Raw genomic sequence first — 57,671 nt, forward strand, 5'->3', positions numbered from 1 at the left:
ATACATAAAGGAAGGCCAGTCCGTAAAGGCAGGCGAGCTTCTCATCCAGATGGCAAAATAAGCAGATACAGATCAATAAAAAAACAGCGAGGCAAAACGCCTCGCTGTTTTTTTGTGCCGAACGTGCGGTTTTATTTGGGCTTTTCGTTATTCTTAGCATCCCGTGAAGCCTCATATTCTTTAAGCTTATCCGCCATAAGAATACCGTGCTCGTCTAAAAAGTACGAGATATCAAGAGGAGCTTCTTTTTTGGGGGGAGCTTCTTTTTCATCGCTCATATCAAAAGCCTCCTTACTTTTTCATTGCAAATTCTTTTATAATGCGTACCAGCTGTATTATAAGCGTGGGGCAGAAAGCGCACAGCACGATATACGCAAGGTCTATGGCGGGCAGCGGCACAACGTCGAACCACGGCTGAAGCGGCGGCGCGAGCAGCACGAGCGCAAGCAGTCCCAATCCTATAAGAAAAGCGAATATCGAAAACTTATTCGTCGTAAGCCCCAGCTTAACGATGGACTGACTTCCGCGGCAGTTGAAGCCGTGGAAAAGACGTCCGAGGCAGAGCGTTGAGAACGCCATGGTGCTTGCCGCAGCCGAGCTTATGCCTAGACCGATATAATACGATATCATCGTGAACACGCCGATAAGTATGCCCCAGGTTATCACGTCCCTGAAGAAATTTCCCGAAAGTATAGATTCGCTGCGCCCTCTGGGCTTATCCTTCAAAAGCCCCCTGTTCGCAGGCTCCATGCTCATTGCGATAGCGGGAAGGCTGTCGGTGAGCAGATTGATGAACAAAAGATGCACTGCGGTGAAAGGCATGGGCAGCGCCGCAATAACTGCGTATAAAACTGCAAGTATGCCCGACATATTGCCGGAAAGCAGAAACTTTATCGAGTTCTTGATGTTGCTGTAAATGCTTCTGCCGTTCATTACGGCTTTTATTATCGTTGCGAAATTGTCGTCGGTAAGTATCATCGAAGCCGCATCCTTTGATACCTCGGTACCGGTTATGCCCATCGCAATTCCTATATCGGCTTTTTTCAGTGCGGGAGCGTCGTTCACGCCGTCGCCCGTCATGGCGACGATCTGTCCGGCGCGCTGCCATAATTCGACGATGCGTATCTTGTTCTCCGGTGAAACGCGCGCATAAACGGATACGTTGGGCAGTATCTCCATAAGCTCGTCGTCGCTCAGTCTGTCTACCTCGACGCCGTTTAAGCTCAAATCGCCCTCCTCGAAAATTCCTATGCTTTTCGCTATGCTCGTAGCCGTTATTTTATGGTCTCCCGTTATCATTATCGGCTTTATACCTGCCATGCGGCAGTCAGCTACGGCTTGGCGCGATTCCTCGCGCGGCGGGTCTATCATTGCGATAAGACCGATAAATATAAGATCCTTTTCGTCGTCAACTGTAAGCGGGATATCGCGCGCCGCGCTCTTCATGGCGAAGGCGAGAACGCGAAGGCCGTTTGCCGATAGGCTGTTGTTTATCTTTCTTAGATCTATTATGTCGGCGTCGCTTACGGGCCGCACCATTCCGTCCGAGCCCATTATCCTGTTGATACGGCCAAATACCACATCGGGCGCGCCTTTTGTGAACATAGTATAGGTGCTGCCAATCATATGGGAAGTACTCATCAGCTTTCTGTCGGAGTCGAACGGTATTTCGTCCATGCGGTCGATTTTTTCACGCATCTGATACGCGTCGGGGCGCAGCTTTGCATAATAATCCAAAAGTGCGATCTCCGTGGGGTCGCCTATAGGCTTGCCTTCCGAGTAATACGAGTCGTTGCACAAGAGACTGCAAAGCAGCAAAAGCGCGTGCGTCTTATTTGAGTAATCCGTTTTTGATATTTCAAAGAGCTCGTCGCCCGCATATATGCGCTGCACGGTCATCTTGTTCTGCGTGAGCGTGCCGGTCTTGTCCGAACAGATTATAGAAACGCAGCCAAGTCCCTCAACAGCCTTGAGCTTCTTGATTATTGCGTTTTCGTTTGCCATTTTCTGAGTGCCGAGGGCAAGCGCGATGGTAACTATCGACGAAAGCGCTTCGGGTATTGCAGCCACAGCCAGCGCCACTGCGAACATGAGCGAATCGAGCACCGGCATTTGGCGCACCATGCCCAAAACGAATACTACGGCGCAGATGATCATTATTATTATCGAAAGCTTTTTCGAAAAGTCGTCGAGATTCTCCTGAAGAGGAGTGCGCTTTTCCTTCGTCTGATTGAGCAGATCGGCAATTTTGCCTATCTCGGTAGTCATGGCGGTGCCAGTTACAAGCACTTGGGCGCGCCCGTAAGTAACAAGCGAGCCGGAGTACACCATATTGATGCGGTCGCCGAGGGCAATATTATCGCCGTTTATCGTCAGGTCGCTTTTATCAACGCTTTGCGACTCGCCGGTAAGCGCGCTTTCCTGCACCTGAAGCGAAAAATTATCGATTATCCTGCCGTCTGCAACAACGAGGTCTCCGGCTTCAAGCATCAGGATATCGCCTATTACGACGTCTTCGGAAGGTATCTGAACGTTCTGGCCGTCGCGTATGACCTTTGCGGTAGGCGAGCTTAACGCACGAAGGCTGCTTAGCGACTGCTCCGCCTTAAAATGCTGCACTGTGCCCAAGATGGCATTTATGATAAGCACAACTATTATTACTATAGTGCTTTCGGAATTGCCCGTTATCATGGAGATCATGGCGGCTATGATAAGTATTATAACCAGAAGATCCTTAAACTGTTCAAAAAACACCTGAAGTCCGCTCTTTTGGCGCGCTTCGGACAACCTGTTCTTGCCGAACTGCTCTATTCTGCGTTTAGCCTCCTCGCTTGTCAGACCTTCTTTTTGCGAAGATACGGCGTCAAAAGATTCTTGTATGGTCCTTTTATAAAAATCCATATACAACCTCCTTAAACCCTTAAATCGGTCTTATAATCAAAAAGACTTTTATCGGAAAACTGTCCGATAAAAGTCTTGTCACTTTCAGTCAAAGAAAGCACGCAGTACCGGGTCAGGCTTTCCCGACCGAGATTGTCGGCCTGCGTTTACGACTACTCCCTTTTAATCTTTAAGTTATGCTAACACAATTTATCATTTATGTCAATCACAATTTCATTTAATTAACAATATTATATTACGGAACGATCCGAAAATACACGCGAGAGGATGATTTTTTTTGCAGGGAATTTTTTATCTCGGCGCCAACACCCCGGGAGGCTTCTTTTCATATTACGATGAGCTTGATCGCGCCGCGCCTGCGCGCAAGATCATAATAAAGGGAGGCCCCGGCACAGGGAAATCAAGCTTTATGAAAAAAGCGGTAAAGGCCGCGCAGAAAGAAGGCGGGAGCGTGGAACAGATCGTATGCTCATCTGATCCCGACTCGCTCGACGCAATAGTAATAGAAGAACGCGGAGTCGCTTTTGTTGACGGCACCGCGCCGCACACGGTCGATCCCGTATATCCGGGCGCGTATGACGAGATCATAAACTTAGGCGGATTTTGGAACAGACAAAAGCTTACGGCGGCGCGCAGTGAAATAGAAGCTTTAAGCGGACGTATAAGCAAATGCTTTAACAGCGCATATTGTTTTTTGGCGGCAGCCAAGGGCGCGCACGACGATATGGGGTCTCTTATCTCGGAAGAGGTGGACGTTTTGCGAATGGAGCGTACGGCGGCTCGTATCGCAAAGAAAGAATTTAAGAAAAAAGACGATCCCGCCTGCGGTGCGCAGTCGTCGCGTTTTATAAGCGGCATAACGCCGCTCGGAGTAAAGCATTATCTTAATGAAAACCTTAAAGCCTTCGAGAGGGTATACGCTGTTTTAGATACGTTCAAAACAGGAGGTCCATTCTTTTCGGCGCTGAGCCGTGCGGCCACGAAAGCGGGATATAACGTGATCAACTGCTATTGTCCGATGTCGCCCGCAGGTTTCCCGGAGCACGTTATCGTAGAGGAGCTGTCGCTCGCCTTCGTGAGCGTGAACTCTTTTCATGATTATTCGGGGGACGTTTTCAGACGCATAAACTTAGACAGATACGTATCCGAGGAGGCGCGCCGCAAGAATCGTCAGAAGATCAAATTCGACATGTCGCTTTATCGCGCTCTTACAGCGCGCGCAGTTGAATATGTAAAAGAAGCAAAGTCGCTGCACGATGAACTTGAAAAGATATATACGGGCGCAATGGATTTTAAAAAGATAAATGCGATGAGCACAAAAATCATAGCTGAGATAACTGTATAAATATACGGGATGTGCTTTTTACCGTTTATATACTGAATAATAAACAATACATGCGTAATTTGACCTGAGATATTGTGTATACTTGTCCGTTGACATAAATAAAACGCCTCCTTTATAATATTTTATTGTGTGGTAAAATAATCGGAAAGTATAGGAGGTATAATCATGGCATATGAAAATTTATTCAAGCCCATCCAGATAGGCAAACTTACTATCAAAAATCGTATCGTAATGACGGGTATGGCTACGGGATTTGCAAATTTTGACGGTTCGGTAACGCCTGACCTCGTTGAATACTTCAAGGCGCGCGCACGCGGCGGCACGGGTCTTATATATACGGAGTTCTGCCGCGTAGACAAAGACGCTCCCGGCGGTATGAACCAGCTCGGCGCGTACAATATCCAGCTTGCGGGAGGTCTTAGAAAGGTAGCGGAAGCCGTACATCGCTTTGATTCGAGAATATTCTTACAGCTTCACCATGGCGGCAGTATGGCAAAGTATGAGTTTACGGGTATGCAGCCTATAGCGCCGAGCCCCATTGCAATGCCCGGCAATCTGCCTCCGAGAGAGATGACGATAGCCGAGATAAAGGACGTTATCGCAAAATTCATAGAGGGCGCCAGAGTCGCTCAGTATGCGAACTTTGACGGCGTTGAGGTACACTGCGCGCACGGTTATCTTTTGAACCAGTTCGTAAGCCCCTATCTTAACAGAAGAACAGACGAATACGGCGGAAGCCTTGAGAACCGTTTAAGAATAGTTAAAGAGATAATGGCCGGCATAAGAAAGCTTGCAGGTCCGAACTTCCCCATCTCCGTAAGGATCTCTGCCGACGACCTTCTCGGAGACGAGGGCGGCATGAAGCTTTTCGAGGCTCAGGAGATGGCAAAGCTGCTTGAGAGCTATGGCGCCGACATCATAAGCGTATCGGCAGGCGGCGGCCTTGCACCGCAGGGCATCATCGCTCCCGCGCTTTACGACCAGGGCTGGCTCATTCCGCTTGCAGAGGGCATAAAGAAGGTAGTTAAGGTGCCCGTTATCGGCGTAAGCCTTATCCGCGACTTCGACTATGCAGACAGCCTTATTGCAGACGGCAAGTGCGATATGGTATCTATGGCTCGTCCGCATCTTGCAGACGCAAGCTTCGTAAATAAGTTAAAGGCAGGTCATCCCGAGCAGGTAAGACCCTGCATCGTATGCATGCACTGCGCTACGAGCGACGGACGCGGCAGACTTGAGTGCGCCGTAAATCCCACGATGGGCTATGAGACCGAGCTTAAAATGTTCAATAAGAACGGCGCGAGAAGAAAGATAGCCGTAGTAGGCGGCGGCAGCGCGGGCTGCGAGGCGGCAAGAGTGCTTGCTATACGCGGATTCGACGTTACGCTGTTCGAAAGAAGAAACAAGCTCGGCGGTCAGCTTAATATCGCAAAGCTTCCCCCGCACAAGTTCAGACTCGGCTGGCTCGTTAAGTATTACGAGAACAACCTTGAAAGATGGGGAGTAAAGGTAAGACTGAATACGGACGTTACCGTTGATATGCTGAAGGAATTCAGCCCTTATGCAGTAGTCCTCGCAACCGGCGGCACCGACTTTATCCCCTCGTTCGTGAAAATAAACGATTCCCTTTGCTGCACCGCAAACCAGATGCTTCTTGAGAAAGTAAAGCTTGAGAAGGGCCAGAAGGCGGTAGTTGTAGGAAGCGGCATGACGGGTATGGAAACGGCTCACTTCCTCTTGGAGCAGGGAGTTGACACCACCGTAGTAGATATGCTCCCCGAGATAGGAATGCAGAGCATCGGCCCGAACATCAGATACTTAAAGCAGTTCCTTGCAAAATACGACAATTACGACGCAGTTCCCGGCGTTAAGGTGCTCTCCGTTGACAACAACGTGATAACGCTTGAAAAGGTATCGACCGGCGAACGCTACACCATGCAGGCAGACTGCACCGTATTTGCATCCGGCGTTAAGTCCGTAAACGACCTTGCACAGGATGTAAAGGCAAACTTCGAGAATACGTATATCGTAGGCGACTCGAGTAAGATCGGTCAGATATCTAACGCAGTACGCGCAGGGTTTGCCGCTGCATGGCATATCGACGACGGCTGTGACGTTTTCGACGCATAAGCGGAAGACGAAAATATAATAAAAAAGCGAAACGAATAAAGGAGGCGCCCGGTAAGGAAGCGTCTCCTTTCTGCTTTAGTAAAAGCAGGATCATGACTGCACTGATAGAGAGGTAACAATAATTTCGCCAAATCGGAATTTGTCTTAGCATATCCTCAAAAATCCTTGAAATATAAGGGCCCATCGTTTGTTCTCAAAGCCTTCGGCCCTCCGTTTCCCTTGTTTCTGCCCTTAAGAGCAAAAACAAGGGAAACTTTTTACTTTCCGCCCACTACCTGATCCATCAGGCGGGCCGAGGAGCGTTTCGCTTCCCTCGTGGCGTGGGCGTAGATGTTCATCGTGGTACTGACGTCGGCGTGGCCAAGCAGTTCCTGGACATCCTTGGGGGCTGCGCCGTTGGAGAGCAGGTTACTCGTGAACGTGTGCCGAAGCTGATGGAAATGGAAGCCCTCAAGCCCCGGCACCTTTCTGGCCGCTGTGCGGCAGGCAAGACTGACCGTTCTGGGTGCCTCGTAACACCCATCAGACCGGAGGCAGACAAAGAAGATTTCCCTGTAGCCCTCCGGGGCTCCCTCGGACTGCGGGAGACTGTAAAGCTCGTAGTAGCTGCGGCCCTTTTCCTGAACCTGCTTGTAGTAGTTCAGACTGTAGAGTGGTCCGTACCTGAGCCGGCTTTTGTTCTGTTCCAGCTTGGCTGCTTTGAAGATCGCCGCCAGGGTGTCGCAGAAGTCAACCGTTCGGACCTTGCTCCGCTTGGTCGTCCCGATCTCCGTCTTGTGCCTCGTCCCGTTGTATCGCATACTGCGCCGCACCGTGATGGTCTGCTCCTTGAGGTCGATGTCCTGCCAGGTGAGGGCGCAGACTTCTCCGATACGGAGTCCCGTGAAGTAGGCGATCTGGATGGGCAGGAGCGCCGGATTGTCCTTCTTTTTCAGCCAGTCCGTCAACGATGTGTACTGTTCAAAGCTGATGGTGGGAACAGCGATACCGCCTTCGTCCCCATCTGTGAACAGCTCCTGCGTCTCCTGCTTCTTCCTGACCTTCACATACTGCATCGGGTTGAAGGTCAGCAGCCGCTTGGGGAACACCGCGAAGCGAAACGCTCCCTGCATGATTGCCGAATACGGACGAATGGAACCGCTTGCCAGAGGCTTGGCCTCTGAACCGTCCTCCTTCGTGCCGCCGAACGCCAGCCGGTCGAAGAAGCTCTGCAAATGCTCCGGGGTGACGCTCTTGAGCTTGCGGTCCGCAATGGGATACTGCTTGATCCGGCTGATAGTGCTCTGATACAGCATCACCGTACCGTTGCTCAGATTACCGGGCTTCAATTCTTCCTCCACCCACAAATCCAGCAGCTCGCCCACGGTGACATTTTCGGACCTGGCAACGAACTTCTTCGCCTCATAGTCCTCCATCGCCTTGCGAAGCAGGGCTTCGGTCTCGCTTTTGCTCTCCGTGCCCACATATTCCTTTTGAACCTGTTTCCCGCTCTCGTTTTCCACGTAGAAGCGGTAGTACCACTTGTTGCCTTTCTTTCTCACAGAACCTTTTGCCATAGATATTTGATTCTCCTTTCCGTATCCGTGGCAATCGGGCCTGTGACCTATGTTGTGCGTAACTGGATTATAGCACATCCGCCGTTCCATGGGAACGGCTTTTTTCATATCATTGTTCCACGGAATTATTTCGTTCAGTCAGCCTTTTTCTGGCTTCGGTTTTGATCTCGAAAAGGTCGCCCATGGACACCCTGGTGCGGCCCTCGTCGTAGAGATGCAGCAGCCCGTCCAGGAACCGCTTCATATCTTCAATGGGCGCTTCCATCTCCTTGACATATACCCGCTGGGTGATGTCCCCGATCTCGATGGCATAGCGTCGGATGGATTCTTTCAAGCCCTCATCCCCAGCGGCGTGTTCCACCTCCTCCATGGCCCTTGCGAAATGGCCGCAGAAGATGGCGTACAGGTCCACCAGGTTTCCGAGGAATGTAGTCAGCATTTGCTGGTGAGGTTCCCCCCTCACCGAGGCAATCATCTCCTCCAGACAGGCGACAATGTGCCCGTCGATGTCTTTCTTGCATTTGGTATAGGAATCGTATTCCTTCGTTTCGGACTGGCCGGTCAGCCACTCCGGTGTCGTTTCCAGAGCTTCGGACAGGGAAACGATCATGTACGTTTTCTTGGGGTCGATGCCGTTGGCCTCATACCGCTGGATGGTGGATTTGTTCACACCCAGCCGGTCCCCAAGCTGGCCCATGGAGAGCCGCAGCTCTGTTCGCCGCTCCCGGATACGATCTCCGACTTGTTTTGCGGTGAACTCATTCTTCGATTTCACGGTGCATCCCACCTTTCGCAACCTATACTAACACATCTCGTTGCGGTTTGCAATAGAAATTTTCAAATAACACCCTAAAATATTGAAATAGAGTTGCAAAAAGAATTGACATTTGATAGCAGAATAGGTATAATCGTAAGACCGACGTTGCAAAACGAGTTTATCAGAAGGGAGGTATAGACGATGAGCGTTGCAAAGATGGGCATGACGATAGAGGAAGCGGCCGAGGTCTCCGGCATTGGCCGGAACACCATGCGTCAGCTGGTGGAATGGGGCAAGCTCCCCGTGCTGAAGGTAGGGCGCAAGACCATCATCCGCACGGATACGCTGGAGCGGTTTATGGCGGTCAATCAAGGTCGTGACCTGAGACGGCAGAGCGAAGTTCGGAGGGTAGAATGAGCCGAAAGTCTGTCAACGGTTGATACAAGCTGAAAGAAAAAATGGCGCGGCAGCGCCACCTCAAAGGCCTCGCCGTTTGAGAGCGAAATACACCCCTCGCACAAAGCTGCGCTTCGTTCAAGGGGCATTTCGCTCCTGGGTCGGGCACTCCTCTGCCCCGGCATGGAGGGGCAGAGGAGCAACCGGAAACCGCACCCGCGCTTCCCGGTGCTGTCCCACCGCTGCGGCGGTGAGACAGCGGAACGGGGGACGGGGGACGAGGGCCAGGGACGGAGGTGAACACCATGGCGCGGCATTCCTTCATTAGTTGCTGTATTCATCCCTCTCCAGGGCAACGGGGATAGCGGCGCAGCCACGCAAGGGGCGGGAGCCCCTTGGAAGGAGCAGCGCGACGACGGGTGGAGGGACATTCGGATGTCACCGCCGCCGGCCTCGCAGATCGCACATACGGGGCAGCCGAAGCTGCCCCGTATGTGCGCCATTGTCATGGATTAGATTATAACACTTCGATAGAAAAGGTGCTCATCGGAAACGATTTCCTCCCGTTTCCCTATACCCCAACCGAAAGCATAGCTTGCAGAGACAAATGGCATCTTCAAAGGCAAGGAACGCAAGGCAAGTCAAGGGAAACACATCTGATATGCCGAGATCAAGACAAGACCACTGTCTCGGATGGACACTTAGGCGCAAAGGTGGTTTTGTCCACCCAGAAGATGTTGACGTAGTATGCGCCGTCCTTGACCACGGAAGAAGTATCCTTGGTGACGAAGACCGCGCCGAGGAACTGGCTGTCCCCGCTGTAGGAGGCCACGATAACGGGGCAGTCTTCCTTTACGGCGCCGGTGACTATGATGTCTCCAGTTGCTTTGTCAAAGAACCATTCCTTCTTGGTCACGGTGACATTGCAGGCAGCGGTCTTTTCGCCGTCCTTGGTTTTGACGGTGATGGTTGCAGTGCCGGCGGACACCGCCGTTACCTTGCCGGTGTTGTCTACCGTGGCGACAGAAGGCTTGCTGCTGGTCCAGGACACTGCGTCATTGGTGGCATCTGCAGGACTGACAATGGCTTTCAGTATCCCGCTGGTGCCGGTGACCAGGGACATTAAAGTCATGTCCAGCTTCACGCCGGTGACGGACACCGGCGTAGATGTGACCTTGACGGTGCAGACCGCAGTCTTTCCGCCGTCCATCGTCTTGACGGTGATGACAGCGGTGCCGGCAGAGACAGCCGTCACATTGCCGGTATTGTCCACCGTGGCCACAGCGGGCTTGCTGCTGGACCAGGTCACGCTCTTATTCGCCGCTCCGACGGGCGTTACGGTGGCTGTCAGGGTCTTGGTTCCTCCGATGGTCAGCCCCATCTCGGTTCGATTCAGGCTTACGCCGGTGACAGACACCGGGGCCTTCACCGTGACGGTGCAGGCGGCGGTCTTTCCGCCGTCCTTCGTCTTGACGGTGATGACAGCGGTGCCGGCGGACACCGCCGTTACCTTGCCGCTGCTGTTCACCGTAGCCACAGCGGGCTTGCTGCTGGACCAGGTCACGCTCTTATCCGCCGCTCCGGCGGGCGCTACGGTGGCCGTCAGGGTCTTGGTTCCTCCGATGGTCAGCCCCATCTCGGTTCGATCCAGGCTTACGCCGGTGACAGGCAAGTTCGGTTTCATGACCGTTACGGCACAGACCATCGTTTTTCCGCCGTCCACCGTCTGCCCGGAGATGGCGGCGGTTCCCTCGGACTTCCCGGTGACCACGCCGTAGGAATCCACCTTGGCGATCCCTTCGTTGGTGCTGGTCCAGATCACCAGCTTGTTCGTGGCGTTGGACGGCTTGAAGACCGGGGCCAGCTTTTTGCTTTCGCCGACGAAAAGGGACAGCGAGGGGTCGAGGCTCACGCCGGTGACGAAAACAGGTTTGATCACGGTGACCTTACAGGTATCCTTCTTTCCGCCGTCCGTGGAGGTGACGGTGATGTTGGCCGTCCCCTCTTTGATTGCATAAACCTCACCGGTGACTTCGGCAACGCCGGCCACAGCGGGATTGTCGCTCGTCCAGGTCACATACGGTTTCGTCGCGTTTTCCGGAAAAACCGTCGCCTTCAGCCATTCTTTGTTGAAAGGTGACTGACCGACCACCAGAGTCAGCTCTTTCATGTTCACCTTCACATCGGTAACGTGGATCTGGGGCTGAACAGTGACGGTGCAGGAGGCTGTCTTCCCGCCGTCCGCAGTTTTGACGGTGATCTTCGCGGTCCCCTCAGACACTGCCGTGACCTTCCCGATGCTGTTGACTGCAGCCACAGAGGGCTTGCTGCTGGACCAGGTCACGTTTTGGTTCGTCGCGCCTTTCGGCGTGAGCGAGGACGTCAGCGTTTCGCTGCCGCCGAGGGGGAGCGTGAGCGCGCTTTTATTCAGCGTTACGGCAGTGACAGGAACGGCTTTGACTACCTTGATCCTGCATTCGGCTTTCTTCCCTCCGTCAACGGACTTGACGGTGACGACAGCCTCTCCCGGGGACACGCCCGTGACCTTTCCGCTTGCGTTTACGCTCACAACGCCGGGAACGGAGCTCTGCCAGGAAACGCTTTTCGTCGTAGCGTTGGCGGGGGATACGGTAGCCGTCAGGAAGTCGTAGTTCCCCACGGGAAGCGTCAGCTCCGTCCTGTCCAGCTCCACCATGGCAACGGGAACCGGGGGAACGACGGTGACCTTGCAGGAGGCCGTCTTCCCGCCGTCGGCGGTCTTGACAGTGACGATGGCGGTCCCCTCAGACACTGCCGTGACCGTCCCGCCGCTGTCGACCGTGGCCACGGTCGGGGCGGAGCTCTTCCAGGTCACGGTTTTCAGGGTGGCATTTTCGGGAGAAACGGAGGCTGTCAGGGTCTCGCTGCTGCCCTCTGCCAGGGTCAGGGCGGATTTCTTCAGCGTCACCCCGCTGACGGGATGCATCCGGCTGATGGTCACCTTCGAGGCAACGCTCCCGCCGTATGAAATGATTTTTCCGTCGCTGACCTTGCCGTCCGCAGGGTCCGTGATCTGACAGCCGGTGAGCTCGATGCCGCCGCTGAATCCGTTGACAGCAGAATTGGATCCTCCGCAGGAGGCGTTGACGGAAGCGTTTTCCACGATCAGTTTGGAGGAAGACATTCCGCTGCCCTGAACGGCGCCCCAGTCGCCGCCTTCCAGGGTCAAATCCAGGTTTTTGATGGTGAGCACCGTGCCGGTGAAATCCAGGGCATTTGCGAAGGAGGGCCCCCGAAGCGTCAGGCTGCCGGGCCCGGTGATGGTGATATCTTTGGAAGAATAGATCGGGCGGGCCCAGCCGGACGCTCCGTTATCCAGGATCGCGTCCCCGGCAATGACGATCGTCAGACCGTCAATCGCATCCGTTCCATCATTCTGGATAATATAACCTGCGTAGGTACAGTCGCCCTTTACCGTCAGGGTCTTCTCTCCGTCAAAGGAGAACACTCCGTCTCCCAGAACGTCCTTCCGGTTGTCCTCCGTGACGGTGTTTCCCGCGATCTTCAGGCCGTAGGTCCTGACGGAATTGACCTCCACCTCCGGGGCGGCGGAGTCATCGGACTTGACGATGCTACCGCCGCTGACCTTTCCGCCCGACGGCATTTTGATCAGTGTGCTGTCAGAGGGATACAGGGTGATGCCCCCGGAGAAGCCTGCCACCGCCTTCCCGCCGCCCTTGGCAGAGAGATGCAGGTCTTCCAGCCATAGCTTCTCCCCGCCGTCGGAGCCGGCAACGGCGGTCCCCTTGGCCTCCACGGCCAGATCGGCGTCCCGGAGGTTCAGTGTCGCGCCGCCTGAGACCTTGATCCCGTCACCGCCTGTGGATTTGGCTGTCAGCTTGCCCTCGCCCCGGAACCGGGTGTTCTTCTCCAGCCGGAAGACTGTGCCGGAAGCGGAGAGGGTGACGTTCTCCGGGACGTCGACGATCAGGCCGTCGATCCCGCTGCGGATGAGGGCGCCGGACCAGTCCTGGGTATAGCTCTTCCGGATGGTCAGAGTCTTGGAATCGGGGGCATAGGAGAAGGCGCCGTCGCCCAGGATATCCTGCTGATTGGCGTTGTCTGCCTGCATCCCGTCGATCCAAAGGTCGTAGACCTTCAGGGTCGATTCATACTTCACCGTCAGGATGACCTTTTCACACTTATTGTTTATCACAGTGTTGCCGCCGTTGATCAAACCCTCGCCGAACAGATGAAGCCAAAGCTCATAGGTCCCGGGCTTGGCCGGACGTCCCTTGAGCAGGAGCGTATTGTGGCCGGGATCGCTCCCGGTTTCCCCCGGCGCGAGTTCCATGCCCTCCGGGACGGAACCCTTGACGATGAGAACGCTGTCGACCTGGTTCCATTTCGTGTTTTTTGACGGGTCCTCGGAGCTGTTGAACACCGCGGCGAGATCGATGTCATAGTCTGTATATGTTTCGGTTTCCGAATCATACTCTCCCAGGGTACTCAGATCCAACTCCCAGGGATCTGCCGCTGCGAAGATGTCATCCCATTCCCTGGTCTGGATCACCAGGTCCAGGGCTGCGTTGTTGTCCTGGCCGCAGACGGCGCCGCCAAGGATCTTTCCATCCTCCGGTATGACCAGGTCAGCTTTGAGCAATTCGATCCCCTTCATAAAGCCGCTGACAGCGGCGTTGGGCGTAACGGGCGGCGACGCGTTCTTCTGCCGGGGGATCTTCACGTTCGCGCCGTCGATCGTCAGGGAAGCATTGCTGCCCAGGCCCCGGATCCCGTATGTCAGGTCCCTGGTTTCCAGGGGGACATACTGCAGGGTGAGGGCACAGTTGTCAGCCAGGATGCCGGTCCCGCCGGCACCCTCGTTGACCAGGGTCAGAGCTCCGGATGTGTTGCCGGTTTTCTTGATGGTCGTGTCTCCGCTCAGCCGGAATAAACAGCTGTCGGGCTCGCTCCTTTTCAGGGTCAGCGTCGATGGTTTTTCTACATAGATGGTCAGGCCATCCAGGCCGCTCTCGATCATGGCAGCGGGACCGTCGTCATCCAGCGTACAGTCTCCTTCGATGACCAGGGTCTTGGCGTTGTACTGGTACCGAAATACCCCGTCATGCAACACGTCCATCCAGTTATCTTTGGTCACCTGGACACCCTTGATTTTCAGGTCATAGGTCTCCGGGGCGGCCAGCACATCGGCGGGCAGCAGCCCGGCCAGCAGGGCGGCGGCCATCAGCATGCCGAGAAAGCGTCGGATCATCTTCATATTCCGTCCCTTCTTTCTTTGAATGTGTGGTTGGTGTCCGCAGGGAGGGTCATCCCCCGGTCGTCAGGACCTTAGTCAGAGGCTTCCCGCTCTCTCTGTCCAGGGCGAACAGCCGGTATTCCTTCTGATCCTTCTTCACTGTGATGATTCCGGTCTTCAACCCGTCCTGCACCACATCCTCAACAGTGCAGCCCAGCATCCTGCCGTTTCCGTCGTACCAGGCGGCGATGAGGCGGGCAGGCTCCCCGCCGCCGGGCAGCCAGACCGAATAGGCCATGACCTCGCCGCTGACGGAGATCGCGCCTTCCCCAATCGGGACCGTCTCCGCCTGCACCGTTACGACGCAGTACGCCGTCTTGCCGCCGTCGGCGGACCTGACGGTGATCACGGCGCTCCCCGGGGCCACGCCCGTCACTTTCCCGCCGCTGCTGACGACCGCCACTGTGGGTTCGGAGCTCTCCCAGGTCACAGTTGTGTCCGACGCGTCAGACGGCTTCACCGTGGCCTTCAGCGTCCCGCTCTTCCCCGCGATCAAGGTCAGGGATGTTTTGTCCAGGGTCACGCCGGTGACCGGGACCGTCGGAGCCTTCACCGTGACGGTACACGCGGCGGTCTTCCCGCCGTCCTTGGTCGTGACGGTGATGACGGCGGTCCCCTCGGCCTTGGCGGTTACTTTCCCGCTGCTGCTGACGGCTGCCACGGCAGGCCTGGAGCTGCTCCAGCTCACGGTCTTGTCCGCGGCGTCAGACGGTTTCACCGTGGCCTTCAGCGTCCCGCTCTTTCCCGTGATCAAGGTCAGGGATGTCTTGTCCAGGGTCACGCCGGTGACATGGGTCACGGGGACGATGGTCACCTCCTCCGCGACGGTCCCGCCGGAGGTGACGACGGCCCCGTTCTTCACCTTGCCCCCCGCCGGCGCGGTGATCTCACAGCCGGTGAGGGTGATCCCATTGCCGAAGTCCAGGATCGCCCCGTCCGTTCCCCGGACCGTTACGGAAGCGTTCTCCACCATCAGAGTCTCGCCTTCGCCGCCCCAGAGCCCGTAGGGACCCTGGGCGCTCACATCCGCGTCCCGGATGGTCAGGATACTGCCGCCCCTCTGGGTGACGGCGGCGGCGCAGCCGGAGATCAGGGTCAGCTTCCCCGGTCCGGTGATGGTCAGGTTCGCCCCGGCGAAAATGGGGTCCGCTCCCTCTCCGGTCTCCAGAATGGCGTCCTTCTCCACGGAGAGGATCAGTCCGGGGATGTAGCTCTCGATGACGCCGTTCTCACTGCTGCAGTTCCCCTTCACCGTCAGGGTGCGGTTTCCGTCGAAGGAGAAGGTCCCGTCGTCCAGGATATCCGACATGTTCCGCTCCGTCACCTGGGTCCCGGCGAGATAGAGCTCCCAGGTCCGGAAGGACTTGATCGACACCTCCGCGGCCGGATCCCCCCCGGCGTCATAGACCTTGCCGTCCGTCTCGTTGAACGTTCCGCCCTCCGGCGTCTCCAGGATACACTGCTCCAGCTCCAGGCCACCGGGGACCCAGATGGCCGTCGTGGGACCGGAAACGGTGACGTTGGAGGCCCATACATCCAGCGTGCCTTTGGCCGTATCCGAGCCGCCGCTGATGCCCCGGCGATTGCCCCGGACGGTCAGGTCCATGTCGCAGACAAACAGTCGGCTGTCATTCTGCAGGTCGATCCCCTGGCTCAGCCACTTATTGTCTGAGATCACTGTCAGGGGGCCGCCGGTGAGCATGGTGTTCCCGCTCAGGGACAGACAGCTCATTTTGGTGGTCCGCAGGACAGTGTCCGGCGCGGCGCAGATCACCAGGCCGTCGATCCTGCTGTCGACAATGATATTTTTCGCGTCCTCATAGCTGCCGCTGATAGTCAGGGTATGGTCCCCGTCGAAGGAGAAGATCCCGTTCTTCAGCACATCGGTTCGGTTCCGGTCCGTCACCGGGACTCCGTCGATCATCAGCCCGTACTTCTTCTCATAGGCGGTGATCCGTGCGTCCTTCAGAAGCTCCCCGTCCTCGCTGACCAGACAGGCCCGGCTCCCGATGGTGCCTTTGTCTCCCCGTAAGGGAGATGTGACCATGCAGTTGGTCAGGCCGATGCTCCAGAAGCCGTCCATGGCACCCTCCCCGCTGCGGACAGACACATTAGCGCGGTCCGCCCGGGCGTGGACCGCTGCGTCTCCGATGCCGGTGACGCCCTTCTTCTTCGCCTGGATCATCAGGGTCGTATTATAGATCTCCAGCAGGGCTTTTTCACACACGATCCCGCTGTTTCCGCTGCTTTGCAGGTTCAGCTGTCCCGCGCCGGTCAGGGACAGGGAGCCCGTCGTCTCGATGCAGTTGTCCCAGCAGGACAGACTGCTGTCAGATTCCGTCCGGACAATCAGCCCTTCGATCCTATTCCGGATCAGGGGCTCGCCTCCGGTGTAATCGCAGTCGCCTTGGATGATCAGTGTGTTCACGCCGTCAAAGGAGAACACGCCGTTGCCCAGAATGTCTTCCCGGTTCAGGCTGGTGACCTGCGTGCCGGCGATATACAGGTCGTAACTGTCTTTGAGATGGAACGCGATCTCTTTTGCATACCGCGCGCTGTGGTCACTTTCCCACAACGCATTGGCTTCAACAATCGCGTCCGGGCTCAGCTTCAGTGTAAAATCTTCTTCGGTCAGCGAACTGCCGTCCTCCTGACGGAACAGCAAAGACCCGTCCGATTTCGTCATGACGCTTACATCCCAGGCGCCTTTCTTGTCCAGATTCAGGCGCGTGACGCCGCTGGCGTCGGTTTCCATTGTGATCTGTCCGGCGTTCGCCGCACACGCAAGACTGCGGGACAGCCAGGTATCCATATCCGTCCTGGGGATGCTGGTCCCGCCCAGGCTCAGGTCCATGGTATAGACGGGAAGTGAGGGAGCTTCGTTGAGGACCACAGCGGTCACCATATGTGTCACGGTTTTGCCGTTGAGGAGCGACACGCGAAAGACCGCAGGATACGTTCCCGCTGTCTGGGGAATACCGCTGTAGTTTGGGGCCTCGCTCATGCTGTATCCAAAGGACACGCCCGGCGGAAGCTCCCCGCTGATACATTCCATATTTCTGACCTGATCCGAGCCGTCGAAGTTCAGAAATGTCCGGTTCTCCTCGCCCACAAAAAGGGAGATGGTCTCCGAGGACACACCGTACTTCGCTGGAACGGTAACATTGACGGTGTGGTCGATCACCTTGCCGGAGGAAAGGACGATACGAAACGCAGCGGAGAATCTGCCCGTCTGCATCGGTGTGCCGCAGAACCGCGGCCTGCCGCCGTCGGAAAACATGGTCAATCCCGGCGGTATCGTTCCGTTGATCTGTTCCACCTGGAAAATCTCCCCGGAATGACCGTTAAAGAATGCAAGGGTCTGATCCTGGCCGGGCTGGGCCACGAGCTCCTCCTGGGACTGGGTGATCTCCTCCTCGGCGATCACGAAGCGGGCCCATCGGGTCTCTGTGGCCCCCGACGCCAGCGTCACATTGACCTTTGCCTCATAAAGACCCGTCTTGGTGGGTGTGCCGTAGAAGCCGGGCGCTTGCTCCACGCGTGATTGCCATTGAACCCTCTGGACATTGATCTCGATCCCCGGCGGGAGGGAACCCTCCAGCAGGGTGATCTCCCGGGCATCCGGGAAGAAGGAAGCAAAGACGCGGCCAACGGTGCCCCAGGCACGAAGGTCCCTGGAGGCTGCCTTGTCAAAGGGCACCTTCCAGGTACATTTGACATTCTGGATCTCATCCTTGTGCTCCAGGCCGGGATAGGGGTCCTGTTCGGAAACGAGGATGGGAAAAGCAGCCTTGTTTTCTCTGGCCTGTTCCGGGGTCGAGGCTCCGTTGCCCTGCCACGGATCCCAGTAAATCGCCCCCTTCTCTTTCAGCATAGCGGCAAGCGCTTCATTTGTTCTGAACCATTCCAGGACAAAATCGGCAATCTGCCGGTGCGCTTCGGAAACGGCCTCAGCTACTGTTTTACCCTGGAGAAGCCCTGAAATCAGAAAGCGTGTATACGTTATGTCGTAGGCGAAGGTGACAGACTGTGAGAATCCAAACACCGCCTTGACGCCGGCTTCCCGCAGCGGGGCTTCCATCCTCTCCGCAGCCATGCCAAGGCAGCTGTTCATTGAAAAGTAATCGGTAACCACCGGGCCGTTGAGGTGGTTGCGGATCGCCTGCCCGTCAACTGAACATATGCCGCTTCCGGATTTGGTGACGTGGTAGTCCTCATAGTCCTGGGAGGTGATTCCTTTGTCTGAAAGCAGAGTAACGGTCCCGTCACCTCCGTGCGTATGGATAAAGACCATCCGGCATGTGCTGAGAGCATTCGACAGTTCGTCGAGGGTAGCCTCTTTCCCGAGATAGCGTTTGCAGCTGCCTCCCATGGCATCAGCCAGCTGTACCCCAAGATAGTAGGTAGTCAGAAGGAAGTCACTGTCCTCTCCCCACCAGGGGATAAACACCGCAACGTCCTTGCTGCCGGTATCTCCGGACATGAGAACGGCCGTCTCTTCCCCTGACAGGTCCGCCGCCCGGTCCGCTTCCCGCTCCGCGGCGATACGGTCCGCTTCAGGCATGGGGACAGCGCTGTTGATCTGTGTCCGCAGCTCCGGGTCATACCCGCAGGCGGTGCCGTCGGTTGTCCGCCAGAGAAGGGTGCCCTCCCGATGGCAGACGGAATCCGGGACGGTGTCGTCCCGCGACAGGACCAGGGCTTCCACCTGAGGGATCAATTCCTCGTAGTCCGCCGCCGTAGGCCGGGCGGGGAGCCGGTCCCGTTCCAGAGCCTCGATGGCGGACCACACATCCCCGTTCTCTCTGCCCTCCGCAGCGCCCGCAGCCGGCAGGAGGCTCAGGCAGAACAGGAGGGACAGGAACAGACATAGAATTCGCTTCTTCATGGCAGATACCTCCTATCGAGATGGTCGGTTTCGGCTTTCGAAATAATCAAGATATACTTTTTCAATTTAATTGTAGCATAATGGTCTTGTTTTGTAAAGGGAAACGGAAATGAGGGAGTGTGTCAGATCAAACTGAAAAAATGGCCTGATTTTCAGTTTCATTCAGGAAACCAAGACAAGAAACGGGTCTCCTCAGCATGAGATCTTCAACCGCTTTGCTACGGCAAAACAGAACTCCCCCTGTGGCAGATCGTTTCCCACTGTCTGCCCCAGAGGGAGCTTATGATTGGTTTTTCATGTCGGGTTTTCTTCGATAAAAACAGCCCGGTACTCAGCCAGCTGCAACTCGGCTTCAGATATGATTATTTGCAGGCCGCTGGTCTCATCATAATAATGCTTTTGTTTTTATCGATAATATACTTGTCCGTTGAATAATCATCCAAAAGATGATATATTCGCACATAGGTCACAGGGTTTCGATTGCCACACGTTGTTATTTCATATTACCAGATTATCGTTCCCTTGTTTTTTCCCTTATCAGGTCGATCGGGCCAGGGTAACGACATGTGAAATCATGTAATGTCAAAGGGTGAACAAACTGCGATAAATCCCTTGTTTTCAAGGGCTTCGGAGGATTTCATTAACACGCTGTAACAGATGTTAATCAGCTAAGATTGAATTAATTTCAAATCGGGGTTTGTAGGTGAAAAGTTGAAGAAAAATAATGATGCAAGAGTGGGTTGCCTTTGTGCGATCGCCTGTGAAGTATTATTCGGATTTAGCTATCTGTTTACAAAGAATGCGACCGAGGAGGCAAGCGAACTTGCTCTGCTTGGATGGCGCTTCTTCATAGCCGCTATGGTGATGGGCATATGCGCGGCGATCGGTATCATAAAGATAAACTTAAAAAGGAAGTCTCTGCGTCCGCTGCTAATGGCGGCATTATTCAGCCCGGTCATCTATTTTATAGGCGAGACTTTTGGAATAAGCCATACAACTGCGTCGGAAAGCGGAGCGTTTCTGGCTTGCATTCCTGCAGCCTCGTTGATCGCCTCCTCTATGATACTTAAGAAAAACCGTCCAAAATACAGGTAACGGGAATACTCATAACGCTTGCAGGCGTTCTTATAACAGTCTTTGCTGTGGGTGTAAACACAAGTTTATCGATCGGCGGATACGCAGCGCTTCTGATAGCTGTTATGTCTTTCGCTCTTTACAGCGTGTTTGTTGCAAAGGCACAGAATTATACCGGGGAAGAGATCACATTTGTAATGCTTTTGTCCGGCGCCGCGGTTTTTATCATAATGGCATTTTTGCAAAGCGTTATGAACAATAGCGTTGCAGAGCTTGCTGCCCTGCCGTTTACAAACAAGAGCTTTTTGATAGCCTGTTTGTACCAAGGGATCGGCTGCTCGGTGCTTGCTTTCTTCCTGTACAATGTTGCGATCGCGAAGATCGGGGTCAACAGGACGTCGTCCTTTATCGGTATCGCCACGGTAGTTTCCGTTGTTGCCGGAGTGCTGATATTGAAGGAACCGTTCACACCGTTTCAGTGGATCGGAGTGGTATTGATCATTGCGGGCGTATATATAGCGAACAGCAAAATAAAGGAATAGAAAAGCAAATTACGGCCCAAAGAGGCCGCATCCGCCTTAGATTGACGAAGGGCGTATTTATCTAAAGCTTAAACGGGCGTCGGATCTTGAGAGAAAGATCCGACGCCCGATACATTGAGCGCCTCCGGGGCGTTTCTTTTTTAGTTATATGATAAGCCGGATATACGTTTCAAGCGCGTATAAAAGCGCATCCTCATTCAAATCGAATTTATCGGCGTGAAGCGGATGTACGAAGCCGCATTTCTCATCGCGCACGCCGCACAAAAACATGGCGGCAGGCAGCTTTTTTGTGAAAGCAAAGAAATCCTCAGATACGACGAGAGGCGGTACGCGCTCCACCTCGCCGGGAGCAAAGGCTTTCTCTATGCGTGAAACGCAGAGCTCATCGTTTTTTACGGCTCCGTAAAAATGATGTATATCTGTTTCAATATCCACACCAAAGGCGGCGGCAGTGCCTGCACAGATGCGCTTTACTTTTTCATATGCCGCCGCCGCAGCATCTTCTGTAAGCGAGCATCTTATGGCGCATTCAAGAACTGCCTCGTCCGCAACGACGTTACGTTTTGTTCCTGCTCTCATTGTGCCTATTGTAAGAGCAAGGGGACTGTGAGGATCGTTTTCGCGGGAAACAATGCTTTGCAGAGCGCAAACAAGCGCGCTTGCGGCAACTATCGCGTCGCGTCCGTTCTGCGGTATCGCGCCATGAGAGGCTTTCCCGTGCACACGCACGTCGAACGCAAGGTCGCAGGCTGTGGCCGAACCTAAACTTATGTAAACCTTACCCTTGGGATACAGGGGAGAGACATGAAAAGAATAGATCTCCGATGCGCCCGCTTTTTCCAAGACGCCTGCGTCTATCATTTTAAGCGAACCGCCGTAGCCCTCCTCGGCGGGCTGGAATATGAGAGCGGCGTTCGCGCGAAGCCTTGAGCGGTTTGCAGAAAGGAATTCGGCGAATGTAAGCAGCACGGCCATATGAGCGTCGTGGCCGCAGGCGTGCATGAAGCCCTCGTGTTTCGATGAAAATTCGCGTCCCGTATCTTCCAAAACGGGAAGCGCGTCCATATCGGCGCGAAAAGCGAAGGTATCGAGCTTTTCATCGACCTTTATATGCGCAAGCACTCCCGTATCTAGCAGGCGCTCATACGGTATGCCGAGCGCGTCGAGCGTTTTGCATATATATTCGCACGTCTTTTCCTCTTTGAACGAGGCCTCCGGTATAGTATGAAGGTATCTGCGATGTTTTGTAAGTATATCAAGGTATTTTTGCGAGTTTTCGGTCATTAAAACGCCCTCTTTCTTTTGAACGGATGCCTTTTATCATTATACATTATTTTGATAGGCTTTAAAAGAGAAAACAATAAAATTAGCATAAGGAGCGAAAATAAAAATGCCCGCCGCAAATGGTCGGGGGTCATAAGAAAGTAATATCGTATTTTCTCAGGAACGGCGTGGCTTCGGTCACGCCGTTTCCTGTTTCAGCAGTTCTTCCACGGGGATAAAGCCCACAAGGTCATAGGAAATGCGGATGCCCTGATGCCGCTTGCCGCTGGACTTGTCCGGAGCTTCAATGTAGATTGCCTTGACAAGCTCCCGCAGCGCATAGGGGGTAAGCTCGTCCAAATCCTCATATTTGCGTACCCGCTGGATAAACTGCTCCAAGTTTTCAATCTGTCGTTCCTGTTCCTCAATTTCCTGCTGCAAAGTCTGAATTTCCACTTTAAGCTGTGTCTGTTCGTCCTCATAGGTCTTGCTCATCATAGAAAACTTTTCATCTGTGATGCGCCCCGCCACATTATCCTCATAAATGCGGATAAACAGGCGGTCAAGCTCTCCCAGCCGCTTTTCAGCCTGTGCCAGACGCTTCTTGTGTCCACGGATCGCGGCTTCGCTGGACAGCCGGAGCTTCTGCTCCATGACGGCACGGAAATGATCCTTATACCGACTGACATAGGAAATGACAGTTCTCATGTGCATCCAGACCAATTCTTCCAGAACAACCGCACGGATAAAGTGTGCCGAACAGCTTCCCGTATTGCTGCGGTAGTTGGCGCATACAAAATGATCCTGCCGCTTTTCAAAGTAGTTGGTGGTGCAGTAGCGCATTTTTGCTCCACAATCAGCGCAGTAGACCATGCCGGAAAACAGACTGCTCTTGCCCGTCTTTGTCCTGCGGTGCCGCTGCTGACGAATCTCCTGCACCTTGTCAAAGACCTCCTGCTCAATGATTGCCGGGTGGGTATTGTAGAAAACCGCCTGTTTTTCAACGGGCGTTTCCCGCTGCTTCTTGTCCCAGATGGAGTTGGTGTAGGTCTTGAAATTGACGGTGCAGCCCGTGTATTCCCGCCGTTCCAGAATGTGAACAACCGTATTGGTGTTCCAATGGTACGGATCAGCGGTTTCCGGGCTAGGTGTCTTGATACCCTCACGCTTCTTGTAGGCGGTGGGATTGAGTACCTTTTCTTCCTGCAAGAGCTTTGCAATCTGCATCGGGCCTCGTCCTTCCATGCACAACTTGAAAATACGCTTGACTACCAACGCTGCCGCTTCATCCACAACCCACATTGTCTTGTCCTCCGGGTCTTTGCGGTAGCCGAACGGAACATTGGTGGTCAGGGGAACGCCGCGTTCACCCTTTGCCTTATTGACAGCACGAATTTTTCGGCTAGTGTCTTTGGCAAAAAACTCGTTGAACCAGTTCTTGATACCCGCAATGTCGCTGTCGGTACTGTTGGGATCGATGGTGTCAAAATGATCGTTGATGGCAATGTACCGCACATTGTACTTCGGAAAAGTAAAGTTGATATAAAGCCCAGTCAGCGAGGAATTACGCCCCAGTCGGGATAGGTCTTTCGTGCAGCAAACTGCCACTCTGCCAGCTTCGATTTCCGCAAGCATGGCTTGAAAGCCGGGACGGTCAAAGTTCGTACCACTATACCCATCATCCACGAAAAAGGTCGGGTTCGGAAAACGGTGCTCCTTTGCGTATTGGAGCAGGATCATCTTCTGATTCTGGATGCTGTTGGATTCGTCCTCTTTTCCGCCCTTCTTATCTTCTTTCAAATCTTCCACGGATAAGCGGCAGTAAAGCGCGGTGATTTTATCAGTTGCCCGTAACATTTCTGTTTCCTCCTTCAAAGGGGCAACTGCCAGCACAGGATTGGTTGCTTCTATTGTACCAAGAGACTGCGTGTTTGTCATTCAGAATCCTCCATCTTTTCTGTAAACTTTTCGCCCATGATGCGCTCCATCTTTCTGTCCAGCGTTTCCGTACCGTCATAGCTGCCTGTGACGGAGTAAATCGTGCCGCCGATTTTCTTTTGCAGGGTGAACTCCGGCAGCCAGAAAGCGGACAGGTTTTTCACACAGAGATGCCCGTCTTTGTTGAAATAGCAGTTGTGCCGGGGATGGTCGGGCGGCAGGGGCTGCGGTTTCAGATACGGATCTGGATTGGAGAAGTAATATTCCGCTGGCTCGTCGTGGTCCTGCTGCTCCCATTCTTCAATTTCTGCCAAAAGTTCCGGGGCGAGTTGATGTTCAAATTGCAATTTCTGTTCCATAAGTGCCTCCTGAAAATGTGTAAGAATTAGTGTTCGATTTCTGACTTTTTCTGCCGTGTAACGGAGTTTTGCCGCTCCTGCTCATGCTGTACCTCATAGATGTTGTAATGGATCGCCCAGAGTTTTTTCACATCCGCATACAGGGGTGTAAGCTCCTGCTGCAAGTCTCTGTATTCCATTTCCAGACGGGACTTTTCATCACGCCATGCAGTGATAGGCAGCTTGCCGTCTTTGAAGTGCAGTTTCAACTTGCGCTCTGCCATGTAGAACGTCCGCAACTCGTTATCGTGTTCCGCTTTGTACTTCTGCCGTGATTTCTCAAAGCGGATGGATTTCAGTTTGTCCGCAGTAGGCTTGCCGGACTTGTAGTAGTCCACCATACGCAGCAACTCGTCTACTTCTTTGATACGAGCCTGCTTTGCTGATGCAGATTTTTTCAGCGTGTCGATCTTGTTCTGCATGGCGTGAAGCGTATTTTCCAGATCGTCCACGGTGTGAAGGTCCTTGGATTGCAGAAAGCTGAACGCCTCGGCGTAGCGCTGCAAGTTGGCGTTCTTCGCCTTGTTGCTGTACGCGCCTTTGTTGCGATTGGCGCAGTGCAGTGCCAGCAGATCATTCAGTGTGGGCGGCTGTGGTTTCTCAAGCTCGGCTTTTACGTCTTTCAGCCATCTGATCAGCGCGTTGATTTTCTCTTTTGCCTCCCGCAGCAGTGCATGGGTTTTGCGAATGAAGCGGTTGAGATCGCCCTTGTCGGTGCGGATACCCTTCGCTTCCATTGCGCGGACAGACGGTCCCTCATGGACGGTGGGAAGCTGGTCAATACCTTGTCGCTCATAACTTCGGTTGTCGATCCTGTAATCCAAACCTTTCTCCGCAAACTTCGCGTTGCACAGGTCAGCCCATGCCTGCCGCCAATGCTCCAAGGTTTCGGGGCTACCCCAGTCGGTGGTCGGCACAGCGTTGAATACATAGTTGCCCGCCTTGTCCAGAACACGCTCTCCATGCTCGTCCAGCACATATTCCCGCCGCTGCTTATTGCCCCACTTGCCATCCGGCTCAATAGGGCGAATAGGACACATGGCATGAAAGTGCGGATTGGAAATGCCGCCGTCCTCCTTGTCGGGAGAGTGAACGGCAAAGTCCACCACCATGCCCCGGCTCACAAAATTGTCCAATAAAAATTGCCTTGTAAGCTCAATGTTCTCCTGCATGGAAAACTCGTTCTGCAAGGCAATGTCAAAGCTGTATGCAAGCTGGGCTTTCTTTCCGCGCTCGGCTTTCTCCACGGCGTTCCAGAGTGTTTCACGGTCTGCATACTCTGGCGGCGCATGAGACGGCAAAAGAATTTCCGAACAGATTACGCCGCCCTTGCGGGTGTAGTCGCTGTCCTCACCGTAGTATTCGCTATGCAGCTTTTCCCCGGCACGGTAGGCGGCAGACGCCACGGCGGACTGCCCCGCACTGCGCTTGATCTGCGTCACATGAAAATGAAATAGTGCGATACTCAGCACCTCTCTTTCTGCTCGGCCCGGTTGTGTTCGTTGACCGCTACCATGAGCAGACCCTTGACCTCCGGCAGGTCAAAAACCTTTTCGGCAAAGGCATAGAACTCGGTTTCGGTCAGAACTTTTGCCAGCGGTGCGACACTCTCGATCGCCGCGCCACGAGTGATAAGCCGGTGTGCCCGCTTGCGCCGATCTCCCTTTTCGTAGTAAGCGGCGCGGTTTTCAAGGCGATGGATTTTGTGCTGCTCCTGTACAAGCTGCTGCTCAATTTTATCTTTCTCGGCATTCAGCTCGGCAAGGGTCTTCTGTTTTGACATGGTTGACCTCCTTCGATTTGATGGGATAAATGAATAGAAAAAGACCGCCTACATTTTCGGTAGACGGTCTGGTTAGAGATATGGGATTTTCAGACTTTGCGGCGGGAATTGTCTGCGTCAGCAGATTGTTTCCGCTGCAAAGTGGGCAGGGATAGACGCGCAAGCGTCGCAAGGGAGGCATTCCCTTGTGCGGAACGAAGTGACGCAAAACAGCCCGGACAATCAACTGTCCAAGCTGTTCGCCTCGCAGAGCGCACATACAGGGCTTGCCCCTGTATAGAAGTGCGCCCTTGTTACCAAGGGTATTATCCGACTTCCACCACCTTGGCTCGTTTTTTCAAATACTCCTGTGCGTCCGCGCCCTTTGCAATGTGATACAAAAAGTCCTTCCCCTCGTCCTCCGTCATGGTTTTCAGCTCCGGCACGATGCTTTCCATAAAGCCGCCACGGGCGCAAAGGCGGTGCGTTCTGATGTTGCGTTCCTCTACGCTCAACTTTCGTTTTAGCATCTTCTCCCGGTTTTGGTATTGCCGTAGCTGCTTCTGTGCAAGTTCCAATTTGGCGTTACATTCTGCAAGTGTTGTCGGTTGTTTTCTCGGCATGGGGTAGTCCTCCTTTTCAAAAATTTGCAATAGAAAGGGCGACCAACCTTGTTCCAGTTGATCGCCTTTGGCTTGCCAGTTATTAAGTTACCATCCACGAATTGCGCTGACGATAGAGCTTGTGTTCCATCCAACAACCTTGTCTGCTGCTTGCTTAACGACAAGTGATGTCCTCTGTGACCCCCACGGCTCGATGGCAATGATGGTCTTGCCCATTTCTCTCGCCAGTTCGATTTCAATGTTGATCCATTTGCTATATGTGGAATAAACCCCTGCCATGATTAGTACACAGCTTGCGTGTTGCATCTGATTTCTAATAGCGGCTTTAAGCTGTGAAGCATTTGATGCGTTATGAATGGGATCGTTTTTAGGCACTGAGTAATTCTTATACGAAAAGTTAGTTGCGTTGTTTAGCATCCCTACGAGCTTTTCATACGCATCGGAATAAGTCCATGAATGGCTAATAAAAAGATTATATGTCATACTGCCTGTCCTCCTTGTCCGGCTGAAATCATAATGATAGCAAAAATAGCTATGTATAAAAGGCAAAAAGCGATCGGGAAACAGCGCTCAAGTTTTGTTCCCTCAATATATTTTTTGCTTTTCTTTAACTCTTCCCATTCGTCAATGAATGGTTGTGCAGGTAGATGTTTTTCCATTTGGTTTATCACATCGAATTTTGCCTTGTTGAGTTCTCTGAAATTCTTGATAAACAACATCCAAACTACACAAAGGACAACACCAGCCACAAGCAAAGCAATGGTCTTTGTGTCCCACATGAAAGATATAGCTGCAATTATCGCTAAATTCAAAGTTACAAAAAGGTTGTTCATGTTGTCACGGCGTTCACTTATGGAGTTAGCCATTTCAACACAAGTTTGCCATTGAGATAGTAACGCCGACTTTTCTTCTTCTGAAATTTTCGCCATAGTCCCTCCGTTAAAAATATCCCAAATCAAGGACGCTTTCTTCGATTAAATCCTCGTTCTTCATTTGAGAAAAAATGTGATCGATAAACCGCCTAAATATATCTGCGGAATATGGATTATTCGTTAGGTATTCTGTATACCATGCCCGATTAGCTTGACGCCCTGCAAATGTACTAAATTCTTTTCGGACATTTGAGCTGATTCGTTTTGCTTTTCTTACAATCAGTATTTCGTCAATATCTGTTGTTGCTGTACTGATTGGTGTCATATCAAGAAAGTCACAGAGCAGATAATATTTCGCTCCTGTTACAGCTAACTTTATGTCATGTGCGGTGGCAGAAGCTTCTTGATACATGGTTTTATCAAGATTGGTTTTAAGTTCAGCCATCACATAACCTAAGTGCGTTGTTACGGTTACTGTCTTTTCTGCATCAAATGTTGGGGTATAGGATGATCTCAAGTAGAGTTTCCTGCTCATTGAGAAATCTTGATCCTTTGTTTTGATACTGAGACCTCCACCGACTGCCGGGGAACTAAGACTGGAAGCAAAATACGCAGAAGAAAATGTCGCAGTCTGTGAGCCTATATCTACATCACAATCTCCAAACTCTTTGATGATGCACTTACGCACAAAGATAGGAAGAAATTCTTCTATCACAGTATTGTCCAGTTTCAGTTGACCTTTCTGTCGATACAAAAAATCTTCGGAACTATCAAAAATCAAATCGACATCTATGTAAAACTTATACAAATTGAGAAGACCAACCATTTTTTCTATCAGTTCGTCAACTGTTCGTGCATCAGCAGCATCTAATGCCCTAACCCATTCATCGTATTTTTGCAAAGCGACTTCTAATCTTGGCTTGTCGCTGTTGGGAAGCTTAGTGCTTTCCAGTGCTGCAACTATTTTTTCGCCGTGTGTTCCTCTTGGCATAATTTACGCCTCCGATCTATTTATTCTCTCTGATTTTTCTATTGCTTCAACAATGAATCCAACATTCTCGCTATCTGGGTACAGTTGTGCTTTTTCAAAAAGCATCTTTACAGCAATACTGCGAGCGGCAGATATAATTTCCTCGCTACTGGGATATGCTCCAGTTTTGGCGTTTTCAAAATGAAGAATATCCTCGTAAATCAACTGCCCAAATCTATTCTTGAACACTCTCTCTTGTCTAAGTAGAAATGGAAGTTCAAAAATCTGAGTTGCTATTGCAAAAATCAATTTGCTATTGCAAAAAGAATATCCTAATACATTGGATTCTCTACCCACAATATAAATCATACGAGAGCCATCTTTGCAAGCGCGTATAGCCTCCTCAAAAGACAATGCCATGTCGATACAATATTGGATGACTGTGAGTAAGCGATTCCCTCTATTTTTTCTATTAGAACCAAATTCGTTTTTAGCTATTGCCAAGACATCATAGCCTAATGCTTCAACGGAACGACGATACTTTTGATGATAGTTAAAAACATTGATATAAGGGGGGGATGTTATCAGTAAGGTTGCTGTATCATCTTCACAATTCAGAGAACGGGAATCCCCCATTTCAATCTTTATGGCTGCTGGTGAGAAAGGAATTTCAAGCACAATTCTTTTAAGCCCGTCCCACTTTTTTTGAAGCAAAGAAACAGACTGTTCATTATTGAACAAGTCCATTAGTATGATTAGTGTGCTTAGCAGATTTGCTAAATCGGTATTTTTATTTCTCTGAATAGCAGAGGTGATTGTCGGCAGGATTTTACCTGTATCTGATATGGTGGCAAGAATATGCTCAATAGCGAGGATCAATGATTGTCGCTCTGGGATCGTTCTATTGATTAACTCGTATGTTTTTGCCATGTAATATGCCGAAGCATTTAACTCCATTCCGTATGCAGAAAGCCCCTTGCGCCCCGCCTCACATAATGTCGTGCCAGACCCTGCGAAGGGATCAAGGACAATATCTTCATCATGTGCATAGTTACTTAATAATGTTTCTATAAATTGTGGAGAAAACTGCCCATTCCACGCAAACAGATTAGAGCGTGTTTTGTTTTCTATATTAAGGTCGCATTGGGGTATCGAAAACTTATCTATAGGAATTGCTTCAAATGCTGTTACTGTACTAATCATCCGTATCCTCCGTAGGCTCTTTAATAAATTCCAAAATATCGTCTACACCACAATTAAGCGTATTACATATTTTCTCTATTGTATCAAGGGAAAGGTAATTATCTCGTTTCAATCGTGTAATGATATTGGCACTAAAACCAGCTTGCTCCATCAATTCTGCATTGCTCAAATCTTTATCAATCATTAAATGAAACAGTTTCTTGTATGTCACCGCCATAGAATTCCCTCCTTACAGCTTATAAACAGTATATCACGCAAGCGTGAATAAATCAATCTATCTAAGAAAAATCCCAATTTGTATTTGTTCAAAGAAAATTGGTTGCATCATATACGCCCGTTATTTTTCGCCCACTCCCTTGCCGCCTGTCGGCGTTCTTCGCTATACGGCGCAGTCAGGCGAAAACTTAACCTGCCTTTTTCAATCTCAAAGGTCAGCCCGCCTTGCTCGTCATCGTCGGTCTGACGGCAGCATTGCGGGTGCTTTGCCGCAAATGCTGTCAGCCGCTTTTTGAGATCGGTGTTGTGGGTCTGCACCTCAATGATGCGGCTCTGCTCGTCAAAATAAATCACGGTTGTCTTTTGCTTCTTGGTAAGCCCTGTTCTCATAAAACCTCCTGATTTTCATGGATTTTTCCCAGCTCTTGAATTGGAAAAGTGCTGCGATTTTTCAATGGAAACGTCCCAAACGATGCGGGGTACATTTTGTCTTGTCCTATCGGCTGATTTGCCACTTTTTCAGCTCTTGACTGCATTTTCATGGTGTTCTGTTTGTGCGGCTTTTCAGCCACTCCACCAGCTCGTTTTTCATCACCAATTTGCGCCCGCCAATCCGCAAGGTTGGAAAATCCGGGCTGCTCAAAAGGCTGTATGCCCCCGCTTTGGAAATCTGCAACGCTTCGGCAAGCTGTTTTGCGTCCATCACATCGGGCATGGCTTCAAACGGTTCTCTGCTCATAAACTCTCCTTTCCCGTATGAAAAAGCAGCAGCTACCATTTCAGTAACTGCTGCCGCTTCTGCGTCTGTTTACTTGTCCAAATACTTCTGATACTCCGCTGTCACATAGTCTTCATAAGCTCCTGCGATTTTGGCGATCCGCTTATGGACTGCGCTGGCGGTCTTGTAGCCAACCTTGTCTGCAATCTCCTGTTCAGTCAAGCCGTCCATGCGCAACTTCAATATCTCCTGGTCTTTCTCGGTAATGCTCTGCTCGGCAAAGGCAGCGATCTGCATTTCAGAAATGACTTTCTGCTCAAACTCGCCGCGAGGATCAGCGACCTCAAAAATATCGCCGTCCTCATTCTCCATCATTTCATCCAGAGAAATCGGCTTGCCGGAGCGGTTGTGATTCCACTTCCGCATGAAATCCGTCTTGACGGTGCTGCTGGTGGTTTCATAGTCCTCCATGGTGCGGTTTTCCCAGATCGCGTCGATCATCGGCTGCCAGTTCTGTTCCGCAATCACCATGTCGGTGACATTACCGACCAGATTGCTGAACTGCTGATAGGTCAGCCACGGCACTTCCACGCCCTGCGGGATGTTATATAGGTTTTGAAAGCCCAGTCCGTTCTGCTCAAATCTCATGCGGATGTATGGGATGATACTGTACGATAGCCGCCACAGGGGGAAGTATCCTGCGTACTGATTCCAGTTGCCGGGAATGTCGCGGTAGTTGCCTTTGCGGTCTTTGACTTGAAAGAACTGCCATGCGCACCATGCGTAGCAGTCCCACACAAGCAGCTTGAACATATCGTCACATACGATGTGGTCATATTTGTCCGTCCGCAAGACCTCATACGGGCAGCGGGGCAGCTCATAGGCTGGCTTCCACTTCTCCGCGAGCTCTCGCGGTAAGCTGTAAAACAGCGTCAGCCATGATTTGTCGCTGTCCTGCGGTATCTCGATGATCTCACCGGGCAGCACCACAAGAAAACCTTTTGGGCCTGTCTGCTTGTCCATCAGCGTCACCTCCAATCGCGTTTGTATTCAGCCCTCTACTATATATGGTATGAGAAAGGCTGAATTGTTCCAATGCTTTCAAACTTTTTTGAGATTTTTTGAAAAAATCTCGGAATGAATGGGATAGGATTGATTTAAGGCAATTATACCTGAAAGCTGTGAATAAATCCATTGCTTCTTGTGACGGCAAAAAAAATAACGGGTATCTGGCTCTCACCAGATACCCGTTATTTCGTTGCCAACCCTGCATGACAGATACCCCAGTCGTAATTTTTAGAATTACTGTCTTATGAGCACCCGTGCAACGCGGCAGGCATTATCTTTATCTCAGTGCTGCTTTAAAAATCCTCGGGCACTATCTGCGCGCCGTATTTTCTGAAGCGTTCGTATCTTAAACGGACAAGTTCGTCCGCAGTCTGGGCTTTTCGCGCCTCGAACGCAAACGTAAGATCGTGCGCCATATTGCGGCAGCAGGCGTCGAACGATCCTTTTTCGGGAATTACCTTTTCGGCGACCTGAAGCTTTAACATGTCCTGCGCCGTGAGCCTCAGACTCTGCGCCGCAGCCTTGACCTTCTTTGGATCCTTCCAGAGTATGCTTGCACAGCCCTCCGGTGAGATCACGGAGTATATCGAGTTCTCCATCATCCAGACCTCGTCGGCACACGCGAGCGCAAGCGCGCCGCCGGAGCCGCCTTCGCCTATGAATATAGAGATTATCGGCGTTTTGAGTGTTATCATCTCGGCCAGATTTTGCGCTATTGCGCGCCCTTGACCGCGCTCCTCTGCGCCGAGCCCGCAGAACGCGCCAGCAGTATCGACGAAGCACACGACGGGACGCGAAAACTTCTCCGCCTGGCGCATGAGTCTTAGCGCCTTGTTATATCCTTCGGGATTGGGCGCTCCGAAGTTTCTGTAGACCTTCGATTTCGTATCCTTGCCCTTCTCCATGGAAATAACGGTGACGGGCATATCGGAAAGATAAGCCACGCCGCCTACAACAGCCGTATCGTCGGCAAAATGGCGGTCGCCGTGCAGTTCGATAAAATCGGTAAATATGCGGTTTATATATTCTGCCGCCGTCGCGCGTCCCTTCGCGCGGGCGAGCATCACCTTGTCAAACGGAGTATTGCCGCTCATACGTTGTCACCTCCGTCCACGTTTTCAGCTTCGGTATTTTTTTCGTGCATCGCAAGCAGAGTGGATATCGTTCGCTTTTGAGCCGAACGCGGCGTTATAAGGTCGATAAAGCCGTGCTCAAGCAGGAATTCGGCAGTCTGGAAGCCCTGCGGCAGCTTTTTTCTTATAGTCTGCTCTATGACGCGCGCGCCGGCAAAGCCAACGGTCGCGCCCGGCTCAGCCATGATTATGTCGCCCAGCATCGCAAAGCTTGCCGTGACTCCGCCTGTAGTGGGGTCGGTAAGTACGGTGAGATAAAAGTTGCCCGCGTCTGAATGGAGCTTAACAGCGCCGCTCGTTTTCGCCATCTGCATAAGCGAAAGTATGCCCTCCTGCATACGCGCGCCGCCGGATACGGTAAATCCCACCACGGGGAGTCCCTCGCTTGTCGCATATTCAAAAAGGCGCGTCACTCTTTCTCCCACGACTGTGCCCATACTGCCCATCATAAAGAGAGATTCCATGACGAACATTGCGCATTTATGGCCCAAGATCGACGCGGTACCGCATATGACGGCCTCGTCCTCGCTTGAGCTGAGCCTAGCCTCCCTTAGCTTCTTTTCATAGCCGGGGAAGTTTATTATATCCTTAGTTTCCAGATCGGAAAACATTTCACTAAAGCTGCCCTCGTCGCATATAAAGTCAATGCGCTGTCTTACGTTCATGCGGAAGTGATGACCGCATGTGCATACATAATACATTTCAGGCAGGTCGCTTTCCGCGATTTTTGCGCCGCATTCAGGACATTCGCGCTTTACTTCAAAGGTGTCGGCGGCGGTAGCTTCGACGGGAGTGCGTCCTCCTTTTTCCAGCTCGTTTGCCGGTCTTTTAAATAAACCCCTTAAATCCATGTAATCACCATCCTCTTGTTGTCATAAAGTTGGTGTAATAGTCACCGGCTTTAAAATCGCTGTCATTTAAGATGGCCAGCTGTTCGTCTATATTGTTAGGTATGTTTTCAAGTACAAGCTCGCAAAGCGCAGAGTGCATTTTTCTTATGGCCTCCTCGCGCGTTTTTGCGAAAACTATTAGCTTTCCGACCATCGAATCGTAGAACACGGGTACATTGTATCCCGAATAAAGCGCGGTATCGAAACGCACCCACGGGCCGCCCGGAACGTGCATAAAGCCTAAGGTACCGGCGCTCTTTGCATTGATGCGGCATTCTATCGCCGCGCCGCCGATAATGATATCCTTCTGGCGAAATGCAAGCTCAACGCCTGCCGCTATGCGTATCTGCCACTTTACGATGTCGACGCCCGTTGTATATTCGCTTACGGGATGCTCTACCTGAAGACGGGTGTTCATTTCCATGAAATAGAAATTTCTATCCCTGTCCAAAAGGAATTCTATTGTGCCGGCGTTGGTATACTTGGCGGCTTTTGCCGCTTTTACGGCCGCATCCATCATGCTTTTTCTCAGCTCCGGCGTAACTGCGGGGGAGGGCGACTCCTCGACAAGCTTTTGATTGTTGAGCTGTATGGAGCATTCACGCTCGCCCAGCGCGATAACGTGCCCTTTTTCATCGGCAAGAAGCTGCACTTCTATGTGCTTTGTCGGAGAGAGGAACTTCTCCATATATACTCCGCCGTCGCCGAAGGCCGCCAAAGCCTCGCCCGAGGCCGTGCGGTAGGCGTTTAAAAGCTCATCCTCGCCTTCAACGAGCCTTATACCTTTTCCGCCTCCGCCGGAACGCGCCTTTATAAGCAGGGGATAGCCTATACGCGCGGCTTCCGACTTAAGCATCTTTTCATCGGTTATTATATCGCTTCCGGGTACTGTAGGCACGCCGGCCTCCTTCATGAGGCGGCGCGCGGCGTCCTTATCGCCCATGCGCGCTATCGTCTCAGCGTCGGGACCGATAAAGACTATGCCGTTTTCACGGCACAGCTTGGCAAAATCGGCATTCTCCGAAAGAAAGCCGTACCCCGGATGTATTGCCTGTGCTCCCGTAACGAGAGCGGCGCTTATTATATTCTTCTGATTTAAGTAGCTTTCCGCAGGTGTGGCGCGTCCTACGCAGATGCATTCGTCCGCAAGTGAAACGTGGAGAGCTTCGGCGTCGGCCATGGAATATATAGCCACGGTGCTTATGCCCATCTCTTTGCAGGCGCGTATTATGCGCACTGCTATCTCTCCGCGGTTAGCTACGAGTATTTTGGAAAACATGTGTTCACTTCCTTGGGGCGACACGAATATAAGCATGGTTTTATTCGCCCTATAGTAAAAATGCCGCCGAAGGAGAATATCCGAAGCGGCATTATGAAGCGCGTCTTTTAACGACAGCCGTCTCAAAAGCCGTGAAAACTATTTATTTGCTACGAGAGCAAACGAAAACTCGGCCGAAACGCAGAGCTTGCCCTCAACGTAGCCCTTTGCGGACGCAAAGTAGAACGGCGGCTTTGAGCGCGTTATAACGGCGTGAGTCTCAAGCGTGTCGCCGGGGAGCACGCTCTTTTTGAAGCGCACTTTATCAAGCCCTGTAAAATACGGCGTAGTCGCCTCTGCGCTTAAATTCGACAAAAGCACGCACGACGCCTGAGCCATCATTTCGCATAATATAACGCCCGGGACTATCGGATTGCCGGGAAAGTGGCCGCATAAGAAATGTTCGTCGCCGCGTACAGTGTATTTGCCTATCGCTTCGCCGTCTTTTACCTCGGCTTCGTCAACGAGAAGCATCTTGTCGCGGTGAGGGATGATCTTCATTATTTCTTCTTTGTTCATCAGTCTCTCCTTATGCGAAACAGCGGCTGTCCGAATTCTACAACGTGTTCATTGCCCACGTAGATGTTCTCAACAGTGCCGTCGACCTCGCTTACTATCTCATTCATAAGCTTCATGGCTTCGATTATGCACAATATATCTCCCGTTTTTACCTTTGCGCCGACGGTGACATACGGTTTATCCTTGGGATTGGGAGCGGCATAGAACATGCCGACCATCGGAGCCGTTACGGTCATTACGTCGTCATCGTCGGACGGCGCGGCAGGCGCCTCGGCTGCGGGAGACGAAGCCAAAGCCTCCGAAGAGACCGAAGTCTTCGGCGCTTCGGCAGGCACGAATGCGGCCCTCTTGGCAGATTCGCGTCCCAATTCTATTATTACACCGTCCTCGTCTATTTTAAGCGACGTTAGATCGTTTTCCTTCATTATTTTTGCAAGTGCTCGTATATCGTCTATCTTCATTTTCAGTCCTCCGCGCGAACGAAAGCAAGGCAGGCATTATGTCCGCCGAAGCCAAGCGAATTTGAAAGGGCAAGGTCAAACGGAGCCTCGCGCTTCAGATTCGGAGCATAGTCGAGGTCGCATTCGGGATCGGGCTCCTTTAAGCCCACGGTGGGCGGAGCAACGCCCTCTTTGAGCGAAAGTACGGCTACTATCGCCTCAAGCGCGCCCGTTGCGCCGAGCATATGGCCCGTCATAGATTTCGTTGAGCTTATTACGGCCTTTCTTGCGCGATCTTCGCCCAGCGCCTTCTTTATGGCAGCCGTTTCCGTCTTGTCGTTCATCGGGGTGGAGGTGCCGTGCGCGTTTATGTAGATGCACTGCGCGCGCTCGCCCTTTGCCTGCTCAAACGTCTGCGCTATGGCCAATGCCGCGCTCTCTCCGTCCGGCGCGGGAGCAGTGATATGATATGCGTCGTTTGTGGAGCTGTATCCTACAAGCTCGGCGTAGATCTTTGCGCCGCGCGCCTTTGCACGCTCGTACTCCTCTAAAATGAGCATACCGGCGCCTTCGCCCATTAAAAAGCCGTTCCTTCTCTTATCGAAAGGTATCGAGGCCGTATCGGGATCGTCAGACGTGGTGAGCGCCATGCAGTTCGTAAAGCCCGCGATGCCGATAGGCGTTATAGTGGCCTCGCTGCCGCCTGCGATTATCGCGTCGGCGTATCCGTGAAGTATTGCGCGGTACGCTTCGCCGACGGCGTTAGTGCTCGTAGCGCACGCCGTTACAACGGGAAGGCTGGGGCCTTTAGCGTTGAAGCGTATGGCTATCGTTCCCGTTGCTATATTTGCTATCATCATGGGGATAAAGAGCGGGGATACCTTTTTCGGGCCCTTCGTTATGAGCTTCTCTATCTCGTTCGATATAGTTATAAGGCCGCCCACTCCGCTGCCCGAATATACGCCGAAGCGTTCGGGCGCGATAGTGCCCTCGATGCCGCTGTCGGCAACTGCCTGAACTGCGGCTGCAAGCGCAAACTGTGTGAACAAGTCGCTTCTTCTGACCTCGCTTTTGTCCATATACAAAGTAGGGTCGAAGTCTTTAACTTCGGCGGCCAGCGTAGCTTTGAAGCCTTCAAGGTCAAAGCGCGTTATTTTTGCGATGCCGTGACGTCCCGAAATGAGGCTGTTCCACGTTTGGGGAACGTCGAGCCCTACGGGAGTTACCGCGCCCAGACCCGTTACTACAACTCTTCTCATTATACTTTTCCTCCATAATTACATGGCAAGCCCGCCGTCGATGCGTATTACCTCGCCTGTGATATAGCGTCCGCCGTCGCCGCAAAGGAATGCGGCAAGACGCGCAACGTCCTCCGGCTGTCCCACATGTCCCAGCGGGATCTGAGCATTTATCTCATCTTGGCTTATCGGCAGGTCGCTCGTCATGTCGGTCGCGATAAAACCGGGAGCAATGGCGTTGCAGCATATGCCGCGTCCCGCAAGCTCCTTGGCTACCGATTTGGTGAGACCGATAACGCCCGCCTTGGACGCGCTGTAATTCGCCTGACCGGGATTGCCCATTGTGCCCGCTACGGAGGCAATATTCACTATTCGGCCTTCTTTTTTCTTTATAAAGCCGGAATAGCAATGCTTTATAAAGTTGAAAGCACCCTTTAAATTTGTATCGAGCACTGCGTCGTAATCCTCTTCCTTCATGGAGAAGATAAGCTTGTCGCGCGTGATGCCCGCGTTGTTTACAAGGATGTAGGGCACGCCCATCTCCTTCGTTATGGCGGCGACCGTGTCCTTTACAGCCGAGAAGTCGGCCACATTGCACTTATAGCTTTTAGCCTCGCGTCCGAGAGCGCGTATCATTTCCACAGTCTCGTTTGCCGCAGCCTCGTTGCCTGCGTAAACTATCGCTACATTGGCGCCGTTCTTGGCAAGTTCCACTGCGATGGCGCGGCCTATACCGCGCGAGCCGCCCGTTACTATTGCAGTTCTGTCTGTAAGCATTATTTTACTTCCTTTATGGTATCGTTAAGCGTAGCGCCGTCGTTTACGTTGAAGGTGCGCACGTTTGACGATATTTTTGAAATAAGACCTGTAAGGGTCGCGCCGCAGCCCACCTCGATAAAGGTGTCTGCGCCGTCTTTTATCATATTTTCCACGCTTTCCTGCCAACGCACGGGGTTTTCTATCTGTAATGACAGAAGTGTTTTCGCGTCGCCGTAAGGGAGCGCGTTGTAATTTGCGTAGAGCGGGATCGCCGGAGCCTCAAAGCTCATTTTTTCAAGCTCGGCCGCATATTTTACGGCAGCCTCAGCCATAAACGGGGAGTGGAAGCCGCCGCCAACGGCTATGGGCATGAATCTGCCGCCGGCTGCCTTTACGGCCGCCTTAAAGTCGGCAAGCTCCGATCTGTCGCCGGCAACGACAAGCTGACCGGGACAGTTATAGTTTACGGGATATACTGCCTTAAAGCCCTCGCACAGCTTTTCAACTGCCAAAAAGTCAAGCTTTAGAACAGCACCCATTGCAGCGTCCGTCTTGTCGGCGCTGTCCTGCATATATTCGCCGCGCTTTATTACAAGCTTAAAGCCGTCCTCGTAGGAGTATACGCCCGAAAAGGCCGCCGCAGCCACCTCGCCCAGGGAGAAGCCGGCCGCCATATCCGCATTTATACCGGCTTCCTTTAAAGCGGCAGCCGCCGCAAGATCAACGGCGTAAAGGCAGGGCTGAGTATTCACCGTCTTTAAAAGCTCTTCCTTAGTGCCCGAAAAGCACTGCTCCTTGGTGCCGGGGCGAATGCGCTCGGCCATATCGAAAACTTCGCGCGCAGCGGCGCTTTTTTCATAAAGCTCAAGTCCCATGCCGGGCTTTTGCGCGCCCTGTCCCGAAAATACAAAAGCTATTTTACCCATTTTGAAGCTCCGTTCAATACGTTTTCGGCCTCGTCGAATATTTCCTTTATTATTTCGGCGGCGGGCTGTTCACGGTCGCACATACCGGCAATTTGACCGGCTAAGAAGCAGCCGCGTTTTTCGTCGCCCTCAACCGCTGCAAGCCTTAACGCTCCCGCGCCCATTTTTTCAAGCTCATCGTCAGATACGGCGCTGTCGTATTCCGCTCTCAAGTACGCGCGCGAAAACGGCGTCTTTAAGCTTCTTACGGGATGCCCCAGACGCTTGCCTGTAGTCATGGTGTCGATGTCCTTGGCCTTAAGTATTTTATTTTTATAAGTCTGATGTACGCCGCATTCGTTAGCAAGAAGGAAGCGGGTGCCAAGCTGTACGCCCGACGCGCCCAGCATGAAGGCAGCCGCAACGCCGCGTCCGTCGGCTATGCCGCCGGCCGCTATAACAGGAAGCTCGGTAACGTCGCACACCTGGGGCACGAGAGCCATCGTTGTTATCTCGCCCACATGACCGCCCGATTCGCCGCCTTCGGCTATTATAGCCGATGCGCCTGCGCGCGTCATAAGCTTTGCCAATGCGGTGGAGGCGACGACAGGTATCACCTTGATGCCTGCCGCCTGCCACGTTTTCATATACTTTGCGGGATTTCCCGCGCCTGTGGTCACAACTGCGACCTTTTCCTCGGCTACGACCTTCGCCACCTCGTCAACAAACGGGCTCATAAGCATGATATTTACGCCGAACGGTTTGTCGGTAAGGGAACGCGCGATATTTATCTGTTCGCGCAGATATTCGGCGTTCGCGTTCATGGCGGAGATAATGCCGAGTCCTCCTCCGTTGGATACGGCTGCGGCAAGCTTGCCGTCGGCTATCCATGCCATACCACCCTGAAAAATGGGGTATTTTATACCGAGAAGGCTGCATATGGGGGTATTTATCATTTTTATCCCGCCTTTATGCCATTTTCGACTCTACGAACTTTACGAAATCACCTACGGTATTGACCTTTTCTTCAAGCTCAAGCTCAACGCCCAAGTCGTCTTCAAGTTCCATTACCATCTCAACAACGGAGAGAGAGTCGATGCCAAGGTCTGCAAATGCGGTCTCGAGAGTTATGCTCTCAACGTCAACGTCAGTATAATCTGCAAGTAAAGCTTTGATTTTTTCAAGTACCATGATATGTTCCTCCAAAAATTTAATAATATATTGTTTATTTATATTGCCGCCCTGGGGACGGTGTTATGCTTTTACCAGCGAATGACGCATGCGGCGCTCGAAAGGCCTGCGCCGAAGGTCGAGAATACGAGATAATCGCCCTCGTTTATCTGACCGGAGCGGTTCAGCTCGTCAAGCGAGATAGGTATCGTGGCCGACGAGGTATTGCCGTAGCGGTCAATGTTTACATATAAGAGGCCGTCTCTTGCCTTGAGACGCTTTTTCGCCGCCTCGATGATCCTTAAATTGGCCTGATGGGGGAGAATGTGGCGTATATCATCCATAGTAAGGCCCGTATCCTTAAGCACGCCGTGAATGTCCTTTACCATTCTTGTAACGGCGAATCTGAAGGTCTCCTGACCCTGCATATGTACCCACGGCGTTTCCGCATGGCTGGTGTAGAACGGAGATTTGCCGTCGTAGTTGGGTATCTGGATGGCGGTGCTGCCCTTTACATAAAGACGCGATGTAAGATAATTGTCGCCCTCGCCCAAGACTACTGCGCCTGCGCCGTCGCCGAAGATAACGGCGGTGCTTCTGTCGTCCCAGTCAAGAACTCTCGACATACGTTCGGCGCTTATGCAGAGCATTTTTTTAACTCGGCCCCGCGCAAAGTATCCGTCGGCGCAGTCCAGCATAAAAAGGAATGCGGGGCAGCCCGAAACTATGTCCATAGCGGGGCAGGTCGCACCGATGCGCGCCTGTACGAGGCAGGCGTTAGCCGGAGTGGTATAGTCGCCGCTTGAGGTCGTGAAAAGTATCATGTCAAGCTCGGACGGATCGACGCCAGCGTTCTCAAGAGCGTTCTTTGCCGCTTCCACAGCCATATCGACCGTGGTCTCCTCGGTGCAGACGTGGCGTTCGTGTATTCCTGTGCGCTCGACGATCCATTCGTCGGAGGTATCCATGATCTTTGTTAAATCGTCGTTTGTAACGATTTTGGGCGGAATAAATCTTCCGGTCCCGAGTATTTTAAAACTCATGCTCAAAACTCTCCTATACTTTGTTTAAAAAATTCATTAAGTTTTTTTGCGGCGGAGAGAAGTATGACTTTTTCCTCGTCGCTTAGATCCTTAGTGAGCTCGCGCACCATATGGCGATGATAGTAACGGTGGTATGCGTAGATCTTTTTTCCTTCGCGCGTCAAAAGCACCTTTACGGCGCGGCCGTCCGAAGGAGAAGCTATCTTTTCGACGTAACCCTTTTTCGCAAGTTTGTTCACGGCAACGGTAGCCGAGGAGCGCGCGATATTGAGCCCGTCTGCGATCCCGCTTAAAGTGCAGCCTTCCTTATTCTTGCCCACGCATTCGATAAGGTGCATTTCGTTTATCGAGAGGTGTATACGGCCGGAGCGTTTAAGCGCCTCCGACTCTACGCGCATCACGTTATTGTATGTTTCGGTTATCGCCTGATTGAGCGCATCCGAAAAACTGTCCATCTCTATCCTCCCACATGATGATTAGTTAGATAAACTAATTAAAATAATAATACTCTGTTTATATTGCCTTGTCAATACATTATGTGCTAAATAAGGCAGTTATGAACGGAATATATATGTTTTTTCGCGTATCTTTCGCGAAAAAACACGCCTTTCGCGTAAGATGTGCGCGCATACGCCTCTCACGCAAGGCGGGGGAAGGCTTTGGGCGGCACGCGCTTGACAATCGCGTCGGCGATTCATTATAATCAATATATACCCGTGCGGAGGTGATCACGATGAAGGAAAAAGCCGACCTGTGCGACTGCAATATAGTCCACGAGGACGCCGTAAGGCTTGCAAGAGGATCGATGCTCGGCGACGGAGAGCTTGAGGGCATAGCATATCTTTTCAAGCTTCTGTCCGATCCGACTAGAATGCGTATAATGTGGGCGCTTGATTCTGCTGAGCTTTGCACCTGCGATATTGCCGCAACGCTCGGTATGACGAAATCTGCCGTTTCCCATCAGCTCAACACGCTGAAGCAGGCGAAGATGGTAAAATCGCGCCGCGAGGGCAAGAACGTATTTTATTCGCACGACGACGCGCACGTAAGGGACATAGTCGAGATGGCGCGCGAGCACATAAGGCACGGATAGGTCATAACTTATAAAAGCAAAGCAAAAAATATGCTTTGCTTTTTTTCTTTGATCTGCCCCAAAAACCCTTGACAATCGCTTATTCGAGGAGTATAATACGATTAAACAGTTGAACAATCGTTCAATCATTCAATCGTAAAAACGTATTGTAAAGGAGACCGCCATGAAAAGAGCGTACAGACTTGTGGGACTTGACTGCGCGAACTGCGCGGCAAAAATGGAGCACGCGATATCGAAGCTTAGTAAGGTAAGCGACGTGAACATAAGCTTTATGACGGCGAAAATGACGCTCGTGACCGAGGACGGAGCAATGGACGAGGTTTTGGCCGAAGCGGAAAGGATAATAAAAAGAGTAGATCCGGACGTAGTAATAAAGCGCATATAGGCCGAGAGCCGAGAGGTGCACAATGAAAAAACGTATTGTCAGAATAGCCGCAGCCGTCGTTGTATTTGCTGCGGCCTTTTTTATAACTAAAGATGCGGGATATGTAAGGCTTTTTATTTTCATCGCGTCGTATATTACGGCAGGATACGACGTGCTTTACAAGGCCGCAAGGAATATTTCGCACGGGCAGGTGTTCGATGAGAACTTTCTTATGGCGATAGCGACGATAGGCGCGTTTTTCGTGGGCGAATACCCGGAAGGCGCGGCCGTTATGATATTTTATCAGATCGGAGAGATATTCCAGGATCACGCCGTAGAGCGTTCGAGGCGCTCGATATCCTCCCTTATGGAGCTTCGCCCCGAATACGTTAATGTAAAGACTGAAGACGGCGTAAAAAAGCTCGATCCGTATGACGCCGCCGTTGGCGATATCATGGTGATAATGCCTTGGGAGCGTGTGCCGCTCGACGGCGTCGTGACCGAGGGCACGGGATTTTTGGACGCGTCCGCGCTTACGGGCGAGTCCGTGCCGCGCGAGGTGTTCCCCGGTTCGGAGCTTTTAAGCGGATGCGTGAATACGGGCAGTGTGCTTACGGCAAGGATAACGAAGGAATACGCCGATTCGACGGTGTCAAGGATACTTGAGCTCGTTGAGGATTCGCTTGAGAAAAAGGCGCGCCACGAGAAATTCATCACGCGCTTTTCGCGCGTATATACTCCGGCAGTCGTCGCGGGCGCCGCAGTGCTCGCCGTCGTGCCGCCGCTTTTCATTGCGGGTCATCCGTTTTCCGACTGGATATACAGGGCGCTCTTGTTTCTTGTCGTATCGTGCCCGTGCGCGCTCGTTATCTCCGTGCCGCTCGGATTTTTCTGCGGCATAGGCGGCGCGTCTCGCATAGGCGTGCTCGTAAAAGGCGGAAATCATCTCGAAACGCTCGCGCGCGCCGATACGTTCGTTTTCGACAAGACGGGGACGCTTACAAAGGGCGCGTTCGAAGTCAAAAAAATATACGAGGCTTCGCTTTCGAAAAGCGAGATCTTAAGACTTGCGGCCTTCGGCGAATATTACTCGAATCATCCCGCCGCCGTTTCGATAAAGGCGGCTTACCGCGGCGAGGTGGATGAAAGCCTCGTTTCCGATATGCGCGAGCTTTCGGGCATGGGCGTTTTTGCGCGCGTAGCGGGGACCTGCGTGCTTTTGGGCAACTTCGCCCTTATGGAGAAATACGGCATAAACGCCCGACGCGCAGAGGAAAGCGGCACGATAATATACGTCGCCGCAGACGGCGAATATGCGGGATATATCCTGCTTTCGGACGAGATTAAGCCCGGTGCGGCCGATATGATAGCCGCGCTCAAACGCGCGGGGGCAAAGCTTACCGTAATGCTTACGGGCGACGTCCGCGCTTCTGCAGAAAGGACGGCTGCGGCGCTCGGCATAGACGAGACTTACAGCGAGCTTTTGCCCGAGGACAAGGTCAGCCGTGTGGAACAGCTTAAAGCCGCCGGCCGAAAAGGCGTAGTCTATACGGGCGACGGCATAAACGACGCGCCGGTGCTTGCGTGCGCCGACGTGGGCATAGCTATGGGGGCCTTCGGTTCCGACGCGGCGATAGAGGCGGCCGATATAGTCGTAATGGACGACGACCCAGCACGCATCGCGGACGCAGTAAGGACGGCGCGGCGCACGATGAATATAGTCAGAGGCAACGTCGCGTTTGCGCTTATCGTAAAGGGTGCGGTGCTTCTTTTGGGCGCGCTCGGCGCTGTCGATATGTGGGCGGCGGTCTTTGCGGACGTGGGCGTGGCTGTTATCGCCATCCTAAATTCCATGCGCGCGCTGCGCGTGAAGCGATAAAAACGCCATAACCGAAAAGATAGTATTGACATATGCGCGCGTCCGCGTTATAATCTACACAAAAGAGTGATCTTCAGGGCAGGGTGAAAGTCCCGACCGGTGGTACAGCCCACGAGCCGCAAGGCATGATTCGGTGAAACTCCGAAGCCGACAGTAAAGTCTGGATGGAAGAAGATGAAAGCTTTATGCATTTGCGTCTTTTTGAAATTATGCTCCGGAGTTTTTCCGGAGCTTTTTATTTAAGGCGCGCGTATCTTTTGCCCCCAAAACGCCCGAACGTCATCTTCGGGCGTTTTATTTTTTCGGCATTTATTTTAAGGAAGTGATTTCGCTTATGGATGAAGAATATATGCGACGTGCGCTAGAGCTTGCGAAACGCGGACTGGGACGGACGAACCCGAACCCGATAGTCGGCGCCGTGATAGTGAAGGACGGTCGGATAATAGGCGAGGGCTGGCATGAAAAATACGGAGAGCTTCACGCCGAACGCAACGCCATTGCGAACTGCCGCGAGGATATGCGCGGCGCGACGATATACGTGACGCTTGAGCCGTGCTGTCACTACGGCAAAACGCCGCCGTGTACCGAGGCCATTATCGAGCAGGGCTTCTCGCGCGTAGTCGTGGGCTCGATGGACCCTAACCCGCTCGTTGCGGGCAAGGGCGTAAAAATTTTGAGAGAGCATAAAATAGAGGTCGAGACGGGCGTTCTTAAAGAGCAATGCGACGCCGCGAACAGAGTATTTTTTCACTATATATCGACAAAAACACCTTACGTCGTTTTAAAATACGCCATGACGGCCGACGGAAAGATTGCTACGGTCACGGGAGAGTCGCAGTGGATATCAGGCGAGGACTCGCGCAGGCGCGCTCACGCCATGCGCGGACGGTACGCCGCAATAATGGCGGGCGTGGGCACGGTCATTGCCGACGACCCGATGTTAAACTGCCGCATAGAGGGCGGGCGAGACCCCGTGCGCGTCATATGCGATACGCGCCTTCGCACGCCGCTCGACTCGAAAATAGTCAAAACTGCGCGGGATATACCCACGATCATAGCGACTGCCTGCGCTGACGAAGAGCGTTATAAGCCGTATATCGACGCGGGCTGCGAGATAATAGCGGCGGGCGAAAAAAACGGCTATACCGACTTAAAGGCGCTTATGATGCGGCTCGGAGAAAAAAAGATAGACAGCGTAATGATAGAGGGCGGGGCCGAGCTTGCGGGCTCTGCCGTAAAAGAGGGCATAATAAATGAAGTCGCCGCGTTCATCGCGCCCAAAATGGTGGGCGGCAGGGATGCAAAGACGCCTGTGGGCGGCGCAGGGATCGAGCGCCTGTCCGACGCACTCGTGCTCGGCAGGCCTGAAGCGGAGCTTATCGGCGGCGATATTCTGATAAGATGGGAGGTAGGCGGCTGATGTTTACCGGCATTGTCGAAGAAACGGGCAGAGTCGCCGCGATAAAGCGCGGAGCGCGTTCTTCGATACTTACGATAGCGGGAGACAAAATATTCAGCGACGTTTCGCTGGGCGATTCCATCGCGGTAAACGGAGTGTGCCTCACCGTCACTTCGTTTGGGGACAAGATGTTCACGGCCGACGTTATGAGCGAAACTTTGAGCCGCAGCTCTCTCGGTTCGCTTAAAGTGGGAAGTCCAGTAAACTTAGAACGCGCGATGAGCGCCGAGGGAAGATTTGGCGGACATATCGTATCGGGACATATAGACGGCACGGGCGTTATAAAGGAGACGAAAGCCGACGACAACGCCGTTTGGTATACGATAAAGGCCGACCGCGCGATCATGCGCTATATCGTAGAAAAGGGCTCTATAGCGATAGACGGCATAAGCCTTACCGTGGCGAGAGTGAGCTTTGACGATTTTGCCGTATCCGTAATACCGCATACGGCAAAAATGACAACGCTTTCCTTAAAGCACGCGGGCGACGTAGTAAATCTTGAATGCGATATCATAGGAAAATACGTTGAGCGCCTTATCTTATTCCCCGATGGGGATAAAAAGGAGCAAAGCGGTAAAATAACGAAAGAATTTTTAATGAAATACGGTTTTTGATAAAAGGAGGAAATGATCATGTTCAGATTCAGCACGATAGAAGAAGCCTGCGAGGATCTAAGGCAGGGCAAGATAATTTTAGTGACCGACGACGAGGACAGAGAGAACGAGGGCGACCTCATCTGCGCGGCACAGTTTGCCACGACGGCCAACGTAAATTTCATGGCCACTCACGCAAAGGGCCTTATCTGTATGCCGATGGGCGAGTCGCTTGTAAAAAAGCTTCAGATACCGCAGATGGTCACGCACAACACAGACAATCACGAAACGGCGTTCACCGTATCAATAGACCATATAGATACGACTACCGGCATCTCGGCTGCGGAGCGTTCGATAACGGCGATGAAGTGCGTTGAGGACGACGCGCGCCCCGAGCATTTCAGACGCCCCGGACATATGTTCCCGCTTCTTGCAAAGAGAAACGGCGTTTTGGAAAGAAACGGCCATACGGAGGCGACCGTTGACCTCATGCGTATAGCGGGCCTTAAAGAATGCGGGCTCTGCTGTGAGATAATGCGCGACGACGGCACGATGATGCGCACGAGCGAGCTTATCGAGATGGCTAAGAAGTTCGACCTTAAAATGATAACGATAAAAGAGCTTCAGCGTTACCGCAAGGTAAACGACAAGCTCGTTGAATGCGTGGCAAAGACGCGCATGCCTACGAAATACGGAAACTTCGTGGCTTACGGCTACGTGAACAAGCTTAACGGCGAGCATCACGTCGCTTTGGTAAAGGGCGATATAGGCGACGGAAAGGACATTCTCTGCCGCGTGCATTCGGAGTGCCTGACGGGCGACGCTTTCGGCTCGATGCGCTGCGACTGCGGCCAGCAGTTCGCCTCCGCAATGATGCAGGTGGAAAAAGAGGGACGCGGCGTGCTTCTCTATATGCGTCAGGAGGGACGCGGCATCGGCCTTATAAACAAACTGCGGGCATACGAGCTTCAGGACAGAGGCATGGACACCGTAGAGGCTAATATCGCTCTCGGCTTTAAAAGCGACCTTAGAGAGTACTACATCGGCTCGCAGATACTTCGCGACCTGGGTGTTAAGACGATGCGCCTTTTAACGAATAATCCCAAGAAAATAGAGGGACTCGCAGATTTTGGCATAGAGATAATCGAGCGTGTGCCGATCCAGATGGAGCTTACGAAGTACGACGAGTTCTATCTTAAGACGAAGCAGGAAAAAATGGGCCATATGCTCGACTATTAAGAATATAAACAATTTATATAAAGGGGAGGACTTATCATGAGAGTTTTTGAAGGAAAAATAGTATCCGGCGATATAAAAATAGGCATAGTTGCGGCAAGGTTCAACGAATTTATCGTATCTAAGCTTTTGGGCGGCGCGCTTGACGCGCTCAAGCGTCACGACATATCGGAGGACGATATAAGCGTTGCGTGGGTACCGGGCGCGTTCGAGATACCGCTCGCGGCGCAGAAGATGGCCAAAAGCGGCAAATACGACGCAGTAATCGCGCTGGGCGCCGTTATCCGCGGCTCGACGACGCATTACGACTACGTTTGCAGCGAGGTATCGAAGGGCATAGCCAACGTATCGCTTCAGACGGGCGTTCCCGTTATGTTCGGCGTGCTTACGACCGAGAATATAGAGCAGGCGATAGAGCGCGCGGGCACGAAGGCCGGAAACAAGGGCTTCGACTGTGCTGTAGGCGCTATTGAGATGGTAAATCTTTTAAGAGAAATGGATAAATAAGACGATATGAATATTATTTTCGATTACGACGGAACGCTGCACGAGACGCTTCATATATATAAGCCGGCCTTTTTAAAAGCTTACGACTGGCTTGTGGCGAACGGCTATGCGAAGATGCGCGAATTTACCGATGAGGAGATACGCGGCTGGATAGGCTACAACGCCCGCGTGATGTGGGAGATGTTCATGCCCGAGCTTCCCGAAGACGTGCGCGCACACTGCAGCGAGATAGTCGGTCAGACGATGCGCGAGGAGATAGAGGCGGGACGCGCAAAGCTTTACAGACACGCGCTTGAAATACTCGACACGTTAAGAGAGCACGGACATACGCTTATATTTTTAAGCAACTGCAAGCAGTATTACATGGACGCGCACACGAAGGCCTTCGGGCTTGACAGATACTTTTACGACATGTACTGCACCGAATCGTTTGGCTTTAAGCCGAAGACGGAGATATTCCCCGAGATCGCGAAGAAGTACACGGGCAATTTCATCGTCGTGGGCGACAGGGCGAACGATATAGAGATCGCGAAGAAGTACGGCCTTTATTCGATAGGCTGCGCCTACGGATACGGAAGCGCCGATGAGATCCGGGATGCGGATGCCGTGATAAACTTCCCGCTCGAGATGCTTGCGTATATCCCTGCGGGAGAGCTTTGATAATTGAACGGAAAAACGGCGCGGCGTGTACCGCGCCGTTTTCGGTAAGGATAATATGCGGGAAATAGGTAATAAGAGAACGATAAGGAGAAAAGTATGCAGAATTTTGATTATATGACGCCCACGAGGCTTATTTTCGGAAGGGATTCTATAGAAAAGCTGCCCGAGGTCATCGGCGCTTTGGGTAAAAAAGTGCTGTTGACTTACGGCGGAGGCAGCATAAAAAAGATGGGTCTTTACGACAAGGTGAAAGAGCTTTTGTCGGATTTTGAGATCTACGAGCTTTCCGGCATACAGCCGAATCCGAAGTACGACCCGAGCGTTCTTGACGGCGTGAAGATATGTAAGGAGCAGAATATTGACGCGATCCTCGCAGTAGGCGGCGGAAGCGTGCTTGACTGTTCGAAAGCGATCTCCGTCGGGGCAAAATACGACGGCGACGTGTGGGATCTTATCTCGTATAAGGTGAAGGCGCAGGCGGCTCTGCCCGTCGTAGATATCATCACGCTTGCCGCGACCGGCAGCGAATACGACTGCGGAGGCGTTATATCAAGAACGGAGACGAACGACAAGATAGGGTATATGGATCCGCTTTTATTCCCGGTCTGCTCGATCCTTGACCCGACGTACACGTTCACCGTACCGAAGACGCAGACGGCGGCGGGCTGCGCCGACGCGATGAACCATATAATGGAGCAGTATTTCTGCGCCGAGTCGACGCTTCTAAACGACGGCTTCATGGAGGCGGGCTTAAAGAGCCTTATGGTGAACGGTAAAAAGTGCATTGAAGATCCCGAGGATTATACGGCGAGAGCGGAGATGATGATAGCCTGCACCTACGGATGCAACGGCATATATTCTCTCGGATGCAGCTTTGCCGGATGGCCGTGCCACGCAATGGAGCACGCGCTTTCCGCATATTACGACGTCACGCACGGAGTAGGGCTTGCTATACTTACGCCGAGATGGATGAAGCACGTTCTTTGCGATAAGACGCTCGACCGATTCGTAAAATACGGCGTGAACGTATTCGGAATAGACGAAAGCCTCGACAAGTACGATATAGCGAACAGGGCGATCGAAGAAACTTACCGCTTCTTTGAATCGCTTGGCATACCGATGCATTTAAAAGAGATCGGCATCGACGAAAGCCGTATAGGCGAGATGGCGCATCACGTAGCGGTAAACGAGGGCCTTCATAACGCGTGGGTACCGCTTGATGAGAAGGATATCGCCAAGATCTTTACCGAATCGCTGTAATACGCGGCGGGCTGTATGGCTTGGGTACAGCGAAGGCAGATGCTTGTAGTTCCCTGACGGTTCTTGGTATGGTATAATAGACCGCAAGAAAAAAGCAGTCCCAAAGCAGGTCTTGGGGCTGCTTTTGCGTCTAACAGAATAGGCGAAAATAAAAAAGAAACGTATTTAAAGCGGGGTTTTAACAGAACCGCTATACGCTTCTTTGGGACAGACCCAAAACGGAGGAGTATGACGTCGCTCCTCCGTTTTTCACAAATATGTCCGTTAACTGCGATAAAAGCCTCCACTACTTCAAAAGCGATATTGCGTCGCTTATCGTCTTCTCCAACGCTTCCTTGCCGTATTTATCCACCTGGGCGCGGTTCTTTTCGCCGTGAGTGAGGCATCCGGCGCCGCCGATGCAGCCGCCCTCGCAGGCCATGCCCTCGATGAAGTTTGCGGGGAGCGCGCCCTTGCTCTTACGAAGCAGCGCCGTCTTACACTCCTCAATGCCGTCGCAGGTGCAGGCATTAAGCTCGAAATCGGTTATGCCGTGCTCCTTTAAGCCCTGCGCCACCGCGTCGGTAAGTCCGCCGCTTCGCGCAAATATCCTGCCGTAGTATGACGCGTTGTCGAGCACGTCCTCTGGCAGCGTCGTTATATCTATGTCGCGGCTGTCGAACAACGCCTGAAGCTCCTCGAACGTGAGCGCGGAATCGACGTAGGGGCGCACTTTTTTAAGGCGCACTTCTGCCTTTTTCGCGGTGCAGGGGCCTATGAACACTACTTTTACGTTTTCATGCGTATCCTTTATATATTTCGCTATGGAAGCCATAGGCGAGAGATTATGCGATATGTGCTCCTTTAATGACGGGAAGGCGGAGTTTATATACGATACGAACGCGGGGCAGCACGAGCTTGTAAGAAAGCCCTTTTCATAAAGCTCCTTTGCCTCGGCATATGCCACCATGTCCGCTCCCAGCGCCGCCTCCACCACCGTGAAGAATCCAAGCTCCTTTAAGCCCGAGATGACCTGACCGAGCTTTGCATATGTAAACTGGCTCGATATGGACGGAGCAACAACGGCGAACACCTTGTATTTTGTGTTGTTCTCGCTGTTTTTAATAAGGTCTATAACGTTTAAAATATACGACTTATCGGTGATCGCGCCGAACGGACACTGATATACGCACGCACCGCACGATATACACTTTTCATCGTCTATCTTCGCCACGCCGTCGCTGTTTATCGATATCGCCTTTATTTTGCACGCCGCCTGACAGGGACGTTTCCTGTTCGCGATGGCGTTGTACGGGCATACTTTCGCGCAGCGGCCGCATTCGATGCACTTTGATTTATCGATGTGCGCAACGTAATTGTGGTCGAACGATATTGCGCCTCTCGGACATACGTCCTCGCAGCGATGCGCAAGACAGCCGCGGCACGAGTCGGTAACGTCATATCCCGCCGCCGGACATTCGTCGCACGCGATGTCTATGACTTCTATCACATTGTGATTGTCTATATTGCCGCCCATTGCAAGCTTTACGCGCTCGGTAAGTATGGCCCTCTCTTTATAAACGCAGCAGCGCATAGTGGGTATTTTGCCGGGCACTATTATCTCAGGTATACGCAGTATATTTTCAAGCAGACTGTCCTGCCATGCAAATCTTGCCACCTCGCGCAGGACTTTGTATTTAAGATGCTGTACTTTTGTATCAAATTTTCTCATCTGCTCTTAACACTCCTTTAAAAATAGCTTACTTTTATACGCTTGCCCATCTTTTTCAGAGCTTCGGAAAGCTCCTCGACAAGATTCATCTTTATATTGAAATTGATAGGCAGATCGGGGTTCTGATGCGCAGGATTTATCGCGCGCCCAACGTAGAAATTTATATCGGTAGCCTCTTCAAACAAAAGACTGCATATCTGAGACGCGCCGTCTCTCTTAAAGCTCCATTTGGCATAATCCTTGTTGTCGTTTACGTAGTCTTTAGCATACTCAACGACCTTATTTACCGTAATTACCCCCTCCGTAACAAGATCGACGCCTTCTATGGACGCTGTCGGCGGCACGTCGGAGCCGGGGTTGTATTCAAGGCTTGCGACAAGCGGTTTTTTCAGCCATTTGGCGGCTATTGACGAGGTGGTGCCGCCGCAGATTATGTGTTTGCCGCGCTTTGAGAAGAACAGACTCATCATTCGGTTCGCGTCGTCGGGGTTTCTCGGCGGGCCGAACAGTATGTTCATGGGCACGCGCTTTCTTATACGCACGACACAGGCTGTGGCGTCGTCGCCAGGCTCGCTGCCGTAGAGCTTGTTAACTTCATCGACAAGAATGGTGGAAAGCGTTTTCGCCGTATAATTAGACATTACCATGACTTCCATAAAGTCGGATATATCTTCTATCTTCCAGCCGAAATTATACGCTTTTCCGATGCCGGCATGGGGGCATCCGTCGCTCATGGCGATGAAAACGTCGTTTTCTCTGAGCCTTATCGTTGACTTGTATATGGTCTTGCCGCCGATATTCATCGTTGTTTTCGGATAATCGTAAGCCTTATTGTCGCGTATCATTATGATCTGAGGATTGTCGTATTGTATAAGCTCGGCGTATTCGTTGTTCCTTAAATGTATTATCGTAAAAGTTGAATAGGCGACTCCGCGTACTGAGCATACAGGCAGAGTTGCGGCTATCGTTTCCACACATTCCTCGAGCGAGAGCCCCGCCGCCATCATCGTAGAGATTATCTTTGATGTAAGCGTTGAGAGAATACTGGCCTTGACGCCGCTTCCAAGCCCGTCGGCAAGGACTATTACGGTAGAACCGTCGTCGCTTTCCACAACATCCACGTGATCGCCGCAGAGCTGTTCGCCTATATGGTTTATACTTCTGTATCCTATATCGGCGCAAAGATCATTCATCGTTTATCGACTCCTTAAGCTTTGAAAGCGCTATTTTCGTTTCGGCTGCGGTCTCGCCCAAAAGTGAAGCGATCTCCTGCACTATGCGCATCTGTTTTTCAACTACCCGGTCGGCTACCTCCACCGTCTGGCGGCTTATTTCTTCTTTCTTTTTTCTTTCGCTTTCCTCATCTGTAACGTCGCGCATAATGTAGATAAGCATGCGCCCGCCCTCTGCGGGGACTACCGTCTGCTCCACATATCGGTTGTATTCGGTAAGATAAACGTGCTCGTTGTAAACGCCCTTGCCGCTTTCTAAGACCTCAAGGAATACTATCGGGTCGAGTATCCTTACTACATTGTCGCCCAAAATGGCGGCAGCGGAGTTTAGGTTCATTATCTTCAGCGCAGCGGCGTTTATCTGCTGCACCTCGAGCTGGTCGTTTAAAACTATGAGGCCGTTCGGCGTATTGTTTACTATGGTATCGGATAAGGTCTCCGCCTTATCCTTCAAAAACGGCAGACACATAGATATTTCGGCCTTGCCCTGGTATATTGCTACCGCTTTTTCGCGGCAGCTGTTGTACCCGCAAGAGCCGCAGTTGAGCTCCATTGCGGGGGTAGTCTTGCCCATTTCTTTTAATATTTCCGTTATCTTTTCCTCGGAGGGCGTCGCGGCGTTATGCTGTATGGGATCAAACAGCTTTCTTATGCTTTCGGTACGGGGCTGGGCTATATCAAAGTCTTTATTTCCCGCAAAGCGTGAGATCGACGCATAATCCCTTACCGGACTCTTGTGATACTTCTCCATAACGGGGCCGCCTATGCAGCTTCCGGCGCAGGCCGACATCTCTATGAAGCAGTTGTGTATATTGCCCCTTTCGATATCCTTAAGGGCGGATATGCAGTTCTCAACGCCGTCGAGCGCCATGTACGAGTATCCGGCAGCTTCCTTTTTCATCGTTTTGAGTATGCCTCCTGTAGTGGGGAAGAAGCGCGCGAGGCTTTCGTCGTTATGTATTATTTCGCGCTTGGGTTCTATACCGGCAGCTTTGAACATGTTTGTAAGCTCCTCGAAAGTGAGCACGGCGTCTACCATATCTTTATATATCTGCGCCTCGTCCTTTTTTGCGACGCAGGGGCCGATGAATACCGTTTTTGCGTTCGGTATGCGCTTTTTTATATCAACGCAGTGTGCCTGCATGGGAGAAAGCACATCGGCAAGATAAACAAGACAGCTCGGGAAATACTTCTGTATGAGCAGATTTATGCTGTGACAGCACGACGAAATGACTATATCGCGCTTATCCTCCGAAAGTATTCTGTCGTATTCGCGCTTAACTATCGTAGCTCCCAGAGCAGTTTCCTCGGCGTCGTAAAATCCGAGCGCTTTAAGCGCTTCGCGCATGGCCTCGATGCCTATGCCCTCATAATTTGCGGCGAACGAGGGAGCAAGACTTACAACGACGGGGTCGCCGCTTTTTAATAATACGCGCACCTTCTCCGTTTCATCGACGATCTCCTTTGCGTTCTGAGGACACACGACGAAGCAATGGCCGCAAAGTATGCATTCGTCGCCTATGATGTGAGCCTGCCCCGCGGAGAAGCGTATAGACTTTACGGGACAGTGTCTTATGCATTTATAGCAGTTTTTACAGTTGGACTTTTTCAGTCTGAGGCAATCCGGCATTAAAATCAAACTCCTTTAAAATATGAGCCTCTGTTTTCGATTATGGATCACTGAAGCTTTGATTTGATGTTTTCGTTGAAAAAGGATTCGGCAGTCTGCGGCGATACGGAATAGACCTTATCGTCGATACTAACGCATACCCCCTCCTGACACTTGTTCATGCAGAATGTGCCGGCAAGCTCAAGCTTGTCTCCGAGCTTGTTTTCGGAGACAAGCTTTTGAAACGTTTCGACTATCGGCCTTGAACCTTTTATGTGACATGACGATCCTATGCACACGGTCACCTTCATAATAATCCTCCTCATTTGATTTTGTTTGGTTATATGGCGCGCTGAAGTCTTTCGCCGATGCGCACACATCGGCGAGAAATCCCCGAAAAGGGATTGCCTAAGCGCATAAAAGCTTCTTGATTTGAGGCTAAAGATCCTCTTTATACTCGTTTCGCTCTATCCAGTCAATGAGAAATTCGCGCTGGTCCGCCTTGCAGCCTACGGAATGCGAGGCCGCGACGACGGGCATCCACTTTTGGATATAGTCTTTATCTACCCCGGTTTTTTTAGGAAAGTTATCGAGATAATAATTTGCGCCGCTTATATCGCCGTCGAGCCAGAACAAAAGATAAGTTTCGGCGGCGTCCAATGCAGGATCACCCTGGGTCACGCCGGTCCAGTCCACGATATAAGGCGTGCCGTCCTCGGATATTATGATATTGGACGGGTTGAAGTCGCCGTGGCAGATGTTGTGATATATGGGCATATCCTGAAGCTTTGAAAGAAGGAAATAGCGCGCCGTAGCTTCTATATCGCTCATCTGTATCCTCAGGCTCAGATAGTCTTTTAAGCTTATAAGCGACTTTGCGGTCTTTTTGTGGACCTCGAGTTGAAGATCGATGAAAAGATCGAGATATTCATACTTCTTTTTCGGCTGCTCTGCCATAAGCCGGGCAAGCGTTGGACCTTTTATGTATTCGTAGGTTATGGCGGGGCGTCCCTCAAACGTGCCGACCTCGAGCACCTTCGGCACGTTAAGGCCGGCGTCTTCTACGACGGAGTAATGAAACGCCTCGCTGAGTACCTCCGATTTTTTGTAATCGCCTACAAATACCTTAATGCATTTATCTCCGTCACGATATATAGTTTTTGTATTGCGTACTGCAATGACACGCATATCGCCCACGTAGACGCACCCCCTTTGTAATGATTTTATCGTCTTTTGATCGGACGCTGAAATACGTCGCCTATTCGTTAATATCATAACAAATGACGTATGCGTTTGTAAAGGTGTTTTATAAAAAAGAATAACAATTTGAAATTATGCAAATAAAGCTCCAAAAGGGCAAAAGAGGGTGCCAAATTACTTTGCGATCCGTGCGGGATAGTCGTCAGAAAATAAGAAAAGCCCTGCTGTAAACTTGTTTTGCGCTTACAACAGGGCATATTCTTAACAGCGCCGGTCAAATAAAGATTTTTTCGCCGGTCATTTGAAAAACTGCGGTATTATTCGTTTTCGGCTTTATTCTCTTCGAAGGCCGATGGCGTCTGTGCAATGATGTCAAACAGATCGCGGGGCACGATGAAAGGCTCAGAGAAGGCGTTTATCACGATCCCGGCAATGTTATCCTCGCTTTTTTGCGCCAGATCTGCGGCCTCCAAAAAATGCGTCTCTATTTTAGAGAAGCGTTCTCCGTATTCTCCCATTTCTATTGCCGAGGTGAATACCGGAAAGAAAAGCTCATCGCCGTTTTGAAGGATATCCGGCTTCATGCGGATATTGTCTTGATTTTTAAGTTCCTTTCCCAAGATCGAGTCAAAACCGTCGTTTTTCTCTGCATCGCTTACTGTTTTTGCCCACTCTGCGTAGTCTGCTTCGCTCAATACGGCATTACAGGGGATCCATACCCGACTGTCACGAAGGATCTTCGTGAGCTTTATCATATTTGAATTTATTCGGTTTCGGTTACATATCTCAATGGCTCTTTTTAAAAAAGATCCGTCTTCTAAAAGCTCGGGTGTGATCGCGTCGTCGGGGATGTGGTATTCAATGTCGCCGTCGGCCTTTAGGATAAAGTCGATAAGCTCGGGTGTTAGCATGAAGGACTGCCCAAACGGGTTTATTATAAGGCCGGGACTGTCCATATCCATGCAGGCCTTAAGCATGACGTCGATAAAGTGCGAAAGGATCTGGCAGGGCGGTCCTTTCTTATGTTCCGCCTGAGATGTGAACGCCGCCGGCCAATCTTCATTGTCGTCGGTATGTATTGTGCGAAGGGCGAATCGTGTGCCGTCTTCCGATCCGATTGCAGGTATGATAAAATGCCCGTCCTGATGCATACGCGTGCGGATAGATTCAAGCACGGCGCACAAGTTTTCTTCAGTTTCGTCAGCGCAGTATGCGGCGATCGCTTTTTCGATAGTTTCATTATCGTCAAGAAATGCATCGTGGAACGCGGGGGTTATTGGCGCCCTTTTTTCCATAAAACTATCGAGAACAAAGAGCATGTCACCGGGCAGGCGTTTTCTGCACTCCAAAGCCAAGTCGTCGTCAACGGTATAGAACGCCTCCGCAATGCTCCCTGCGATACATGTAAGAGTATCGCAATCGCCGCCGAGGGAAACAGCCGTTCTTATAACGTCTTCAAAATCGGTCCCTTCAAGGAAAGCCGTTATAGCTTCGGGGACCGTCTCCTGACAGCTTTCCACATGGCGATAGGCGGGGC

The 57,671-nt window shown here is 52.0% G+C and carries 49 protein-coding genes, 2 pseudogenes and 1 riboswitch (1 of these 52 running past the window's edge); of the genes and pseudogenes, 13 read left to right on the forward strand and 38 right to left on the reverse strand.

The window, feature by feature from the left end; all coding sequences use genetic code 11:
* Nucleotides 1-131: 131 nt before the first annotated feature.
* The gene (locus tag IJG50_00455; GenBank protein ID MBQ3378319.1) at nucleotides 132-278 is read right to left on the reverse strand and encodes a hypothetical protein; all 147 of its coding nucleotides are present in this window, start codon (nucleotides 276-278) and stop codon (nucleotides 132-134) included.
* A gap of 13 nt (nucleotides 279-291) precedes the next feature.
* Nucleotides 292-2,901 carry a calcium-translocating P-type ATPase, PMCA-type gene (locus tag IJG50_00460; protein MBQ3378320.1) on the reverse strand — a complete coding sequence of 870 codons (2,610 nt, stop codon included), beginning with the start codon at nucleotides 2,899-2,901 and terminating at the stop codon, nucleotides 292-294.
* 277 nt (nucleotides 2,902-3,178) lie between these two features.
* Here IJG50_00460 and IJG50_00465 point away from each other — a divergent pair, with 277 nt between their 5' ends.
* Both IJG50_00465 and IJG50_00470 read left to right on the forward strand, forming a co-directional pair.
* Entirely contained in the window at nucleotides 3,179-4,246 is a 1,068-nt protein-coding gene (locus IJG50_00465) for a hypothetical protein (GenBank protein MBQ3378321.1), read from the forward strand.
* Between the two features lie 165 nt (nucleotides 4,247-4,411).
* On the forward strand, nucleotides 4,412-6,376 hold the full coding sequence (locus IJG50_00470; protein MBQ3378322.1) for an FAD-dependent oxidoreductase: 1,965 nt from the start codon (nucleotides 4,412-4,414) through the stop codon (nucleotides 6,374-6,376).
* Between the two features lie 257 nt (nucleotides 6,377-6,633).
* On the opposite strand, the gene IJG50_00475 is transcribed toward IJG50_00470, so the two are convergent.
* Together IJG50_00475 and IJG50_00480 are read right to left on the reverse strand one after the other, a co-directional pair.
* Nucleotides 6,634-7,932, reverse strand: a complete 1,299-nt coding sequence (locus IJG50_00475; protein ID MBQ3378323.1) for a site-specific integrase — start codon at nucleotides 7,930-7,932, stop codon at nucleotides 6,634-6,636.
* A gap of 109 nt (nucleotides 7,933-8,041) precedes the next feature.
* Nucleotides 8,042-8,707 (reverse strand): helix-turn-helix transcriptional regulator, encoded by a 666-nt coding sequence (locus tag IJG50_00480; protein MBQ3378324.1) that lies wholly within the window; start codon nucleotides 8,705-8,707, stop codon nucleotides 8,042-8,044.
* A 183-nt stretch (nucleotides 8,708-8,890) separates the two neighbouring features.
* On the opposite strand from IJG50_00480, the gene IJG50_00485 reads away from it, so the two are divergent.
* The gene (locus IJG50_00485) at nucleotides 8,891-9,106 is read left to right on the forward strand and encodes a helix-turn-helix domain-containing protein (protein MBQ3378325.1); all 216 of its coding nucleotides are present in this window, start codon (nucleotides 8,891-8,893) and stop codon (nucleotides 9,104-9,106) included.
* 649 nt (nucleotides 9,107-9,755) lie between these two features.
* Here IJG50_00485 and IJG50_00490 read toward each other — a convergent pair.
* Nucleotides 9,756-14,342, reverse strand: coding sequence for an Ig domain-containing protein (locus IJG50_00490; protein MBQ3378326.1), 4,587 nt, complete (start codon nucleotides 14,340-14,342; stop codon nucleotides 9,756-9,758).
* A gap of 49 nt (nucleotides 14,343-14,391) precedes the next feature.
* A complete protein-coding gene (locus IJG50_00495) occupies nucleotides 14,392-19,269 on the reverse strand; it encodes an Ig domain-containing protein (protein ID MBQ3378327.1) in 4,878 nt (1,625 codons plus the stop codon).
* 711 nt (nucleotides 19,270-19,980) lie between these two features.
* Between IJG50_00495 and IJG50_00500 the strand changes: the two are divergent.
* Nucleotides 19,981-20,885 (forward strand): annotated as a pseudogene (locus IJG50_00500) (DMT family transporter).
* A gap of 144 nt (nucleotides 20,886-21,029) precedes the next feature.
* Here the strand turns inward: IJG50_00500 and IJG50_00505 are convergent.
* The 26 genes and pseudogenes from IJG50_00505 to IJG50_00630 all read right to left on the reverse strand — a co-directional run bounded on the left by IJG50_00505 (nucleotide 21,030) and on the right by IJG50_00630 (nucleotide 41,786).
* Entirely contained in the window at nucleotides 21,030-22,169 is a 1,140-nt protein-coding gene (locus tag IJG50_00505; protein MBQ3378328.1) for an amidohydrolase, read from the reverse strand.
* A 177-nt stretch (nucleotides 22,170-22,346) separates the two neighbouring features.
* A complete protein-coding gene (locus IJG50_00510; protein ID MBQ3378329.1) occupies nucleotides 22,347-24,086 on the reverse strand; it encodes a recombinase family protein in 1,740 nt (579 codons plus the stop codon).
* Nucleotides 24,083-24,445, reverse strand: coding sequence for a hypothetical protein (locus IJG50_00515; protein ID MBQ3378330.1), 363 nt, complete (start codon nucleotides 24,443-24,445; stop codon nucleotides 24,083-24,085). Before IJG50_00515 ends, IJG50_00510 begins: the two co-directional genes overlap by 4 nt.
* A 26-nt stretch (nucleotides 24,446-24,471) precedes the next feature.
* On the reverse strand, nucleotides 24,472-25,947 hold the full coding sequence (locus tag IJG50_00520) for a MobA/MobL family protein (GenBank protein ID MBQ3378331.1): 1,476 nt from the start codon (nucleotides 25,945-25,947) through the stop codon (nucleotides 24,472-24,474).
* A gap of 2 nt (nucleotides 25,948-25,949) precedes the next feature.
* Entirely contained in the window at nucleotides 25,950-26,267 is a 318-nt protein-coding gene (locus IJG50_00525; GenBank protein ID MBQ3378332.1) for a DUF3847 domain-containing protein, read from the reverse strand.
* Between the two features lie 305 nt (nucleotides 26,268-26,572).
* On the reverse strand, nucleotides 26,573-26,869 hold the full coding sequence (locus IJG50_00530; GenBank protein ID MBQ3378333.1) for a DUF3847 domain-containing protein: 297 nt from the start codon (nucleotides 26,867-26,869) through the stop codon (nucleotides 26,573-26,575).
* Nucleotides 26,870-26,956: 87 nt separating this feature from the next.
* Nucleotides 26,957-27,352: a TIR domain-containing protein gene (locus IJG50_00535; GenBank protein MBQ3378334.1), complete on the reverse strand. Its 396-nt coding sequence runs from the start codon at nucleotides 27,350-27,352 to the stop codon at nucleotides 26,957-26,959.
* The gene (locus tag IJG50_00540) at nucleotides 27,349-27,798 is read right to left on the reverse strand and encodes a hypothetical protein (GenBank protein MBQ3378335.1); all 450 of its coding nucleotides are present in this window, start codon (nucleotides 27,796-27,798) and stop codon (nucleotides 27,349-27,351) included. The genes IJG50_00535 and IJG50_00540 overlap by 4 nt, the downstream gene beginning before the upstream one ends.
* Nucleotides 27,799-27,808: 10 nt before the next feature.
* Nucleotides 27,809-28,732: a Bpu10I family restriction endonuclease gene (locus IJG50_00545; protein ID MBQ3378336.1), complete on the reverse strand. Its 924-nt coding sequence runs from the start codon at nucleotides 28,730-28,732 to the stop codon at nucleotides 27,809-27,811.
* Nucleotides 28,702-29,914: pseudogene (locus tag IJG50_00550) on the reverse strand (hypothetical protein). The gene IJG50_00545 and the pseudogene IJG50_00550 overlap by 31 nt, the downstream one beginning before the upstream one ends.
* Nucleotides 29,907-30,131 (reverse strand): helix-turn-helix transcriptional regulator, encoded by a 225-nt coding sequence (locus tag IJG50_00555; GenBank protein ID MBQ3378337.1) that lies wholly within the window; start codon nucleotides 30,129-30,131, stop codon nucleotides 29,907-29,909. The pseudogene IJG50_00550 and the gene IJG50_00555 overlap by 8 nt, the downstream one beginning before the upstream one ends.
* 107 nt (nucleotides 30,132-30,238) lie before the next feature.
* A complete protein-coding gene (locus IJG50_00560; GenBank protein ID MBQ3378338.1) occupies nucleotides 30,239-30,520 on the reverse strand; it encodes a hypothetical protein in 282 nt (93 codons plus the stop codon).
* Nucleotides 30,521-30,668: 148 nt separating this feature from the next.
* Nucleotides 30,669-30,845 carry a helix-turn-helix domain-containing protein gene (locus IJG50_00565; protein MBQ3378339.1) on the reverse strand — a complete coding sequence of 59 codons (177 nt, stop codon included), beginning with the start codon at nucleotides 30,843-30,845 and terminating at the stop codon, nucleotides 30,669-30,671.
* Between the two features lie 93 nt (nucleotides 30,846-30,938).
* Nucleotides 30,939-31,871 carry a sigma-70 family RNA polymerase sigma factor gene (locus tag IJG50_00570; protein MBQ3378340.1) on the reverse strand — a complete coding sequence of 311 codons (933 nt, stop codon included), beginning with the start codon at nucleotides 31,869-31,871 and terminating at the stop codon, nucleotides 30,939-30,941.
* Between the two features lie 338 nt (nucleotides 31,872-32,209).
* Complete coding sequence (locus IJG50_00575; protein MBQ3378341.1) at nucleotides 32,210-33,010, reverse strand: acetyl-CoA carboxylase carboxyltransferase subunit alpha; 801 nt, start codon at nucleotides 33,008-33,010, stop codon at nucleotides 32,210-32,212.
* Complete coding sequence (locus IJG50_00580) at nucleotides 33,007-33,900, reverse strand: acetyl-CoA carboxylase carboxyltransferase subunit beta (GenBank protein MBQ3378342.1); 894 nt, start codon at nucleotides 33,898-33,900, stop codon at nucleotides 33,007-33,009. Before IJG50_00580 ends, IJG50_00575 begins: the two co-directional genes overlap by 4 nt.
* Before the next feature lie 4 nt (nucleotides 33,901-33,904).
* Nucleotides 33,905-35,218, reverse strand: a complete 1,314-nt coding sequence (locus IJG50_00585) for an acetyl-CoA carboxylase biotin carboxylase subunit (GenBank protein ID MBQ3378343.1) — start codon at nucleotides 35,216-35,218, stop codon at nucleotides 33,905-33,907.
* 138 nt (nucleotides 35,219-35,356) lie between these two features.
* A complete protein-coding gene (gene fabZ / locus IJG50_00590) occupies nucleotides 35,357-35,776 on the reverse strand; it encodes a 3-hydroxyacyl-ACP dehydratase FabZ (protein ID MBQ3378344.1) in 420 nt (139 codons plus the stop codon).
* Nucleotides 35,776-36,237 (reverse strand): acetyl-CoA carboxylase biotin carboxyl carrier protein, encoded by a 462-nt coding sequence (gene accB / locus IJG50_00595; protein MBQ3378345.1) that lies wholly within the window; start codon nucleotides 36,235-36,237, stop codon nucleotides 35,776-35,778. Before accB ends, fabZ begins: the two co-directional genes overlap by 1 nt.
* A 2-nt stretch (nucleotides 36,238-36,239) precedes the next feature.
* Entirely contained in the window at nucleotides 36,240-37,475 is a 1,236-nt protein-coding gene (fabF, locus tag IJG50_00600; protein ID MBQ3378346.1) for a beta-ketoacyl-ACP synthase II, read from the reverse strand.
* An 18-nt stretch (nucleotides 37,476-37,493) separates the two neighbouring features.
* Nucleotides 37,494-38,231 (reverse strand): 3-oxoacyl-[acyl-carrier-protein] reductase, encoded by a 738-nt coding sequence (gene fabG, locus IJG50_00605; GenBank protein ID MBQ3378347.1) that lies wholly within the window; start codon nucleotides 38,229-38,231, stop codon nucleotides 37,494-37,496.
* Nucleotides 38,231-39,139, reverse strand: coding sequence for an ACP S-malonyltransferase (gene fabD / locus IJG50_00610; protein MBQ3378348.1), 909 nt, complete (start codon nucleotides 39,137-39,139; stop codon nucleotides 38,231-38,233). The genes fabG and fabD overlap by 1 nt, the downstream gene beginning before the upstream one ends.
* On the reverse strand, nucleotides 39,127-40,074 hold the full coding sequence (gene fabK / locus IJG50_00615; protein ID MBQ3378349.1) for an enoyl-[acyl-carrier-protein] reductase FabK: 948 nt from the start codon (nucleotides 40,072-40,074) through the stop codon (nucleotides 39,127-39,129). Before fabK ends, fabD begins: the two co-directional genes overlap by 13 nt.
* Before the next feature lie 13 nt (nucleotides 40,075-40,087).
* A complete protein-coding gene (locus tag IJG50_00620) occupies nucleotides 40,088-40,312 on the reverse strand; it encodes an acyl carrier protein (GenBank protein MBQ3378350.1) in 225 nt (74 codons plus the stop codon).
* Between the two features lie 68 nt (nucleotides 40,313-40,380).
* Nucleotides 40,381-41,331, reverse strand: coding sequence for a ketoacyl-ACP synthase III (locus IJG50_00625; GenBank protein ID MBQ3378351.1), 951 nt, complete (start codon nucleotides 41,329-41,331; stop codon nucleotides 40,381-40,383).
* A gap of 2 nt (nucleotides 41,332-41,333) precedes the next feature.
* Nucleotides 41,334-41,786, reverse strand: a complete 453-nt coding sequence (locus tag IJG50_00630; protein ID MBQ3378352.1) for a MarR family transcriptional regulator — start codon at nucleotides 41,784-41,786, stop codon at nucleotides 41,334-41,336.
* Between the two features lie 278 nt (nucleotides 41,787-42,064).
* Between IJG50_00630 and IJG50_00635 the strand changes: the two genes are divergently transcribed.
* The 9 genes from IJG50_00635 (at nucleotide 42,065) to IJG50_00675 (ending at nucleotide 50,382) form a co-directional block, all read left to right on the forward strand.
* A complete protein-coding gene (locus IJG50_00635) occupies nucleotides 42,065-42,424 on the forward strand; it encodes a winged helix-turn-helix transcriptional regulator (GenBank protein ID MBQ3378353.1) in 360 nt (119 codons plus the stop codon).
* Nucleotides 42,425-42,587: 163 nt separating this feature from the next.
* Complete coding sequence (locus IJG50_00640) at nucleotides 42,588-42,809, forward strand: cation transporter (GenBank protein ID MBQ3378354.1); 222 nt, start codon at nucleotides 42,588-42,590, stop codon at nucleotides 42,807-42,809.
* A 22-nt stretch (nucleotides 42,810-42,831) separates the two neighbouring features.
* Nucleotides 42,832-44,667 (forward strand): cadmium-translocating P-type ATPase, encoded by a 1,836-nt coding sequence (gene cadA / locus IJG50_00645; GenBank protein MBQ3378355.1) that lies wholly within the window; start codon nucleotides 42,832-42,834, stop codon nucleotides 44,665-44,667.
* A gap of 65 nt (nucleotides 44,668-44,732) precedes the next feature.
* Nucleotides 44,733-44,847, forward strand: a riboswitch (FMN riboswitch).
* 169 nt (nucleotides 44,848-45,016) lie between these two features.
* On the forward strand, nucleotides 45,017-46,087 hold the full coding sequence (gene ribD / locus IJG50_00650; protein ID MBQ3378356.1) for a bifunctional diaminohydroxyphosphoribosylaminopyrimidine deaminase/5-amino-6-(5-phosphoribosylamino)uracil reductase RibD: 1,071 nt from the start codon (nucleotides 45,017-45,019) through the stop codon (nucleotides 46,085-46,087).
* Complete coding sequence (locus tag IJG50_00655; protein ID MBQ3378357.1) at nucleotides 46,087-46,740, forward strand: riboflavin synthase; 654 nt, start codon at nucleotides 46,087-46,089, stop codon at nucleotides 46,738-46,740. The genes ribD and IJG50_00655 overlap by 1 nt, the downstream gene beginning before the upstream one ends.
* A gap of 18 nt (nucleotides 46,741-46,758) precedes the next feature.
* Nucleotides 46,759-47,958, forward strand: a complete 1,200-nt coding sequence (locus IJG50_00660) for a bifunctional 3,4-dihydroxy-2-butanone-4-phosphate synthase/GTP cyclohydrolase II (GenBank protein MBQ3378358.1) — start codon at nucleotides 46,759-46,761, stop codon at nucleotides 47,956-47,958.
* A gap of 36 nt (nucleotides 47,959-47,994) precedes the next feature.
* On the forward strand, nucleotides 47,995-48,462 hold the full coding sequence (locus tag IJG50_00665; protein ID MBQ3378359.1) for a 6,7-dimethyl-8-ribityllumazine synthase: 468 nt from the start codon (nucleotides 47,995-47,997) through the stop codon (nucleotides 48,460-48,462).
* Between the two features lie 6 nt (nucleotides 48,463-48,468).
* Entirely contained in the window at nucleotides 48,469-49,122 is a 654-nt protein-coding gene (locus IJG50_00670) for an HAD family hydrolase (GenBank protein MBQ3378360.1), read from the forward strand.
* 96 nt (nucleotides 49,123-49,218) lie between these two features.
* Entirely contained in the window at nucleotides 49,219-50,382 is a 1,164-nt protein-coding gene (locus IJG50_00675) for an iron-containing alcohol dehydrogenase (GenBank protein MBQ3378361.1), read from the forward strand.
* A 286-nt stretch (nucleotides 50,383-50,668) separates the two neighbouring features.
* Here the strand turns inward: IJG50_00675 and IJG50_00680 are convergent, their stop codons facing one another.
* The 6 genes from IJG50_00680 to IJG50_00705 all read right to left on the reverse strand — a co-directional run.
* Nucleotides 50,669-52,093 carry a 4Fe-4S dicluster domain-containing protein gene (locus tag IJG50_00680; GenBank protein MBQ3378362.1) on the reverse strand — a complete coding sequence of 475 codons (1,425 nt, stop codon included), beginning with the start codon at nucleotides 52,091-52,093 and terminating at the stop codon, nucleotides 50,669-50,671.
* A gap of 17 nt (nucleotides 52,094-52,110) precedes the next feature.
* On the reverse strand, nucleotides 52,111-53,286 hold the full coding sequence (locus tag IJG50_00685) for a SpoIIE family protein phosphatase (protein ID MBQ3378363.1): 1,176 nt from the start codon (nucleotides 53,284-53,286) through the stop codon (nucleotides 52,111-52,113).
* A complete protein-coding gene (locus IJG50_00690) occupies nucleotides 53,279-54,955 on the reverse strand; it encodes a histidine kinase (protein MBQ3378364.1) in 1,677 nt (558 codons plus the stop codon). The genes IJG50_00685 and IJG50_00690 overlap by 8 nt, the downstream gene beginning before the upstream one ends.
* A 47-nt stretch (nucleotides 54,956-55,002) precedes the next feature.
* A complete protein-coding gene (locus IJG50_00695; protein ID MBQ3378365.1) occupies nucleotides 55,003-55,245 on the reverse strand; it encodes a (2Fe-2S) ferredoxin domain-containing protein in 243 nt (80 codons plus the stop codon).
* 127 nt (nucleotides 55,246-55,372) lie between these two features.
* Nucleotides 55,373-56,131 (reverse strand): phosphotransferase, encoded by a 759-nt coding sequence (locus IJG50_00700; protein MBQ3378366.1) that lies wholly within the window; start codon nucleotides 56,129-56,131, stop codon nucleotides 55,373-55,375.
* A 320-nt stretch (nucleotides 56,132-56,451) separates the two neighbouring features.
* A protein-coding gene (locus tag IJG50_00705; GenBank protein ID MBQ3378367.1) for an ADP-ribosylglycohydrolase family protein crosses the window boundary here: on the reverse strand, nucleotides 56,452-57,671 show its 3' portion. 538 nt of this gene lie beyond the right edge of the window; only the last 1,220 of its 1,758 coding nucleotides appear in the window; its start codon lies off the right edge, out of view; its stop codon occupies nucleotides 56,452-56,454.

The organism is Clostridia bacterium, assembly GCA_017405765.1.
GTDB lineage: Bacteria > Bacillota > Clostridia > Oscillospirales > RGIG577 > RGIG577.

Bases quoted from the DNA above. Each gene is read 5' to 3' on its own strand.
- IJG50_00455 (MBQ3378319.1), bottom strand. From the start codon at position 278: ATGAGCGATGAAAAAGAAGCTCCCCCCAAAAAAGAAGCTCCTCTTGAT.
- IJG50_00460 (MBQ3378320.1), bottom strand. From the start codon at position 2,901: ATGGATTTTTATAAAAGGACCATACAAGAATCTTTTGACGCCGTATCT.
- IJG50_00470 (MBQ3378322.1), top strand. From the start codon at position 4,412: ATGGCATATGAAAATTTATTCAAGCCCATCCAGATAGGCAAACTTACT.
- IJG50_00475 (MBQ3378323.1), bottom strand. From the start codon at position 7,932: ATGGCAAAAGGTTCTGTGAGAAAGAAAGGCAACAAGTGGTACTACCGC.
- IJG50_00485 (MBQ3378325.1), top strand. From the start codon at position 8,891: ATGAGCGTTGCAAAGATGGGCATGACGATAGAGGAAGCGGCCGAGGTC.
- IJG50_00490 (MBQ3378326.1), bottom strand. From the start codon at position 14,342: ATGAAGATGATCCGACGCTTTCTCGGCATGCTGATGGCCGCCGCCCTG.
- IJG50_00495 (MBQ3378327.1), bottom strand. From the start codon at position 19,269: ATGAAGAAGCGAATTCTATGTCTGTTCCTGTCCCTCCTGTTCTGCCTG.
- IJG50_00505 (MBQ3378328.1), bottom strand. From the start codon at position 22,169: ATGACCGAAAACTCGCAAAAATACCTTGATATACTTACAAAACATCGC.
- IJG50_00510 (MBQ3378329.1), bottom strand. From the start codon at position 24,086: ATGACAAACACGCAGTCTCTTGGTACAATAGAAGCAACCAATCCTGTG.
- IJG50_00515 (MBQ3378330.1), bottom strand. From the start codon at position 24,445: ATGGAACAGAAATTGCAATTTGAACATCAACTCGCCCCGGAACTTTTG.
- IJG50_00525 (MBQ3378332.1), bottom strand. From the start codon at position 26,267: ATGTCAAAACAGAAGACCCTTGCCGAGCTGAATGCCGAGAAAGATAAA.
- IJG50_00530 (MBQ3378333.1), bottom strand. From the start codon at position 26,869: ATGCCGAGAAAACAACCGACAACACTTGCAGAATGTAACGCCAAATTG.
- IJG50_00535 (MBQ3378334.1), bottom strand. From the start codon at position 27,352: ATGACATATAATCTTTTTATTAGCCATTCATGGACTTATTCCGATGCG.
- IJG50_00540 (MBQ3378335.1), bottom strand. From the start codon at position 27,798: ATGGCGAAAATTTCAGAAGAAGAAAAGTCGGCGTTACTATCTCAATGG.
- IJG50_00545 (MBQ3378336.1), bottom strand. From the start codon at position 28,732: ATGCCAAGAGGAACACACGGCGAAAAAATAGTTGCAGCACTGGAAAGC.
- IJG50_00555 (MBQ3378337.1), bottom strand. From the start codon at position 30,131: ATGGCGGTGACATACAAGAAACTGTTTCATTTAATGATTGATAAAGAT.
- IJG50_00560 (MBQ3378338.1), bottom strand. From the start codon at position 30,520: ATGAGAACAGGGCTTACCAAGAAGCAAAAGACAACCGTGATTTATTTT.
- IJG50_00565 (MBQ3378339.1), bottom strand. From the start codon at position 30,845: ATGCCCGATGTGATGGACGCAAAACAGCTTGCCGAAGCGTTGCAGATT.
- IJG50_00570 (MBQ3378340.1), bottom strand. From the start codon at position 31,871: ATGGACAAGCAGACAGGCCCAAAAGGTTTTCTTGTGGTGCTGCCCGGT.
- IJG50_00575 (MBQ3378341.1), bottom strand. From the start codon at position 33,010: ATGAGCGGCAATACTCCGTTTGACAAGGTGATGCTCGCCCGCGCGAAG.
- IJG50_00580 (MBQ3378342.1), bottom strand. From the start codon at position 33,900: ATGGATTTAAGGGGTTTATTTAAAAGACCGGCAAACGAGCTGGAAAAA.
- IJG50_00585 (MBQ3378343.1), bottom strand. From the start codon at position 35,218: ATGTTTTCCAAAATACTCGTAGCTAACCGCGGAGAGATAGCAGTGCGC.
- fabZ (MBQ3378344.1), bottom strand. From the start codon at position 35,776: ATGAACAAAGAAGAAATAATGAAGATCATCCCTCACCGCGACAAGATG.
- accB (MBQ3378345.1), bottom strand. From the start codon at position 36,237: ATGAAGATAGACGATATACGAGCACTTGCAAAAATAATGAAGGAAAAC.
- fabF (MBQ3378346.1), bottom strand. From the start codon at position 37,475: ATGAGAAGAGTTGTAGTAACGGGTCTGGGCGCGGTAACTCCCGTAGGG.
- fabG (MBQ3378347.1), bottom strand. From the start codon at position 38,231: ATGCTTACAGACAGAACTGCAATAGTAACGGGCGGCTCGCGCGGTATA.
- fabD (MBQ3378348.1), bottom strand. From the start codon at position 39,139: ATGGGTAAAATAGCTTTTGTATTTTCGGGACAGGGCGCGCAAAAGCCC.
- fabK (MBQ3378349.1), bottom strand. From the start codon at position 40,074: ATGATAAATACCCCCATATGCAGCCTTCTCGGTATAAAATACCCCATT.
- IJG50_00625 (MBQ3378351.1), bottom strand. From the start codon at position 41,331: ATGAGTTTTAAAATACTCGGGACCGGAAGATTTATTCCGCCCAAAATC.
- IJG50_00630 (MBQ3378352.1), bottom strand. From the start codon at position 41,786: ATGGACAGTTTTTCGGATGCGCTCAATCAGGCGATAACCGAAACATAC.
- IJG50_00635 (MBQ3378353.1), top strand. From the start codon at position 42,065: ATGAAGGAAAAAGCCGACCTGTGCGACTGCAATATAGTCCACGAGGAC.
- IJG50_00640 (MBQ3378354.1), top strand. From the start codon at position 42,588: ATGAAAAGAGCGTACAGACTTGTGGGACTTGACTGCGCGAACTGCGCG.
- cadA (MBQ3378355.1), top strand. From the start codon at position 42,832: ATGAAAAAACGTATTGTCAGAATAGCCGCAGCCGTCGTTGTATTTGCT.
- ribD (MBQ3378356.1), top strand. From the start codon at position 45,017: ATGCGACGTGCGCTAGAGCTTGCGAAACGCGGACTGGGACGGACGAAC.
- IJG50_00655 (MBQ3378357.1), top strand. From the start codon at position 46,087: ATGTTTACCGGCATTGTCGAAGAAACGGGCAGAGTCGCCGCGATAAAG.
- IJG50_00660 (MBQ3378358.1), top strand. From the start codon at position 46,759: ATGTTCAGATTCAGCACGATAGAAGAAGCCTGCGAGGATCTAAGGCAG.
- IJG50_00665 (MBQ3378359.1), top strand. From the start codon at position 47,995: ATGAGAGTTTTTGAAGGAAAAATAGTATCCGGCGATATAAAAATAGGC.
- IJG50_00670 (MBQ3378360.1), top strand. From the start codon at position 48,469: ATGAATATTATTTTCGATTACGACGGAACGCTGCACGAGACGCTTCAT.
- IJG50_00675 (MBQ3378361.1), top strand. From the start codon at position 49,219: ATGCAGAATTTTGATTATATGACGCCCACGAGGCTTATTTTCGGAAGG.
- IJG50_00680 (MBQ3378362.1), bottom strand. From the start codon at position 52,093: ATGAGAAAATTTGATACAAAAGTACAGCATCTTAAATACAAAGTCCTG.
- IJG50_00685 (MBQ3378363.1), bottom strand. From the start codon at position 53,286: ATGAATGATCTTTGCGCCGATATAGGATACAGAAGTATAAACCATATA.
- IJG50_00690 (MBQ3378364.1), bottom strand. From the start codon at position 54,955: ATGCCGGATTGCCTCAGACTGAAAAAGTCCAACTGTAAAAACTGCTAT.
- IJG50_00695 (MBQ3378365.1), bottom strand. From the start codon at position 55,245: ATGAAGGTGACCGTGTGCATAGGATCGTCATGTCACATAAAAGGTTCA.